We start from the raw sequence: 55,664 nt of genomic DNA on the forward strand, positions 1-55,664 counted from the left end.
GACCTGGCTGTGCACGGCGACGTCGCGAGCACCTTGAGCGCACTGATTCCGCAGCTCGATCGAAAGACCGACCGCGGGTTCCTGGAGGACACGCTCGCCAAGCACAACACTCTGATGACCAAAGTGGTTGGTGCATACACGGATCCGGTCAAGCAGCGCACGCCGATTCACCCCGAGTATGCGGCCTCGATCTTGGACGATCTGGCAGCCGACGACGCAATCTTCACCGCCGACACCGGGATGTGCAACGTGTGGACGGCGCGCTATCTCAATCCGAACGGATCGAGACGCTTCATCTCCTCGGCGCTGCACGGATCGATGTCCAATGCGCTCCCACACGCGATGGGTGCTGCATGGTCGAGTCCGGGGCGTCAGGTCATCTCGGTGTCGGGCGACGGTGGATTGTCGATGCTGCTCGGTGAGTTGGTCACCGTCGCGATGTACAAGTTGCCGGTCAAGATCGTGGTGTTCAACAACTCGACGCTCGGAATGGTCAAGCTCGAGATGCTGGTCGACGGCCTTCCGGATTTCGGGGTCGACGTGCCCGCGGTCGACTACGCGGCGGTTGCTGCTGCGCTCGGTATCTTTTCGCGCCGAATCGAGAATCCCGCGGACATCGAAGCGGGCCTACGCGCCGCGCTCGATCACGACGGTCCGGCCTTGATTGATCTGGTGACCGATCCGTTGGCATTGTCGTTGCCGCCCACCATCACCGGTGGTCAGATGAAGGGCTTCGCTTTGGCGATGTCGAAGATGGTGATGAACGGCGGCGTCGGCGAGGCAGTACAGATGGCCAAGTCGAATCTGCGGAACGTGCCACGTCCCTCACAGTTGGATCCGCGCGGCTGACCTACCGCCACCCTGCCTCGCAGACCATGCGGGGCGGGGTGGTGGGAAGGTTGATCTCCGACGTGCGAAAATGGCGGGGTGTCTAACTCGCCCGATGTCGTAGTAACGAAGTCCACCGTCCCCGCGCTCGACGCGCAGGAGATCGACGCGGCCATCGAGCGAATTCAGCACGTCATTGCGGCGACACCCCTGCAGTACAGCGATCGTCTTTCGGCGTTGACCGGGGCACACGTGTATCTCAAGCGTGAGGACCTCCAGGGCGTTCGTTCGTACAAGATTCGTGGCGCGTACAACCTGATCGCTCAGCTCAACGAGGCCGAACGCGGTGCCGGCGTAGTGACTGCCAGTGCCGGTAACCATGCGCAGGGTGTTGCTTTCGCGTGCCGAACGATGCAGATCAAGGGTCGGATCTACGTTCCGGCCAATACCCCCAAGCAGAAGCGTGATCGCATCCGCGCGCACGGTGGAGCGTTTGTCGAACTGTTCATGATCGGTGAGACCTATGACGCCGCCGCTGCTGCGGCCGCCGAGGACGTAGCCGAAACCGGCGCAACCATGGTTCCCCCGTTCGACGACGTGCGCACCGCTGCGGGGCAAGGAACCATCGCAGCGGAGATTCTCACGCAATTGGACGCCCCTCTCGACACGATCGTCGTGCCGGTCGGCGGCGGCGGTTGCATTGCGGGCATCGCCACCTACCTGCACGAACGGTCGCCGAAGACGTCGATCGTCGGGATCGAGCCGTCCGGTGCGGCGTCAATGACGGCCGCTCTTGTTGCCGGGGGCCCGGTGACTCTTCCCGACGTCGATCCATTTGTCGACGGAGCAGCGGTCAAGAGGATCGGCGATGTTCCCTACGAGGTCGTCTCACGTCTGGGTGCCGCCGTGGTGTCGCACGCGTCGTTGCCGCTCGTGGCTCGTCAACTTCAGACACGGTCCGGTTCGGGATCCTTTGTCGTCAATCAGATCGACGAGGGCGCTATCTGCACGGCGATGCTCGAGCTGTATCAGAGCGAGGGCATCATCGCCGAACCTGCGGGTGCGCTTTCCGTTGCGGCACTTCAGAATTTGACGTTCGAGCCGGGTTCGACCGTCGTGTGCCTGATCTCCGGTGGCAACAACGACGTCTCCCGTTACGGCGAAATTCTCGAGCGTTCGCTCGTTCACCTCGGGCTCAAGCACTACTTCCTGGTGGACTTTCCGCAGGAACCGGGAGCGTTGCGTCGCTTCCTTTCGGACGTGCTGGGGCCGGACGACGACATCGCGCTGTTCGAGTACGTCAAGCGAAACAATCGCGAGACGGGTGCCGCGTTGGTGGGTATCGAACTCGGTTCCGCCGACGGGTTGGCGGCGTTACTCGAGCGGATGGAGCGCGCGCCGATGCAGTCCGAGAGGCTCGAGCCGGGAAGCCCGGCGTACCGCTATCTGACGTAAGGGACGCCCCCCGGTCAGGGCCGCAGTCGCTCGACTACCTGTCGATGCAGTTCGGGATCCGGCTGGGGGAGTCCGAGCATGGCCGCCAGATACAGGCCGTCGCCGACGAGTCGGATGATCTCGGCCTGCACAGGGTCGGCGATCTCGGTCTGAAGGCCCTTGTCCCAGCTCCGCATCACATGTGTGACGGCTTTCTGGATTTCGTCGTGTTGTCCATCGACTGTTCTCAGTGCCGCGATGATCGACCGGAAGAGTGAGAGTTCTTCGCTTTCGTTCGCATCGGGGATCTGCAGATAGAACTCGGTGACCGTCGTACCGCCGGCTACGGCGTCGTCGAGTTGCTGATCCGAGCGTTCCCCGAGTCTGCGGACCATCGCCGCGAGGAGGGCTTCCTTGCTGGGGAAGTGATAGAGAAGTCCGCCCTTGGAAACCCCGGCTTCGGCGGCAACGCCTTCGAGCGTGACTTGGGCAACGCCGCTGACCAGCAGCAGCTTCTCCAGTGCGTCGAGAATTCGATCGCGAGTGTCGGCAGCCATGTGATGTGACCCTACCCGGAAATAACTTTACCGCTTGGACGGTTCACTGTTACCGTAGACCTACTGTACCGGCTGGACGGTTCAGTGAAATCTTTTCGAAAGAACTCAGAGAAAGTCGCAGGGGAGCAATGTCAGTGTCGGCAGATCAGACGTCTGCAATCAATCCCGACGAGGTTCGGGCGACAAAGCGTGACTGGGCGGGCTTGATAGTCCTTGCCTTTGCTGTGTTGCTCATCGCAGTCGACGGCACGGTGCTCGATCTTGCGCTTCCGTTCATCAGCGCCGACCTCGAGCCGAGCAGCACGCAGTTGCTGTGGATCATCGACGTCTATTCGTTCGTGCTCGCCGGTCTGCTCATCACCATGGGTACGCTCGGTGACCGGATCGGTAGGCGAAAACTGCTCCTGATCGGCGCAGTCGGCTTCGGTCTCGCCTCGATCATCGCCGCTCTCGCTGTCAGTCCCGAGATGCTCATTGCCGCCCGCGTGCTGCAGGGTATTTCCGGCGCAACGCTGATGCCTGCCACCCTCGGTCTGATCCGCACGATCTTCGTCAACCCGCGTCAGCGCACCGAGGCAATCGGTGTCTGGGGCGCGATGGCCGGTGGCGGTACAGCGGCAGGCCCTTTGGTCGGTGGTTGGTTGCTCGAGCACTTCTGGTGGGGTTCGGTCTTCTTGATCAACATTCCGGTCATGATCGCGCTGGTTGTACTCGGCCCGATCCTGATCCCGGAGTCGAAAGACCCCAATCCGGGTCGATTCGACCTCATCAGCGCTGGTCTGTCGATGGCGACCATGTTGCCGCTGGTGTACGCGGTCAAGGAATCCGTGGTGCACGGCGTCAGCATCACGTTGCTGGTGATCGGCCTTGTTGGTCTCGCGGCGGGTTACGTGTTCGTGCGTCGTCAGCGGATGCTGAAGGATCCGATGTTGGATCTGAAGCTGTTTGCCAACGCGTCGTTCTCCACCGCCGTCATCACCAACCTGCTCTCGATCTTCGCGCTGGCAGGTGTCCTGTTCTTCGGCTCGCAGTACCTGCAGTTGGTGCTCGGTAACTCGGCGCTCGACGCCGGCCTGCTGATGCTCCCGGGTATGTTGCTCAGCGCATTCACCGCGGTTGCGGCGGCCTGGTTGATTCGCCGGTGGTCGGTGTCTCACGTGCTCAGCGCGGGCCTCGCGGTTGCCGGTATCGGTGCTGCGATGCTGCTCGCGCTCGGCGTCGACAGCGGCCCGTTGATGTTCGTGATCGGCTTCGGTCTGGCCGGTGCTGGTGTCGGTGTCGCGTTGACGTTGACATCGGATCTCGTGGTCAGCTCGGTGGAACCCGAACGCGCCGGCGCTGCGTCCGCTGTGTCGGAGACCGCGTACGAACTCGGCATCGCGCTCGGCGTGGCGATCCTGGGCAGCGTGGTGATGGCGATCTTCCGCAAGGGAATCGACACCTCGATGCTCGAAGCAGATCAGGCGCACGCTGCACAGGGCACACTCGGCGGTGCCCTGCAGGAAGCAACGTACCTACCTGGTGAACTCGGTTCGGTGCTTGCCGATTCCGCGAAGTCGGCGTTTGTCGACGGTATGCACGTTGCTGCCGGTGCAACAGCTTTGGTTCTGTTCGTCAGTGCCGCATTGGTGTTGAGGATGCTGCGGAGTACACCAGAGAACGCGAAGCGTTAATACCGGAATCTCGAGAGTTAGTCAGCTTTCGAGTACGACGAACGAGTGCCCCGGCACCACTGTTGCGGACGCGGTCTCGTCCTGTGTCGGCGGATCCCACCAGAGGATGGGGGTTCCGCCGGCCGGGACCGAGGCCGCGTCCGTTCCCAGATTGCACACGATCTGTAATGCGCCGCGGCGCAGGGTGATCCACTGGTCGTCCTCGTCGTAGTCGACGTGCAGGTGCCCCAGCCAAGGGTCGGTGATCTCGATTCGCTTCCTGCGCAGGGCAAGTAGATCGCGATAGCAGGCCAGGACGCGAGCGCGTGTCTCGTCGTCTCGCTCGTCCCAGTCCAGTTTCGATCGCAGAAATGTCTGTGGGTCTTGCGGATCCGGAATGTCGTCACTGTTCCAGCCGTGCGCCGCGAACTCCGCTTTGCGGCCTTTGGCAGTGGCCTCGCCGAGTTCCGGTTCCGGATGCGAGGTGAAGAACTGGAACGGCGTGGTCGCTCCCCATTCCTCGCCCATGAACAGCATCGGCGTGTACGGCGATAGCAGGACCAGCGCCGCCTTGATCGCCAATTGTCCTGGCGTCAGATAGGCGCTCGGGCGGTCCCCGATCGCGCGGTTGCCGATCTGATCGTGGGTGCACGTGTATGCGAGCAGGGCGCTGGCGGGCTGATGCGTGATGTCGATCGGCCGGCCGTGAACCCGTCCACGGAACGAGGAATACGTTCCGGCGTGGAAGAAACCGCGCCGCAATGTATTTGCAAGGGATTCCAAGGATCCGAAGTCGGCGTAATAACCCTGGCGTTCGCCGGACACGGCCGTGTGAATGGTGTGGTGGATGTCGTCGTCCCACTGCGCGTCCAAGCCGAACCCGCCGGCCGCTCGTGGCGTGATCAGAGTGGCGTCGTTGAGATCGCTTTCGGCGATCAACGTGAGCGGTCGACCGAGATGAGCCGACAGTGTTTCCGTTCGGACGGCGAGTTCCTCGAGGATGTGCGTTCCGGTGTGATCGACCAACGCGTGGACGGCGTCGAGGCGTAGACCGTCGATGTGGAAATCGCGCATCCATCGCAGGGCATTCCCGATGATGTACTCGCGAACCTCGCCCGACTGCGGACCGCCGATGTTGATCGTTCGGCCCCAGGTGTTCGCTCCATCGGCAATGTAGGGGCCGAACTTTTCGAGGTAGTTGCCCGACGGGCCCAGGTGGTTGTAGACCACGTCAAGAATCACGCCGAGTCCGCGTTCGTGGGCCGCATTCACCAAGCGTTGCAATCCGTCCGGGCCACCGTAGATCTCGTGGACCGTGTACCAGAGCACACCGTCGTAGCCCCAGTTGTGAGTTCCGTTGAAGCCGTTGACCGGCATGATTTCCACGAAGCCGACGCCGAGGTCTACCAGGTGATCGAGACGTTCGATCGCGGCGTCGAATGTTCCTTCGGGGGTGAACGTTCCGATGTGCAGTTCGTAGACCGATGATCCTGGGAGTTGTCGTCCGGTCCACTGAGAGTCGGTCCAGGACGCCTCGTCGAGTTGGTGCAGTTGAGAGCGGAGATGCACGCCTTCGGGCTGGCGTGGTGAACGCGGATCCGGGAGTGTTTCACCGTCGACGACAAAGCCGTAGCGAGCGCGGTTGTCGCAGTCGACCTCGGCGCGCCACCACCCGTCGTCGGTCCGGTCCATCTCGTGCGTGATGCCGTCGACTTCGACCCGGACCGATTCCGGTGTTGGCGCCCAGACCTCGAATGTATGCACACGATCAGCATGCCTTGTTCGGCCGGATGTGGCAGCCCGGCGGGCTGGTTCCGTCGTCAAGGACTGTTTCTATCCGCAGGTGTTGCCGGACGGTGCAGACAGCGTGATCAGTTTCGGAGCGGGGGTGCTGCAGCATCCGCCCTCGGCTTTCCCTGTGTCGGTTTCTGCTGTGTCAGGTTCGTCGAAAATGCCTGCGCCGCCGCAGACTCCGGTCTCCGGAAGGATCAACTCGACACGGGCCGCTGCTTCGTGATCGCCGGCGAGCTCGGCTGCGATGCTGCGAACCTGCTCGTAGCCGGTCATCGCCAGGAAGGTGGGTGCTCGGCCGTAGCTTTTCATTCCTGCCAAGTACACCCCCGGCTCCGGATGGCGAAGCTCCTTCGCGCCATGCGGGTAAACGGTGCCGCACGAGTGGACGTTCGGGTCGATCAGCGGAGCAAGCTCGACCGGTGCTTGTAAGACCGGGTCGAGGCCGAGTCGAATTTCCGAGAGCCAGGACAGATCGGGGCGGAAGCCGGTCAGCGTTATGACGTTGTCCACGTTCTCGATGCGATCACCCGCATCGGAGGCGAGTATGAGTTGTCCCGAAGGGGTAGTTGTCACCTCTGCGGTGCGGAAGCCGGTGACGACTCTCAACAGGCCATCCTCGACGGACTTCTTTGCACGCAAGCCCAGGGCGCCGCGCGCGGGCAGTTCGTCAGCGTCGCCGCCTCCGAATGCAGAGCCGATGTTTCCTCGGCGGACCGCCCAGGTGATGCGGGTGCTCGGAGCCTGCTCTGCCAACCCTGACAGCGCAACGATCGCCGTCAGCGCGGAGTGGCCACTACCTGCGATGACGGTGTGCGTTCCGGCGAACTGTGCCCGCACTGCCGGATCGTCGAGATCAGGAACCCGGTACCGGATCGCAGTACCCACAGCGCCTTCGCCGAGTGCAGGAAGACCTTCACCACCGAGCGGGTTCGGGGTGCCCCAGGTGCCGGACGCATCCACAATGGCCTGGGCGAACATCCGATCCTCGGTTCCGTCCCGGCGCCGTAGGTGAATCGAGAGGGGTTCGCTGTCGCGTCCGGCGTCGACGACCAGGTCACGTCCGCGTCGAGCTACGCCGATCACCTCGGTGTCGAACTGGACCAGGTCGGCGAGGGCCGAGGCGAGTGGTTCGAGGTAGAGCTCGCGCCATTGCCGGCCGGTCGGATAGGTCTGCCCGTCGGGTGAGCTCCATCCATTCTGGTCGAGGAGTCGCCGCGCGGCGGGGGAGACGAGTTCGGACCACCGGGAGAACAGTCGAACGTGATTCCACTCGGAGATCGCAGCACCGGCTGTGGTTCCGCGCTCGAATACAAGGGGTGTGAGTCCGCGCTCGCGCAGTTCTGCTGCGGCTGCCAGGCCGACCGGGCCGGCCCCGATCACGACAACGGGTAGGGGGTTCATTTTCGTGCCTTTCATCGACGATTATCGATCTACGGGGAACTGTATCGACGATCATCAATGTAGGCAACCATCGACAGCTGTCGATATAATGGAGAGATGACTTCGCTGCAGACTCCGACGGTGCGAGTCGGCGATTCGGACCCGGATCAGATCCGTTCTTCCGTCCTCGCGCAGGGCGATGCTGATACCTACGCGCAGTGGTTCGCCTGCCTTGCCGAGCCGATGCGCGTCCGATTGCTTCACCGGGTAGCGAGCGCGGTCGGTGGTATTACCGTCGGAGCGCTCGCCGAGGCGTTGGGGATCGGGCAACCGACGGTGTCGCACCACCTGCGCAAGCTCGCCGATATGGGTTTTGTGACCATGCGTAAGGAAGGGACGAGCACGGTCGTCGCGATGAGTCCGACGTGTTGCGTTGCCTTGCCGCAGGCGGCGGATGTGGTGATGGGAGTCCTTGCTCCGCGTCCGTGCTGCCCGAGTGATCTGCCCGACGATGTCTCTGTCCGGGCCATGATCGACGACGACTGGGATGCGGTTCGCCGTATTTACGGCGAGGGTATCGACACCCGAAATGTCACCTTTGCCGCTGAGGTCCCCTCGCGTGAGCATCTCCACGAACGGTGGCTGCCGCAGCATCGATGGGTGGCGACTGTCGGGGGTGTTGTTGTCGGATGGGCTGCGTTGAGTCCGGTTTCCGAGCGTGACTGCTACCGCGGGGTTGCCGAGAACTCCGTGTACGTTGCGGACGGCATGCGTGGTCGTGGCGTCGGAAAGGCGTTGTTGCGCAAGCAAGTCATGGCCGCCGACGCCGACGGACTCTGGACTCTGCAGACGTCGATGTTCCCGGAGAACCGTGCCTCCATCTCGCTCCATCATTCGGCCGGGTTTCGAACGGTCGGCCTTCGCGAGAAGATCGCCGAACTCGACGGCGTGTGGCGCGACACTGTTCTGCTCGAGCGTCGAACGGCGATCGCCGAGGGATGAGTCCGGGATCCGGCTGACCGGATGCCCGATTGCGCGTTGATTCGATATCTGTCAATATCGAAGAATGTCGAATCAAGAGCTGCCGGACTCCGAGGCTTGCTGCACCCCGCTCGTTCGTGAACCGTTGACCGAGGATTGGGCCGGCGACTTGTCTCGGATGTTCAAGGCCCTCGGCGATCCGGTTCGTCTCCGCTTGCTCAGCTTGGTGGCAAGTCACGAGGGTGGTGAAGCCTGCGTCTGCGACATCTCCGACTCGTTCGATCTGTCTCAGCCGACTATCTCGCATCACCTCAAGGTGTTGCGCCAGGCCGGGTTACTCGATTGTGAACGACGCGGGACCTGGGTGTACTACTGGGTTATTCCGGCTGCGCTGCAACAGCTTTCCGCCGTTCTACTGGTTGAAGGTACGAGCGTGAGTGGCGCGGACGCGTGCGTAGAGGTCACCGCATGAGCAACACCGCTGCCACCACCGAACACCCCGAAGTCGTCGGAAAACTCTCCACCCTCGACCGCTATCTGGCGGTCTGGATCGGCGTGGCCATGGTCGTCGGCCTGCTGGTTGGACGCTGGATCCCCGGTGTGAACACTGCCCTGGACAAGGTGCAGATCGACGGCATCTCGCTACCGATCGCCCTCGGTCTGCTGATCATGATGTACCCGGTCCTGGCGAAGGTCCGCTACGACCGCCTCGACACAGTCACCGGGGACAAGAAACTCCTCGCCGGCTCCCTGTTCCTGAACTGGGTTCTCGGCCCGGCGCTGATGTTCGCCCTCGCCTGGCTGTTTCTGCCTGACCTGCCGGAATACCGAACCGGTTTGATCATCGTCGGTCTCGCTCGCTGCATCGCGATGGTGATCATCTGGAACGACCTGGCCTGCGGAGACCGCGAAGCCGCCGCGGTGCTGGTCGCCATCAATTCGGTGTTCCAGGTGATCATGTTCGCCGTGCTCGGTTGGTTCTACCTCTCGGTCCTGCCCGGGTGGCTCGGCCTCGAACAGACCACCATCGACACCTCGCCCTGGCAGATCGCCAAATCCGTTCTGATCTTCCTCGGTGTCCCGCTGCTGGCAGGTTTTCTGTCCCGCTTCTTCGGCGAACGCGCCAAAGGCCGCGACTGGTACGACAACAAGTTCATCCCCAAGATCAGCCCCTGGGCGCTCTACGGTCTGCTGTTCACCATCGTCGTGCTCTTCTCGATGCAGGGCGAACAGATCACCTCCCAGCCTTGGGATGTCGTCCGGATCGCGCTGCCCCTGCTCGCGTACTTCGCGCTCATGTGGGGCGGAGGCTACATCCTCGGCGCCGCAATCGGATTGGGCTATGAACGCACCACGACCCTGGCGTTCACCGCCGCGGGCAACAACTTCGAACTCGCGATCGCGGTAGCCATCGCCACCTACGGCGCCACCTCGGGGCAAGCTCTTGCCGGTGTCGTCGGCCCGCTGATCGAGGTACCGGTGCTCGTCGGGCTGGTCTATGTCTCCCTTGCACTACGCAAACGCTTTGCAGTCGAAGAGGTTTCATCCAGTCGAGAAAGAGCGAGGTCATGAGCAAACCATCGGTGTTGTTCGTCTGCGTCCACAATGCCGGTCGATCTCAGATGGCCGCGGGATTCCTGAGCCATCTCGCAGGCGACGCCATCGAGGTCCGTTCCGCCGGATCCGCACCCGCCGAGACCGTCAATTCGGCAGCGGTCGAGGCGATGGCAGAGCGCGGTATCGACATCTCAGCGCAGTCTCCGAAGATCCTCACTGTCGACGCCGTCCAGGATTCGGATGTCGTCATCACCATGGGCTGCGGCGACACGTGCCCGATCTTCCCCGGCAAGAGTTACCGAGACTGGGTTCTCGACGACCCGGCCGGACAGGGCCTTGAAGCAGTTCGCCCGATCCGTGACGAAATCGAGCGGCGCGTTCAAGCTCTGATCGACGAACTCACCACTGCCGCGAAGTCTTCCTGACCGATCGGGGACTCGACAGGATCATTCGCCCGCGGGCTCGATGTGTTCGGCACCGAGGACGGAGAGTCGGTATTCCTGTGCGTCCTGCTCGGTTTCGAAATCTTTCTCTTCGAGGAGATTCCGGTCGGCGTCGAGGTATCGGTAAGTAGTCATTCCTCCACCGTGTCACTGATGAACGATTCGTGCTCGGATACCGGTTCGATTTCGTCGACGGCTATTTGAATCAGCCTTCCGTAGCGCCGGATCAGATCCTCCGACGACAGTGAATCCTCACCGAGGAGTTCGAGCGTCCGCATGCCGGTGGCCAGTCCGAGCAGCAGTGAGACGACGATCTGGCTGCGTACCAAACCGGGCTCCGTGTCGCCGATGCGGCGCGCGATCCCGTGAACGTATCGTTGCTTGATCTCGGCCCGAGCGGCGGCCGGATCTGGCGCCTCGTGAACGTGTACTGCGAGCATTGCCCACGGATCGGTTTCGTCGGATTCTCTACGAGCGACAAGTTTCTCGACCAGTTGACAGCCGATGTCTCCGGTGGCGTCGGCATTCGGATCCTCGTCCATCGGAGGTGCGGACGGGATCGCAGCCGAGTACAGCCGAGCTTTGCTGCCGTAGATCTTCATGACCAGGGCAGGGGAGTAGCCGGCTGCGACCGCGATGTCCTTGATGGTCGTCGATGCGTAACCTCGTTCCGCGAACAAGGCTTTCGCTGCTGTGAGGATGCTGGCTTCGCCGCTGCTCATGTCGCTCGCCTCCGCCTCGATACCCGATCGCCATGCGTTCGGTTGCTCGTACTGGCGTTCATACTGTCGTCAACGGCTCGGCATCGACGGGTACGTCGAAATCGACGACGGTGGACTGCGCGATGACCGCTATCTGACGAGCCAATGTGCCGTGTCCGCTCTCGGTCAGCGCGGTCAGGATGTACCGGCCGGATGTGGGAAGTGCGATTCCGTAGTGCCCGGTTCCGTCGGTGACCGTGGATGCGACGAATTCGCCGGTCGGTTTCGTGAGTGTGACGACGGTTCCCGAGGTTGTTCGGCCGCCGACTCCGACCTTGCCGGAGATGGTGAGGCGGTCACCGAGTTCGACGGTGTGCGTCGATTGCGCGCTGTCGAAGCTGATTACCTGTGATCTCGGGGACCAACCGTCGGCGCTCGTGACCACCAGGTACCGGCCGGGCCGGGGTAGGGCGAGGGAGAAGTTGCCTTCGTTGTCGGCGCGACTCCAGTCAATCGGTCGACCCTCCATGTCCATCACGGTGACAACGGCCTGCCGGATCGGTCGGCTGTCGGCCCGGATCACACGACCGGCAACCACAATTTCCGTTTCGGACACGGCGGCGTCGGGAAGCTCGAACCCTTCCGGGGTCACCGGGCGAAGTGCCGCTTCCGGTTTTGCGCCGCGGCGAGGAATGAACGCAGCGGCAGCGGCAGCAGCCACGGCGGCGAGGGCGGCCAGCCAGAAGATGTTCTTGAAGGCGTCGATCGACGGAAGGCCCTCGCCCGGCCCGGACGGGATGATCATCGACGTGAGCATGGCGGCAACCACCGCGCTGGACGTGGAAGTACCGACTGAGCGGAGCAGCGAATTGAGGCCGTTTGCCGACGCGGTTTCGGTAATCGGAACCGATCGCATGATCAGCATCGGCATCGCGGAGTAGGCGATTGCGGTTCCGATGCTGACCACCGCCGCGCTGATGATGATCAGTGCTATCGAACCGGTCAGGAACACTCGCGCGATGTAGGCGAGCGCGAGCACCGTGCCGCCGACGATCAGGGTGATCTTGGCTCCGAATCGCTTCGTGATGTTCGCGGAGACGGGCGCGAAGAAGACCATCGCGAGGCCTGCCGGAATCATGCACAGTCCGGCCGCCATCACGCCCAGTTCGAAGCCGTAGCCGGAGATCTTCGGCATCTGAAGTTGTTGGGTGGTGGAGAGGTTGTTCGCGTACATCGAGAAGCCGACGAGGATCGAGGCGACGTTGGTCAGCAGAACAGGCCGCTTGGCCGACGTTCGTAGATCGACCATCGGCTGGGTGACGCGGAGTTCGTAAGGGAACCACAATGCGAGAGTCACGATTCCGATGACGAACATCAGCAATGTCAGTTCGCTCGTCCATCCCCAACGGGCGCCCTTGGAGATGGCGAGGAGGATCGCCGTGAGTGCTGTCGAGAGCATGACCGCGCCCAGGAAGTCGAATTTGCCGCGGGTACGAACACTTGATTCCGGGACGACGACGGCTACCGCGATGATCAGCAGGACGCCCACGATAGCCGAGAGCCAGAAGATGGCGGGCCAGCCCAGATGCTCGAAGATCAACCCGGACAGCGGGAGCCCGAGTGCGCTGCCGATTCCGAGAGTGGCACTCATCAACGCTGTTGCCGACGCCACCTTCTCCTTGGGCAGTTCGTCGCGCATGATGCTGATTCCGACGGGGATCATCGAGATCGCGAAGCCCTGGAGACCACGTCCGATCAGCAGGGCGACAAAGTTGCCGCCGATCGCCGCGACCAGTGATCCGACCACGATCATCGTCATCGAGATCAGCATCATGCGTCGTTTTCCGAACATGTCTGCCAGGCGGGAGACGATCGGAGTGGCGACGGCACTCGTGAGGAGCGTGACGGTGACGAGCCAGGAGGCGTCGTCAGCGCTGACGCCGAGGATCTTCGGGAAATCGGGCAACAACGGAATGACCATCGTTTGTTGCAGCGCGACCACGGTGCCGGAAAGACAGAGAATTGCGGTAATGAGCCGACTTGAACGGCGAGTGGTCGGAGACGAGTGCAATGCCAAGAGACGGTCCTTCACGCGGCGATGGTGAACGGGAATTCACCCATGAGTGAACCACTGTTCACCCGTCACTGTCACCTTCGGTGAATATGCGATTTCTCACGACGGCAACTCGCCCCAGGGTTTCCGAGTCGGCATGGCGGGAACAACGTCAGTGGTTGGTCTGCGCCTGCGCGAGCGGGCAGCGAGGAGGAGTGATGCATGCCGAAGTGGGTGACCGTCTCCACGTCCAGGGGCGCGTTGTGGGGCAGGCGGAGGTAACTGCCGAGGTTCTCGAGGTGCACGGCGAGGACGGCGGTCCTCCCTATCTGGTCAGGTACGACAACGGCCACGAGGCGTTGGTGTTTCCCGGTAGCGACGGCTGGATAGATCACCCCGGAAAAGGCTCCTGAGCTGCACGATTCTTTCCATGCATGGTCGTTGCATCGAATGCGGCTAAAGTGTGCGCAATGGAGGGCAGACGCCAGTACCACTCCCGCGTGCGTGAAGCTTCCGCGCAGCGAACGCGTGAACTCATTCGTGATGCGGCGACGGCCTTGTTTATTCGAGACGGGTATGTCAGTGCCACCGTCAAGCAGATTGCCGCCTCGGCCGGCGTCGCCGATCGGACGGTGTTCACAGCCTTCCCTGGCGGGAAACTCGAGATCTTCGAAGCGGCCCTCGCTGCGGCGCTCGATGCCGAAGAGGTTCCACTCGGCGCGCCGAACCTGGCCTCGGACCCCGATGACGTTCGCCGGATCGTCTCCCAGATCGTGGCTCAGGGCATCGGACTGCTCGAACGTGCCGGCGCTCTGATGATGGTCGCGGTCGAATCCTCGGGTGCGGATGCCGACATGCGTCGACTATCCGAGGAGTCGTCGGATCAGTCGGCCGTCAATGCGATGTCGATAGCCGAGGGTCTCTCCGAGCATGGCTTGTTGAGGCCTGAGATTTCGCTCGAGAAAGCCGCGGGCATACTTGCCGCTTTCGTCTCGCCGCAGCTTCATCAGCAATTGCGTCGGGTCAGTGGATGGGACGTCGATGCGTACCGAGGATGGCTCGAGTTCAACATTCGCCAGAATCTAATGTACTAATTGGTCTGTTTTCGTTAGCATGGCGAGGGTTTTTTATTCTCGGGAGGAATCGCCAGCGTGCCCTATGCCTTGTTCGGCCTCATCACGATGTTGCTGTGGATTTTCTGCATCGTCGACGCCATCACGAGAGATGACGCCTACATCCAGTACCTACCCAAGGTCGTCTGGATTCTGATCATCATCTTCCTTCCTACTTTGGGATCGGTTCTGTGGCTGGTGGTCGGGCGCGGACAGAACGCGCCCCGCGGATACGTCGGCCCAACCGGGTACGGCGAATACGAGCGCCCGGGACGTGCCGTTGCGCAGGATCCGGCGGCGGACGAAGCCTTCTTGCGTCAGTGCCGCGAGCGGGCGGAAGAGCAGCGTCGAATTGCCAAGCAGCAGCGCCGCGACGGCGACGCTGATCGGATGTGAGTTATCGGTAGGCCGTGAGTCGGTCCAACACGAGCCGAAGCGGCGGCCACGACGATCGGCCGCGACGCGTCACCGCATAGGCAGTGAGGATGACGGGCGGATCGACGAGTGGTTCGACGCGCACGCCTTCGCGAGTCTTGCGTTCGAGCGGCATCAGCCCCACGCCGTAACCACTGAGGATCAAGAGTTCGACCAAGTCGAGACTGTCGATCTGGTGAGTGATCCGAGGGGTGAACCCGGCCAGCGACGCGAGGGTTCGCACAGCGCGCTCGTCTGCCGTGTTGCGTGAGTTCACTATCCATGACGTGTCGGCGAAGGCGCGGAGATCGATTCCGGATTCTGTGGACTTGTCGGGAGCTTTGGCGTCGTCGGGAACACACAGTCCCCAGGGCGTCGACCAGAGCGGAATTGCTTCGAGTAGTGGGCTCGGCGACGCGGGGGCAAGGTTGTAGTCGTACGTCAGTGCGAGGTCTAGATCGTCGCGTTCGAGGAGTGCAAAAGCCTCGACGGGTTCGTATTCGTAGATCATCACGTCCACCTGCGGGTGACTGCGTTGCAGGCTCCGAGCGACGGGGAGCATCGCGGTTCTGATCGCAGTTGCGAATCCGCCGACTCGCAGGGTCCCCACCGGTTCCGCGTCCGGATCGAGGTCCAGGCGAGCTGCATCGACGGCTGCCAGGATGGTGACGGCATGATCGGCCAGTCGTTGACCGGCCGGCGTCAGCCGCACCCGGCGACCGTCGGGCTCGATCAGTGCGGTACCGGTCTCCGCGGTCAAGGCCGCGAGTTGTTGGGACACTGTCGACGTCGTGAGGTTGTGCGCTTCGGCGACCGCACGCATCGAACCCAAGCGGGAGAGTTCGAGGAGGAGATGGAGTCGACGGGTTTCCATCCTTCGATCATTCACTAATCGTGAACATAATGTAGGTCAAAATCGCGTGGACACGAACGGTTGGCCTCCCGTTCAATTCAGCTATGGATACGAAAGCGCGGGCCGGAGTGGGCCTGGCTGTTCTGGCGATGTTGTGCGTGCAGCTCGGGCTCGCCGTGTCGGTGGGCCTGATCGATCAGCTCGGCGCAGACGGAGCGGCGTGGATACGACTCGCCTGGGCAGGCATCATTCTTCTGATCATCGTCAGGCCCCGCCCTTCGGCGTTCACTCGCAAGGCGTTTCTGGCTTGCGTGGTTCTGGGTGTGGTCACCGCAGGCATGACGCTCCTGTTCATGGCAGCGGTGGAGCGCCTTCCGCTGGGAACAGCAAGCGCATTGGAATTCTTGGGTCCGCTGACGGTTGCATTGCTCCGGGGGCGTGGCCGCGTTCTGTGGCCGGTTCTGGCAGGCGTGGGCGTCGTGCTTCTCACCGAACCATGGGCAGGGACAGTCGATCTGGTCGGTGTGGCGTACGCACTCGGTGCGGCGCTCTGCTGGGCGATGTACATACTGCTCACCCAGCGCGTCGGCGACGAGGTTGCCGGTATCAACGGGCTGGCGGTGTCGATGGCGGTAGCCGGGTTGGCCGCGACAATTGCCGTAGGCCACTCGGCTATCGGGCGGCTGACTCCGCATCTGATTCTCGTGGGCCTCGGACTCGCGATCTTGCTGCCCGTCGTGCCGTTCGTTCTGGAGATGGTCTCGTTGCGAAGGCTGTCCACGGCGGCGTTCGGCACGCTGATGAGTCTCGAGCCTGCTTTCGCGCAGCTTATCGGTCTGGTTGTGCTGCAACAGGTTCCGAGTGTTCTGGCCGTGGCAGGTATCGCGTGCGTCGTCGTCGCAGGGATCGGCGCGGCCCGCGGTGGTGCTCGAGGTGGCGCCCGGAAGCCGACTGAGCCACCCTCCGATTCCGAGCGAACGTACCTTTCGGCGCCTTCATGAGACCGAGAGTGCCGTTCGCTCAGGTCGCGTTCGCTCAGTGAGAGTGCGCCGCGGCGATTGCTCCGTCGAACACGTCGGCGACCTCGCCGAGGGAATCGAGAATCGGCTGACCGGATCGTTCGACGCGAGCCCGCACCAGCGAGCCCTCGAGCGCGGACACTGCCAGGACGGCAAGCCGTTCCGCTCGCGCACGTCCGACCCCGGACGCGATCAGTGTGTCGCGCAGTAGCGAAGTCCACTGTCGATACACCGCCTGTCCGGCGGCTGTCACGCTCTCCGAATCGGGGGCAAGTTCCAACAACACCGTCGTGATCGGCGAGCCTTCGTGGAAATCCGAATCGCTCACCCATCCGGCGAGCAACCGCGCGTACTCGCGCAGCAGCGACCCGGCGTCCGATTGGCTGTCGGCGAGTTCGGTCAGGGTGTCGGTGACCAACTGCCCGCCGACGCGGACGACCTCTTCGCCGATCTGCTCTTTGCCGCCGGGAAAGTAGTGGTACAGCGAACCTTTCGGCGCCCCGCTCGACTTGAGGATCTCGTTGAGGCCCGTTGCCGCATACCCCTGGCGGCGAAACAGATCGGCCGCAGCTCGTACGAGTGCTTCGCGGTGTTTCGGGGGAGTCGCCACGAGTTGGAGCTTAAACACCCCAGCGATCCACCACAATCTATGTAGACTGGTCTACATGGGAAATTCTGAAATGCTCGAACAGTTGCGCGCGGTCAACGCCTCGGCGGCCTTCAACCGGTGGGCCGGATTCGAAGTCACGGAGGCCGAACCGGGTCGCGTTTGTCTGCGGCTCGAATGGCGTGAGGATCTGGGCCAGTACTCGGGACACCTGCACGCTGCGCTCGTGGCGGGACTCGTCGACACCGCGTGCGGATTTGCTGCCTTCACCCAGGTAGGTGTCGTGGCGGCGTCCAACTGCGCGGTCAATTTCGTGAGTCCGGGCGTCGGAACCGCATTTGTCGCTACGGCGCGCTCGGTCAAGGCCGGGCGCAAGCAGGTGTTCGTCACTGCCGAGGTACATGCCGAACGCGAAGGCGAATCGGTGCTCGTCGCGTTCGGCACCACCCTGTTGGTTCCACTCGCCCCTAAGGCCTAGGCAAGACAGAGCTGAAGGTCACGGAACGAGGATGAACTTTCCCGCGGGGTGCGAACTCTGCAACTCGGTGTGAGCGAGCGCGACGTCCGTTAGTGGGAAAGTCTTGGCGATCTTCACGGTGAGATGTCCGGAACCGGCTTGTTCGACCAGTTCGGATCGAGCCTTCAAACGCGCTTCCGCACTTGCCGGATTGCCTCCGCCGACGGACGCGAAGCCGTCGGTCTGGGCGCGTCCGAACGCGACGATGGTGACGATGCGACTCTTGTCGGAGACCAAAGCCAGCGAAGTATCGACGGCTTCATCTGTTCCGGCGGTGTCGAAGGCGGCGTCGACGCCGTTCGGCGCGAGTTCACGAACACGCGCTTCGAGGCCGTGGCCGTAGAGCACAGGCGTGGCGCCGAGCGAGCGCACGTAATCCTGATTCGAGGCTCCCGCGGTGCCGATCACCGTAGCTCCGCGACCAACTGCCAGCTGAACAGCGATCGCGCCGACGCCGCCGGACGCGCCGTGGATGAGAACGGTGTCGCCGGAGCCGACCCGAATGGTGTCGAGGGCGTCGACTGCAGTTCCGCCGACCAGAAGGAGGCCGGCTGCCTGTTCCCAGCTGATGCCTGCGGGCTTCGCGGTGACAGAGGAGACCGGCACGACTACTTGTTCGGAGTAGAGGCCGTTGCCGGGGCTGACGATCACTTCGTCGCCGACGTTCACATTTGTGACGCCGTCGCCGACGGCCGAGACGACGCCCGCTGCCTCGCCGCCGAGGCGGATGGGAAGTTTCTCGGGGTCGGTGCCGAAAGCGCCGCTGTAGAGCTTGAAGTCGAAGGGATTGACGCCGATCGCCTTCACGTCGACCAGGACTTCACCTGATTTCGGTGCCGGTAAATCGACGTCCACCAGCTTCAGGACCTCGGGCGTGCCGTACGTCTGCGCTACAACAGTTTTGGTCATGTCTCGCGCAACCGTCCTCGGGGAAGCGATATTCCCCGAGGACGGGAAAAACTCGAGAAGATTCGATCAGCGGATCAGGGTGCCCAGATCGAGCGGCATCGCGATGCCGGTGATGTGATGGGCCTCGTCGGAACCGAGGAACGCGACGGCGGCGGCGATGTCCTCCGGCTGGCTGACCGGGTCGGGCAAGGTCTGCATGAAGATCGGACCGAGTGTGTGGGCGTTGGCGTCGATGAGCGGCCGCATGTCCGTCATCTGCATTCCGGTTTCCACGCCGTGTGGGTGGATGGTGTTGACCCGAATGTTGTACTGCCCCAACTCCGAGGCCATCGTCTTGGCCAGACCGGTGATGCCGTGTTTGCTCGCGACGTAATGGCCGAGGAAGGGGAGGCCGCGCAGGCCGGCGACGGAGCTGGTGAAGATGATCGAGCCACCGGTGCCTTGCTTGATCAGGTGCGGGATCGCTGCCTTGGCGGTGTGGAAGACGCCGGTCAGGTTGACGTCGAGCGTTTCCTGCCACTGCTCGGGCGTGATTTCCCAGGACATGTTGGCAGAACAGATTCCGGCGTTCGCGACGACGACGTCAAGTCGCCCCAATTCGTCGATGCCGGCCGCTAGCGCCGCGGACAGCGCAGAGAAGTCGCGAACGTCGGTCTTGGTAGCGACAATTCGACGGTCCAGGGCCTTGACCAGTTCGACTGTCTCGGCCAGGTCGTCGTCGGTGGCGCCGGCATACGAGGTGGATTCGAATTGAACACACGCGTCGACGGCGATGATGTCTGCGCCCTCTTCTGCCAGCCGGACAGCTTCGGCGCGCCCCTGACCACGGGCGGCTCCGGTGATGAAGGCAACTTTTCCGGTGAATCGACTGGCGGCCATGCTCAAACCTCCGACTAGTGGTGATGATCTGCTCTTCGGAAGTTAGCGCGACGAAGTTCTTTTCGGGGGTGAATGCCCAGTCAGCGGAAACCGCTCAGCGCACCCTGGTCAACAGGGCACATGGCCCGGCAGCGAAGATGTCCCGCGCATCCGAAGACAAGACGGGTTGTCCGCTCAGTGCGTCGACCCATTCGCCATCTGGCAGGTCCACTCGCGTATCTCTCCAACCGTGCGACGAGAGTCTGAGCGAATGTCGCGTCGCCAGAGCGACGACCATGGGCGGATCACCTGCCGGGCCGCGCGAGAAGCCGACCAGATGACCGGATCCGGAACCTGAAGCGAAGACCGGCCGGTACTCACCGTGATCGAACCACGAGGGGTTCTCCCGCCGCAGTGTCAGTGCCGTGCGAACGAGGTGCAACTTTGCGGTTCCTGTTGCGTCGATCGGCGCGGCGCCGGAATCGAGCAGTGATCGCCTCGTTCCGTAGTCGACAAGCCGCCGGTTGTCCGGATCGACCAACGAGTCCTCCCACAGCTCAGTGCCCTGGTAGACGTCGGGAACGCCGGGCCCGAGAAGTTGGAGCAGCTTTTGGCCCAGAGAGTCCGACCAGCCGTGACGCGCGATCCTGCCGACGAATTCGCTGACCGAATCACCGACTGGGCCGTCGATCACCTCGTCGATCCAGCGGTGCACTGCCGACTCGAAGTCGACGTCCGGATCGTTCCAGGAAGTTCTGGCGCCGGACTCGCGGACGGCTTTCTCCGCATAGGCGTGCAAACGCTCGCGCAGCTCTGGAACCGAGGCTGCCGAGCGGCCGTCCGCCGGCCACACACCGATGATGTTCTGCCACAAGAACAATCCGGTAAGCGGATCAGGGCTGGGGCACACGTCTTCCCACTCGCGAATCAGCCGGGCCCACAGCGTCGGCACCTGAGACACAACACCGATCCGTGCCCGCACGTCCTCGCCGCGTTTGGTGTCGTGAGTGGACAGACTCGTCATCGCGCGCGGCCACCGCTTCGCTCGGTCCGCGTTGTGGAGATGGAATTCGGCGACGGAGACGGCAAGCGATGCCGGGTTGCCGCCGACTTCCTGACGTGAGACCAGGCGCGCCGTCCGATAGAAGAGTCGATCTTCGACGGACTTGGCCATGACAGCGCCACACACCTGCTGGAAGCGAACTGAGGCTTCACCGCTGTTCACCAGGGATTGCGCCAACACGTTGAACGATGGTTCATGTCCGGGAGCCAATTCGTGCATGTCGCCGACGATCCGAGCGGCCAAACCGGCGAGGGGACTGTAGTCGGATCGGTACACCGGCATCCGAGCGATCGCGACGACAACTGCGTCGTTCAGTTCGGTCTCACTGCAACGACTTCCGGTTTCGCGTCGGATTGCACGTACGAGCCTGCGAACCTCCGGTGCCAGGTCACCGCGCCCGGTGTCGCGTTTGAACTGACGTTCGGTGTGATGCAACCACGTACTGTCCCCGTCGTCGCCGGTCAGATCTGCCGAGAGTTCGGTCAATTCGAGTTCGGCGGCGGGATCGACGAAAATGCCGCCCAGCTGATTGAGGGCGTCGTATCCGGTGGTGCCGTCGATCGGGAGCATCGGATCGAGTGGTTCCGTATGGCCGAGGATCTTTTCGATCACGAGCCACTGATCTGGTCCGATCAGTTCTCGCAGGCGCCCGAGATATTCCGCCGGATTCGCGAGTCCGTCCGGATGATCGATGCGAACGCCGTCGATCAGTCCTTCGTCGACCCACGACTTCACTTGCCGATGGCAGAGTTCGAAGACTTGGGGGTCCTCCTGGCGCAGCGCAGCGAGTTCGTTGACGGCAAAGAACCGTCGGTAGTTGACGATCCCGGCGTTCCACGGTACGAGTCGGTACGACTGCCTGGAGTGCACCTCCTGTGGAGATCCGAATTCAGTACCGGCAGCGATGGGGAAGCGGTGCTCGTAGAACGCGAGAAGTGTTTCCTCGCCATCTTTCTCGACAGTCAGTGCGTCGAGATCGTCCGGGCTACCCAGTACCGGGAGTGAGAGTTTGCCGTCGGCGCCGTTGGCTCCGTTGTCCTCGGCCCAATCGACGTCGAAGAAATGCGCGTACTCCGACGACTGCCCGTGCGTGAGAACGTCCCACCACCAAGCATTTTCGCGAGGTTTGGCGACACCGACGTGGTTGGGGACCAGATCGACGATCAGGCCCATCCCACGTGATCGAACGGCGCGCGAGAGCTCCACCAGGGCCTCGCGGCCACCAAGTCCTTCGGACACGGTTGTCGGATCGGTGACGTCGTAGCCGTGCGTCGATCCGGACGTCGCAGTGAGGATGGGGGAGAGATAGAGATGTGAGACCCCCAATGCCTCGAAGTAGTCCACCTGTGCGGCCGCATCACGAAGAGTGAATGCATCCGGTCGCAACTGCAGTCTGTAGGTGCTGGTTATCGGGGCCATGTGCACGTCTCCCTCAAGCGGTTCTGCGAAGTACCGTCAATGCTCGCGCTTTTACATCCAATGTTGTTCCGGCTTTGATCACGGTATCGCTCTCACCGGTGGGGACCGAGGTGTCGAGTACGACGGTCCACTCCGAGGCGTAGTCCGCGTTGGGGGTGGAGAATTCGAGATCTTCGTAGTGGGCGTTGAAGCAGAGAAGGAACGAATCTCCGGTGACGCGCTCGCCACGGTAGTTCGGTTCCGGGATCGCGTCACCGTTGAGAAAGACAGCCAACGACTTGCCGAAACCGCTGTCCCAGTCGGCCGGAGTCATCTCTTCGCCAGACGGCGTGAGCCAGGCGATGTCGCGACTCTGATCGCCGCTTCGAATAGGTCGCCCCTCGAAGAATCGACGACGCCGGAAGACCGGGTTCTTGGCGCGCAAGGCAATTGCGCGCTTGGTGAACTCGACGAGGTCGGCGTTGGTTTCCGCGAGAGTCCAATCCATCCATGACAGTTCCGAATCCTGGCAGTAAACGTTGTTGTTACCCTGCTGAGTTCGGCCCATCTCGTCGCCGTGAGCAAGCATCGGGGTGCCCTGGCTGAGCATCAGCGTAGCCAGTATGTTCCGGCTCTGACGGCCACGCAGTTCGAGGATTTCCGGGTCGTCGGTGGGGCCTTCGACTCCGCAGTTCCACGATCGGTTGTGCGATTCGCCGTCGTTGTTGTTCTCACCGTTGGCTTCGTTGTGCTTCTCGTTGTACGAGACGAGGTCGTGCAGGGTAAAACCGTCGTGAGCGATGACGAAGTTGATGCTCGCGCCAGGGCGACGTCCGGTGGCCTCGTAGAGATCAGAGGATCCGGTGAGACGGGAGGCGAACTCCCCCAGCGTTGCCGGCTCACCACGCCAGTAGTCGCGGACGGTGTCGCGGTATTTGCCGTTCCATTCGGTCCACAGGCCGGGGAAGTTGCCGACCTGGTAACCGCCTTCGCCGACGTCCCACGGTTCGGCGATCAGCTTCACCTGACTGACGATCGGATCCTGTTGCACGAGATCGAAGAAGGCCGAAAGGCGGTCCACGTCGTGCAGTTCACGGGCGAGTGTCGAGGCGAGGTCGAAGCGGAAACCGTCGACGTGCATCTCCGTGACCCAGTACCGCAGAGAGTCCATGATCAATTGCAGCGTATGCGGATGACGGGCGTTGAGGCTGTTGCCCGTTCCGGTGTAGTCCATGTAGTGCTCTTCGTCGCCGTCGACCAGGCGGTAGTAGGCGGCATTGTCGATTCCGCGGAAGCTGATGGTCGGCCCCATGTGATTGCCCTCGGCGGTGTGGTTGTAGACCACGTCGAGGATCACTTCGATACCCGCCTGGTGGAAGCTGCGCACCATGGCTTTGAATTCCGCTACGGCCGCATCGGGTTTCGTGGCCGAGGAGTAGTCGGTGTGTGGAGCGAGAAAGCCGAAGGTGTTGTAACCCCAGTAGTTTCGCAGACCTTGGTCGAGAAGCACCTGATCGTGCATGAACTGGTGGACCGGCATCAGTTCGATCGCCGTGACACCCAGATCGGTGAGGTGCTCGATGATCACCGGATGAGCGAGCCCCGCGTACGTGCCGCGCAATTCCTCCGGAACTCCGGGATGCGTCGCGGTCATACCCTTGACGTGCGCTTCGTAGATGACCGTCTCGTGATACGGACGCTTCGGCGAGTGGTCGGACGCCCAATCGAAGAACGGGTTGATGACGACGGTCGACATCGTATGGCCGAGCGAATCATGTTGGGGGAAAGGGATGGTGGCGGGTTCGTCGACGAGTGGTTCCGGCTCGAAGGGTTCGGGCTCGAGGATCTCGTCCGATTCCTGATCGCCCGTGGGCGAGTCGTCTTCGAGGCCCACCTCGTCCGATTCGGCTTCCGAACTCGTTTCGTCGATAGCCTCTTGCGGCTCCACGGCGGGAGCCTCTTGCGGCTCCACGGCGGGAGATTCGTCGTCTTCTGAAGGTTCGGGGTCCGCCGCCGATTCGACGTCGTACGAGAACAGCGAACGGTCTCCGTCGAAGTCTCCGTCGAACGCTTTTCCGTACGGGTCCAGCAGGAGCTTGCTCGGATCGCATCGCAGACCTGCAGCCGGATCGTACGGCCCGTGTACGCGGTAGCCGTATCGCTGGCCGGGGGATACCGACGGAAGGTACGCATGCCAGACGTAACCGTCGACCTCGTCCATCCGAATGCGGGTTTCGGTTCCGTCCTTGGCGATCAGGCACAGCTCGACGGCCTCGGCGACCTCGGAGAAGAGCGAGAAATTGGTCCCCGCGCCGTCGTAGGTGGCACCGAGTGGGTACGCACTGCCAGGCCATACCGGGATGGGAGTGGCTGAGGTCTCGCTCGGCGGTTGATCCATGAATCAGACCCTATCGGGTGCAGCCGATCGAATCTCGTCGACTGTCTACGGTGCCGATCACCGTTTCGCCTGGCTGCGGGCGGTTGCAAGCATTCCGGCTGTGATCTGTTCCACCTCTGCCTCCGAACACAGGTACGGAGGCATCGCGTATACGAGGTTGCGGAACGGCCGGAGCCAGACGCCGGCGTCGACGGCTGCATCGGTCGCGCTCTGCATGTCGACCGGCTGTTCGAGTTCGATCACTCCGATTCCGCCTTTGACGCGGACGTCGACGACCCCGGGAATTGTGACGGCTTCGGCGAGGCCTCGAGCGAGGCCACGTTCGAGGGTTGCGACGTCACGCCGCCAGTCCATCGCAAGCAGAAGTTCGGTCGACGCCACCGCGACGGCGCACGCGAGTGGATTGCCCATGAAGGTGGGGCCGTGCATCAGCCCGCCGCCCTCACCGGCAGTGATGGTCTCCGCGATCTCCGTGGTGCACAGCGTTGCCGCCAGACTCATGTACCCGCCGGTCAGTGCCTTGCCGACGCACATGACGTCGGGACTGACGCCGGCGTGATCGGCGGCGAACAGTTCTCCAGTGCGTCCGAATCCGGTCGCGATCTCGTCGAAGACCAGGAGGACTTGGTACTTGTCGCAGAGGTTACGCAGGTCGATCAGGTACGCGGGATCGTGGAAACGCATTCCGCCGGCGCCTTGGACCACCGGTTCCACGATCACCGCTGCGAGGTCCTCGTGATGCTCGGCCAAGAGCGATTCCAACTCCTGCACGTATTCGGGGAGATAGCCCGCCGGGGGAGCCTGCGCGAAGACCTGAGGGCGCAGGACGTCGGTCCAGAGAGTATGCATGCCGCCGTCGGGATCGCAGACGCTCATGGGGGTGAAGGTGTCACCGTGGTATCCGCCGCGCCAGGTCATCAAACGATTCTTCGACGGCTTTCCGAGGCTCCGCCAGTACTGCAGGCACATCTTCACTGCGACTTCGACGGCCACCGAACCGGAGTCGGAGAGGAACACCTTGTCGAGGTGAGGTGGTGTGATGTCGACGAGCAGTCGCCCGAGGCGAGCGGCGGGTTCGTGCGTCAGTCCGCCGAACATGACATGGCTCATCTTGCCGAGCTGCCGTGCGGCGGCGGTGTCGAGCACGGGATTGCGGTAGCCGTGAATGGCGGCCCACCACGAGCTCATCCCGTCGACCAATCGGCGGCCGTCGGAGAGCGTCAGGGTAGCCCCCTGCGCAGAGTCGACGATCAGCGGACGAGTCGACGCGGGAAACGATCCGTACGGATGCCAGAGGACATCGGCATCGATGGCGGAGACGTCATGGGGATCAAGTCCGGTTGTGAGCACGGATGCACCCTAACCATTGAGTTGAACGGTGTTCAAGTATGGTCGGAAAAGTGAACACCTCGCTGAATTGGCTGACGGCCGTCGAAGCGGACCGCAGGGCCGCCGGACTGCGTCGCGAACTCCGTCCTCGCACGGTCGACTCCCCGTTGATCGACCTGGCGTCGAACGATTACCTCGGACTCGTGCGGCACCCCGATGTGATCGAGGGTGCCGCGGCGGCTCTGCGCCGTTGGGGCGCGGGCGCCACGGGCTCGCGTCTGGTCACCGGCACCACCACCGAACACGAACTGCTCGAAGTCGAACTGGCCGAGTTCGTCGGGGCGGACTCCGGACTTGTCTTCTCCTCCGGTTACACAGCCAATCTCGGCGCGGTGACGGCGCTCTCGGGTCCAGGGTCGTTGATCGTCTCCGATGCGGGATCGCATGCCTCGCTGGTGGATGCCTGCCGCCTGTCACGTGCTCGGGTTGCCGTTGCTCCGCATTCGGACGTGGGCTTTCTCGCCGACACGTTGCGCAGCAGAGTGGAAGAGCGAGCGCTGGTCGTCACCGATTCGGTCTTCAGTGCCGACGGAGACCTCGCGCCACTGCGGCAGATGCATCAGGTGTGCCGCGAGTACGGGGCGATCCTGTTGGTCGACGAGGCGCATGGCATCGGTGTGCGCGGTGCCGGTGGACGTGGACTCGTCCACGAGTCGGGCCTGGCCGGTGAACCCGACGTCGTCGTGACGGCAACACTGTCCAAGTCGCTCGCCAGCCAGGGCGGAGTTGTGCTCGGTGACAACAAGATCCGCGCGCATCTCATCGACGCGGCAAGAACGTTCATCTTCGACACCGGGCTCGCACCGGCCGCCGTAGGCGCGGCCAGGGCTGCACTCGCCGTACTCCAGCGTGAGCCGACGCGAGCGCTCGACGTCCTGGCCCGGGCATCCGAGTTGGCGGACGTCACCGGTGCTCCGTCGCCTGAATCTGCTGTCGTCTCAGTCGTTCTCGGTGATCCGCAGCGGGCGTTCGATGCCGCGTCGGCGTGCCGGGATCAGGGGTTGCATGTCGGTTGCTTCCGCCCGCCGTCGGTTCCGGAAGGAACGTCACGGCTGCGTCTGACCGCACGAGCGACGCTGTCCGCATCCGAGATGGAGCAGATCGTTCTCGTACTGCGCGAAGTATTGGCCGGAGCCCGAGCATGAGCATTTTCCTGGTGACCGGAACGTCGACCGACGTCGGAAAAACAGTGGTGACAGCTGCATTGGCGTCGGTGGCCTTGCAGTCGGGCAAGTCGGTTGCAGTGCTCAAACCGGCCCAGACCGGCGTCGACGTGGACGGTGCGGGTGATCTGGCCGAGATCGAGCGTCTGACCGGCGGCGGCGTGACGCTGGTCGAGTTGGCGCGGTATCCCGAACCTTTGGCGCCGGATACTGCTGCCCGTCGAAGTGGTCTGCCGTTGTTGGCGCTCGACGAAGTAGTCCGAGTTGCTCGCGACCTGGACACCACCCACGACTTGACCCTGATCGAAGGCGCCGGCGGCTTGCTGGTCCGCTTGGGCGTCGACGGGTTCACCGCTCGCGATCTTGCCGCGGCTCTGGCGGTGCCAGTGGTGCTGGTGGTTGCGTCCGGCCTGGGCACGCTCAATCACACCGCACTGACCGTGGAAGCCCTACGTGCATCCGGCGTGGACTGCGCCGGGTTGGTGATCGGTTCGTGGCCGCAGGAACCGGACCTCGCCGAGAGATGCAATCGCGAGGATCTGGTTTCGGTCAGCGGTGTTCCCCTTCTCGGGGTAATGCCTGCCGGAAGTGGAGGCGCGAGTGTCCGAGAGTTTGCTCGCACCGCTTCGATCACGCTTGGTGAACTTCATTTGACCAACTGACGACGTAACATCCGATTTGTCCGCATCGATAGCCAAGGCACAGTGGGGCGCCTCGGGTTTCGACGTCCCTCGCGTACGATTCCGGTCGGTATATTTCGACGGGTGTCTTGCGGCGACCCTGCATCCGGGGCGCCTTGGTCACCGACAGTGGTTGTCGAATTGTGAGTAGGTCAGTCGAATGTAGGTGGTGAGCACGGTCGAAAAGTCGTTGTCGTCATCGGCCGTACGTCGCGCACTGCTTATCGGCGTAGTCGTCTTCGTCTCGTGCCTGGTCGGAATTCTGAGCCGTCTGCCGGGCACGCTTGCAGTCTTCTGGCCGGCCAACGCGCTGCTACTCGGGATCCTCTTTCGGTCGCCGCGTTCCGCCACACTGCTCACCTGGATCTGCGTCGTAGTCGGTTATGTCGGAGCCGACCTGATCACCGGTGGGGCATGGGAGTCCACGGTGTGGCTCAACGCGGCCAACATCGTCGGGGTTGCGAGCGGCTTCTACGCCTTTCGCTGGGTCGACAGTGAGGACCGTCGACTGACCAGTATTCAGTCCGTCGGCTATCTCGTGTCGATGACTGTCGCCGCCGCGTCGATGGCGGCGCTCGTGGGCGGTATCGCGAACCGCGTGCTGTTCGGCGGGCAGTGGTGGGACGGCTGGTTGCTCTGGTTCTCGAGTGAGTTCGTCAACTACATGACCATCGTCCCCTTGGTGCTGACATTCCCTTCGCTTCGACGAATGGATCGAGAACCGAAAGCTGTTGCCACGCTTGTGCGTCGATCATTCGTTCCGACGGCGCTGCTGGCCGTCTGCATCATCTTGGAGTGGGTGATAGGCGGTGCCGGAGCGATCGCGTTTGCCATGCCGGCGCTGGTGACTGCAGCCTTGCTCACCAATGTATTTGTCACGTCGGTGCTCACAGCTGTGTCAACTGCCTGGACGTTGGTACTGACGGCCGACGGCCATCTCGGATTGTCCAGCGAGGGCGTCTCGCCGGTCAGCGCGTCGGTCCAGATCGGATTGTCGCTGCTGGCGGTAGCGCCGATCGCGGTGGCCTGCGTGATCCTCGAGCGTCGCCGCGCGCTCGAGGCACTCACCCAGGCCGTCACCCACGACGATCTCACCGGTGCGTTGCGCCGGGACGAATTCTTGCGGCGAGGCGGCAGCGTGACGGGTGCGACCGATCCGCGTCGCCACTCTGGACGTCCGGTCAGCGTCCTGATGATGGATCTGGATCACTTCAAGATGGTGAACGACAACCTCGGTCATCGTGCCGGCGATACGGCGTTGGTGAGTTTTGCCGATCAGGTGCGGCGGCACCTCGATGACAAGCATCTCTTCGCCCGATTGGGCGGCGAGGAGTTCGTCGTACTGATGGCCGGTGTCGATCTCGAGGGTGCGACCGAAACAGCCGAGATGATTCGACGCGCGCAAGCGGAGAATTCGTCGGCAGTATTGGGTGAATTCGGGCCGACGGTCAGCATCGGTGTCGCGTGTTCACCCCACGGCGACGCAGACCTGACGCAATTGGTCGATTGCGCTGACGAGGCGTTGTATCGAGCGAAGAAGTTGGACCGCAATCGAACCGTGGCGCTCACGGTCGGTAGCTGAAGAAATACGTGCGGACCCGCAGTTTGTTGCGGGTCCGCACGTGGTGGTGGAGTCGACCGATTCAGAACAGATTGATCAGGGCAGGAACACTGAACAGCGCTACGTAGTAACCCATGAACAGAACTCCGCCGTGAATCTTGAACAGGCGCCCGAGAAGGCCACCGACCAGGCCGACCGTCACGGTGATCAGAAGCCCGAGGACGCCGCCCTCCCAGATGCTGATGACGACGACGAGTCCCGTGAACACCGCGATCACAGCTTCGTGACTGATGTGCTTGACCACCGCTGACGCAGCGCGGTACGCGTAGTTCATGGCAAACGGGTATGCGATGACCGTTGCCGTGACCACTGCGAGCAGTCCGTAGAGCAGGAACTCCCACTGCGTCAGGTACGTGGAGAGATTGTTGATCACTCCGGTTTCCTGATTGGTCTCGAACACCGGTGGAGCGTTGAACAGAGGGGCTGCGGGGCCTGCCGCGAGCGGGCTGAGCGGAAGGCCGAAAGCGACGAGTGGGATGAGGGTTTCCGCGATGTAGGTGGATTCCGTCGTACCGTTCTTCGCCGAGACCATTGTGGTCAGTCGGTGATAGCCGTTCTTGATCCGCGCACCTACCAGCTCACCCATCAGAACAGTCATGGCGACCGGGCTGAAGACGAATGTTGCGCTCGACACCGTGGAAGCGGCGGCGGTGTAACCGATCTGCTTGCGATCGAGGACCTTCAGAGGATTGGGGAAGTATCCCTTCCATCCTTTGATGTCCGGGGCCAATGCAACGGTTTTGGGTTCACTGCGTTCCATGTCCTTACGGCTCGACGGGCCCAAGGTCAATGCGAGGTCCGCGATCAGCGGCCCGACTGCGATCGCAAGGAAGTAGCTGATGTTCAGCGACACATCGTAATTCGACGTCAACGCGCGGGCGCCGAGGATCAAGATGACGAAGGGAACGAGGGCGACAACCCCGGCCCAGCGGCCTGGTGAGGCGTAGGCGATGCCGATGGCGGCGACCAGGAACAGCCACGGTGCTATCGACTGAACGGTGTCCGCGAACGGCGCGAGGATGGTCGCGAACAAAACGGCAACCGGCACAGCGACGAACGCCGAGATCACTGCTCCCGAGATCGCCTTGCGGAGTGCGATGTGCGGGATGCCGAGTGAGCGCATCATCTGCGCTTCCGGCAAGAGTGGAATCGCCATCGTGTCGCCGGGAATGCCCAGCAGCATCGTCGGCACCGCGTGCGTCATGTGTTTGGCGATCGCACCGGAGAGGAAGAACGTGAAGACCGCCGCCGGGGGAGCGCCGAGCAGAATCACGAGCAGAGTCAGCGGTGCGATCGTGGCGGTCTCGTCCGTGCCGGAGATCAATCCGATGAACGTGAACGCGACCGCACCGATGATGCCGAAGAGAACGGCAATCAGAATTTCGTTGGTCAGAACCGAACTCATGCGCGCCCACCGTCCTTCGGTGTGTTCGAGACCCGTGCGTGCTCGGCCTCGGCAGCGGCGAAGTGGTCGTACAGACCCAGCTCGCGAAGTTCCTGTCGGCTCTGCTCCGGAATGTCGGCGAGAGTGCCCAGACCCTGGCGCTGTTCACTCATCGTCGTGATGACACCGTCGATCGACTCCGCGTCGGCGGCGGCCAAGGCGACTATCCGCTTCGGCTTGATGAAGATTCCGCAGACCACGCCGGCGAGCAGGCAGGCCGCGATGCCGACCAGAAGGCTGTACGCCTGGGCCAACGACGGTTCGCTGACGACCCGTTCGAACAGTACCTGGGCCGCGAGAAGGGCCGAGGCGCCGACGACACTGCCGACTGCAACGGAGATCGCGAGGTGTCGACCGTTGACGGTGTCGCCCCAGACCTCGAGGTATGTCTGCTGCTCGGTCGGCTCGGTTGTGGTGGTCGGCGTCGTTGCCGGCTGCGGTGGTGACATCAGTCTTCTCCAGTGTCATGCATGGCGGGGTCGTACAGGGAGGGGCTTGCGAGATGAGGGGCTTGCGTTGCGGGTGTCAGGTGCGTGCTGCGCGGAGGGCGGTGACAACTCGGGACGGGCTCGAGTGGCCGATCTGTTCGGCCATCCAGCTGCTTGTATCGGTGAGCGAATCCAGGTCGATGCCGGTGTCGATCCCGAGGCCGTGGAGCATCCACACCAGATCCTCGGTGGCGAGATTTCCGGTCGCGCCCTTGGCATACGGGCACCGTCCGAGACCACCTGCGGAACTGTCGAATTCGGATACCCCAGCGGTCAACGACGCATAGACGTTCGACAGCGCCTGGCCGTAGGTGTCGTGAAAGTGCATGGCGATCTGCGATGTGGGGATGCCACGTTCTCGGAGGGCGCCGAGCAAAGCGAGCACATGGCCAGGTGTGCCGACGCCGATGGTGTCGCCGAGTGAGAGTGACGTGACACCGCTGTCGATCAGGGTCTTTGCGATGTCGGCGACACGCTCGACGGGCACGGAGCCTTCCCAGGGGTCGCCGAAGCACATGGAGATGTAGCCGCGGACGGGAAGTCCCAGGGCTCGGGCGGCCGTAGTGACCTCGGCAGCCGCGGCGATCGCGCCGTCCACCGTGGAATTGAGGTTGCGTTTCGCGAATTCCTTTGTGGCGCTGACGAATACTGCAACCTCGCTTGCTCCGGCGGCGACGGCCCGCTCGAGACCCTTGCGGTTCGGGACAAGAACGACCGTACGTACCGAGTCCGGCAGGTGCAGCCGACCCATCAATTCTTCCGCGTCCGCAAGTTGCGGGATCCATCGAGGTGAGACGAAACTCGTCAATTCGACAGTGCGGGAGCCGGCCGCGACCAGGCGTTCGATGAACTGGGCTTTCGTCTCGGTCGGGATCACCGCTGTTTCCGCTTGAAGTCCGTCGCGTGGCCCGACTTCGTAGATCCGGACCGAGGTCGGCAGCCCCGGCGCCGGCACTCGATGAGGCGCCGGCTTCCACACCGGTGATCCTGCAACTGTTTCGGTCATTGTCGTCAGTTTCCGCCGCGGATCTCGGCGAGAACCTTCTCGGCATGCTCGACGCGAATGCTCTTGTCCGCGATCAGGCGTGCCACCACGGCGTCGATCTCGTTCTTCTGCGCTCCGGCGGTGGCAGCGATGTTGCGGGCGTGCAGCCCCATGTGTCCGCGCTGGACACCCTCACTGGCCAGAACGCGGACCGCAGCCAGGTTCTGCGCCAGGCCGACTGCCAGGATGATGCCGGCGAGTTCCTCGGCGCTCTCGACGCCGAGCATCTTGATTGCGGCCTGCGCTACGGGGTGCACTTTGGTGGCCCCGCCGACGAGGCCGACCGGCATGGGCAGTTCGAGGGTGCCGACGATGTTTCCGTCGGCATTCTTCTCGAAATGCGAGAGCGACGAGTAGATTCCGTCGGCGTTGACTGCATGGGAGTGGCACCCGGCTTCGACTGCGCGCGTGTCATTTCCGGTCGCCAGCACCACGGCGCTGATGCCGTTCATGATGCCCTTGTTGTGCGTCGCGGCGCGGTAGGGATCCAGCTCCGCCAAGCGTGCGGCATGGATCAGGTTGTCCACAACCTCTGCGCCGCCGATCAATTCGGCATCGAACACGGCGCGAACGCGTGTCAGCCGCAGATCGGCCTTGTTGGTGAGGATGCGCAGGACGACGTGTCCGCCGCCGATCTCGGCCACTCGATCCGCGATTGCCTCGGCCATCGTGTTGACGGCGTTGGCGCCCATGGCATCTCGTACGTCGACGTGAAGGTGAAGGACGACGTAGGTGGCCTTGTCCGAAGAAACGATGCGTACCGAAATGTCCTTCACGCCACCGCCGACACTGACCAGCTTCGGGTCCTGTTCGTTGGCGAGTGCAATGATTTCTTCACGTGCCTCGAGGAGTCGGATACGGGCGGCTGCCGGATCCACGACGTCGACGAGTTGTATCTGGGCCTGCATGATCGGCGGGGTACTCGAGACGTGAAAGCCGCCGAGTCCGCGTGCGATGCGAGCAGCGTTGCTTGCGGCTGCGACCACCGACGGCTCCTCGGTGGCGAGCGGGATCAGGTAGTCCGTGCCGTTGATCGTGAAGTTGGTGGCCACGCCGACCGGGATGCCGATGACGCCGAGGACGTTCTCGACCATGCGATCGGCCTGGTCGATGGTGAGGCCGTCGGCGGCGTCGTAGACCGCGATGTCTGCCTCGGTCAGGTCGGTCTGGCGGACGATCTCGGCGCGTCGTGCGGCGACGTCGTAGGACCGGAAATCGGCGATGCGGCTGTTGATGGACCGGTTGTTCATAGACACGTGGGGTCGTCCTCCTGAAGTGGTTCTGTGCTCCGCTTCACAGTAGGGAGGTCGATGCTTGCCAGGCCACGTGCTCACGACACATCGATCGGTCGAAATTGTAGTGTCATGCACCATCGGCGCTGTCGTTGATGCCGCTTCCGGCCTCTTCGGTTCCCACGTCCCGAAGTTCGTCGAGCCTCGTCGCCATGGACACCCGGAAAAAGTTCTCGTCTTCCCGCCACGATTGACCGAGGAGCGTACGGATGCGGTCGAGACGCTGAACGACGGTGTTGGGTTGATAGTTGAGTGCGCGGGCAGCCTTGGTCGGGCTCCCGTCGTTGCGTACCAGGGCACGAAGGGTCGCGGTGAGATCGGTGTCCTTGTCGCGGTCGTACGCGAGTACCGGGCCGATTACTTCGTCGATGAACTGATGAAGTGATTCCGGATTTTCGCCGAACAGAACGGTGTACGGCAGATATGACGCCGTCGTGACCGCGCCGTCGGTCTTGCCCAATGCCGTGAGTAGGCGGGCCGTGCGCAGCGCCGAGGTGAAGCGCGCCGGGAGCTCTTCGGGGCGTTCCGCCGTCGCCGGCGCAATGACTACTGCGTGCGGTCCTACCGAACCGGTGATCTGACGGTGAATGACCGTCGCCGCGGCTGCCGGGTTTCCCGAGCGCGAGACCACCGCGATCAATCCGGCATGCTGCGCCGCCAACCCCGCTACCGGCAGAGACTGCCCGATTGCGCGGAGCGCGGCGGTGCGGAGTTCCGGAGCGACCGACACCACGAGGACGGTGTCCAGTTCGCCGAGGGAGATGCCGAGGTTTCGGGTCCTACGTTCGAGATCGCGCCTGCGCTCGGGCGCAGTGCTCAGCAAGTCGGCGACCAGTTCGTCACGTGCACGCCGGTCCGCTGCTGCTGCCGCCGAGTGTTGCAACACGAGGATGGCAGTGACCTGAGCTGCCCGTTCCACGGTCCGGAGTTCGACGGGGCCGATCGGCGCGTCCGAACGATTCAGCAAGATGGCCCCGAGGAACGATTCTCCGGCGGTGACGGCGCTGACGAGTTGGATCGCGGTCTCACTGTCATCGGCGACAAACGTGCATCGGCCGCTTCGGCGACTCTGGTCGATGGCCTCGGACACGGCGGGAGGAAGAGACAACGGCACCGTCGTGATCTGCTCGCCAGAGGATTTCACGAGAGGGCGTAGCTCACTGTCGACGACGACGGTGCTGCGCTCGAGCGAGCTGCTGAGAGTTCGTGCAACCTGGGCGTAGCCACCGCCGCGGAGAACGGCGTGGATCAGATCCTGGTGGACGATGTTCGATTTGTCCCGCGCGGACACGTGCTCGCGCAGCTCGTCGAGTGCTCGCCCGGTCTCGGCGGCGGATTCCTCGGCGCGGTCCAGCGCCCGTGCGGTTTGCAGGACTACCGAGGCGTGATCAGCCAGCGCAGAGAGCAGGGCGATCTGATCTGCGGTAAATCGCCGTTCCCGGCGGTCGGCGGCAAACAGGACTCCGAGGATCTGGCCGTCGGAGAGCATCGGCACGCCGAGAATCGCCACCAGACCCTCGGCGACGATCGCGGCATCGACCACTTCGTCATGGCGCGACTGCGTGTAGTCGCTGTAGTTCTGAACCCATTGGGCTGCTCGAGATTCGGCAATCGCGCTGACCAGTCCCGCGCCGGCAGGAACTTGCAGATGCTGGAGTTCCGGCGAGACCGCGCCGGCCGTCTTTCGAACATTCAGGTCACGAGTGATCACGTCGAACTCGGACAGGTACGTGACGTCGGTGCCCATGATGTCGTGTGCGCGGTTGACCAGCCTCTGCAGCAGTGTGTCCACGTCGCGAACCTGCGCGAGCTCACGTGCACTCGAATAGAGAACCGCCAATTCGTTCTCGCGACGGCGAAGTCGCCGAAATTCCGACCGACTGGCCCGGATGAGGGCCGCGGTCTCCGCGACCTCCGTTGCGCCAAAGCCGAATTCGGCAAGTACCTGTTCGACATGTTCGTCGCCGACTGAATCGGACGTCACGTCGAACAGCGCGGCAATCACGTTGGGCGCTGAGTCGGAGTCTGAATCAGGGGCGGTCACACCGAACAAACTACAGACCGGTGGATCCACCGAATTCGTCGAGCGGTGTGGATATGTGATTGTTGTTTGTTTCCAATGCATTCCGAGTCGTGCTCGTGTCTCCCGTTTCTCGTCTCAGTCTGTTCACGTCCTTCTCGAGCGCGCTGACTTCTGTCTCGAGGGCACTGATTTTGCGGTTCAACGCTTGGATGCTCGCCATGCAGACGCCGTTCGCGTCGACGGCGGAGATCCGGCGGGCGTTGGATCCCAAGCCGAAAATCGCCGCAAAGTCTTGCGCCATCGGACCCAGGTGACGGACCGACTTGTGGTCGAATCCGTAACTCCACGTACTTATTCGGAGTGCCGTCAACCGGTCGAGCACGTCCTGCGCACTCGTCGGAACATCTACGCCGGTATGCACGCCACGTCGATGCGCGGCCCGTGCGAACACCCACTGCGCGGGGTGTCGCATCGCGGCGTTCACCCGAATACCGACCCGAGTGCCCAAAAATTCAGTGCGCTCGCCCTCGTCAGGCGGTGAGTTCACGTCGTGCGGTTTTGACGGTCTTGTCGCTCAGCAGAATTCCCGCTCCTGCGCCGAGCAGTCCGAGGCCGATTCCGACAGCGGCGCTGCCGAGGCCCAAAGCAATTCCCAACATGATTCCTCCAAAAATTGTGCGGTGAATTGAGGGGCCAGGTGTCCGACGAAAGTGCTGCCGACCTGCTCCGCGCTCATCTTTCACATTGCTCCGCCGTGCGGGCGATGACAACCCGTCTGGACCGAATTTCTCGTGGAAAACACAGGCGTGCAACACTGGGTGAAGAACTGCTGAGTCATCGGCGTCTTGTCGGCGCCGTACGGGCGGCAGTAATTGAGTAGCCATCGACCGATCTCTAACGCAGGTTTATCTGCGCGCGGCAACGATGACCAGGCAAAAGGGTGGCATGTGAACGAATCGAGCAGTGGCTTGTTTTCCGACCTCAGCGCGTCGGAGCCCGTTGTCGACGCGAAAAGCGCCGAGCAACTGGCTGCCGAGCGTGAAACTGCGGCAGCAGAACGCTCCAACACCGACACCGCTGAACAGCGGCAGTCGCAGCTGTTCAGCGGTTAAGCGCGTCAGGACTCCTTGATCACCGACAGAACATTGCCGGCGGGATCGGTGAACCACGCGATGTCGGGGCCGTTGCCACGCATGATGCCTCGCTCATCCTGGGGGAATCCGTCGTATTTGAGAAACTCCACGCCACGTGCGGTCAGTTGGTCGACGGTTGTGTCGATGTCGTCGACGACGAAGTTGAGAATCGTGTAGGTCGCCGCTTCGTGATTCGGCTTCGGATAAACGAGGATCTCGGTTCCGCCGGCAAGATGTAGGCGAATCAGTCCCATGTCTCCGTCGGTTACCTTCAACCCGAGTGTTTCGCCGTAGAACTTCTTTGCAGAGTCGATGTCTGTCACCGAAAATCCGCTGAATGCTTTCGTGTCTGTAAGCATGACTATCTCCGTTCCCAGCGGTTGCCGGACTAGGTGGTTTGGGAATCCGTCATTCCGGATTCCATCTCGGCCCTGGCTTCCTCGCTGAACTCGATGATCTGAACGTAGTTTCCGTCGGGGTCGATCGCAGTGGCGAACAAACTGCCCCCGCGGTCTTCGAGTGGAGCGTGCCAGTTTCCGCCGAGCGTATCGATGCGCTGTGCGATCGACCGGGCGTCGTCGGTTTCGACGTTGAGGAACATGCGACCCGGCTGGGGGTTGGTCTCGCCGACGTCGTCGCGTCTGTCGAGCATCACGTAGAAACCGTTGAAGTCGAGCACGTCGTAGCCGGGTTCGCCGGGAGTCCGGTCGACCTTCGGGGCGAACGCCTCGGCGTACCAGTCGCGCAAGCGTTCGGGGTCGGTGCTCGAGAGCAAAATGCTGCTGATGCTGGATCCGGACATGGGTCCTCCTGCTGTCGGTCGTTACTGTCGTCGGCAATCGAGGCTCTGGCCACGTCACCTCCCAGATACAGACTTCCCGCAGCGGCGAAACTCATCGCGGCTCAGGTGTGTTCCGACACCAAGATCGCTGTCGTCCCTGGTTCGAGCGCCCGAAAGATGTGCTCCTCGTCGCCGGGATAAGCAAGATAATCGCCCGGTCCGAGTTCGATCGGATTTGCAGTGGGCCCGACCTCCGCCCGTCCGGTGCCGATCACGACGTGTTCGGTGGTGCCGCGTGCATGCGGAGTGGAAATACGCGGCTCGCCCGGTTCGGCGACTATCCGATACAGATCGCGTCGTGCGTTCGGTGGGCTCGGCGCCAAGAGCGTCGCGATGTACGACGCGTTTGCCGACGCAATCGCGGGACCTTCTCCGGCTCGAATCAACTGAACGGTCTGTGCCTGAGAGTCGACGAGTCGTGAGAACGGCACACCCAATGCGTTTCCGAGTGCCCACAGAGTTTCGAGGCTCGGATTTCCGAGTCCGGATTCGAGTTGGGAGAGTGTGGACTTGGCTATATCGGCGCGCCGGGCGACCTCCGAAAGGCTCAAGCCTGCTCGGGCACGTTCGCGTTTGAGTGCGACGGCGACCAGTTTCTGAGGAGTCTCCGCTGTATCCGTTTCATTACTGGGCATTGTTCGATTCTCCGATCGATCGTTCTACTTGACGAACGGTGTCACTTCGTTCAACATAGAATACATGCGTTCTTTATGGCGAACAGTTGATCGAGACACGGTTCGGGTGAGCGTGCTGATCTGTCTCTCCGTGGCCATCGTCGGTGTGTCCTACGGTGTGACGGCAGGATCGGCTGGATTCTCGTTGTGGCAGCTTTTGGCGTTGGCTGTACTCGTTCTGGGAGCGTCTTCGGAGTTCTTGTTCATCGGAATCATCGCGGCCGGAGGCGGCACCGTCGCTGCAGTTGTAGCCGGCTTGCTGATCAACTCCCGAAACTTCGCCTACGGATTGGCAGCGGGATCTTTTCTCGGCGAGGCTCGCCACACGGATTCAGGCTGGTGCAGGGGCTCGGGCTGGCGCAAGTTGGTCGGCGCGCACCTGGTCAACGACGAAAGCGTCGCGGTTGCCATGGCGCAGGGCTCGGTGAAGCAGAAGCGTGCGGCCTTCTGGTTCTGTGGGATCGGGATCGCGGTGTCGTGGCCGATCGGAGCTCTCCTGGGCGGGCTGCTCGGCAGTCTCGTCCAAGATCCGGCCGCGTTGGGATTGGATGCCGCTTTCCCGGTTGTCATTCTGGCCCTTGTTCTGCCCGCGTTGAGGGAAAAGGTGACATTGCTTGCCGCTGTGATCGGTGCAGCGGTTGCAGTGGCCACGTCACCGTTCCTGCCGTCGGGTACCGCTCCGCTCGTAGCGCTGCTGAGTATCGCGGTGACGATACCGTTCCGGGAGAAGGTTCGATGAATGCTGCATCGGTCTGGATCGGCATTGTCGTGTTCGCTTGCGGCTCTTACGCTTTGCGGGCAAGTGGTGTTCTGCTCCGAGCTCGGGTGACGCTCTCCGGCTTCGCCGAGAAGACCCTCGATCGTGCTGTCGTGGTGCTGCTGCTCGCAGTGGTTGTGACATCGACGGTCTTCACCGGACATGACGTTGCGGGTCCGGCGCGGATGCTCGGCGTGGTGGCCGGAGGTATCTGCGCCTGGTTCAAGGCCCCGTTGGTGGTCGTGGTGATTGTCGCGGCCGGCACTACTGCATTGCTGCGACTGTCAGGAGTGTCGTAGAGCCGATTCGATGGGCGTTGAATCGGGGATCGAATTCAGGCGAGTGCGAATGCCGTCGATGAAGAGGTCCAGGCCGAACTGGAATCGCACTGTCGGATCGCCGTCGAGGAGGTCCTCGTCGGAACCGCCGCCGATGACCTCGGGGGAGTCGGGGGAGATGGGAGCCCGGGTGAGTGCCCCCATCTCTTCCATCTGCGCTCGGGACTGCTCGTCGACGGTGTGGCCGAGTACGTAATACAGCAGGGCATACGCCGCGAGTTGGGCGTGCTCGCGTGAGAGACCGGATTCTTGCCCGGCTTGTACGAAATGCTCGCGCACCTTGCTGTTCGTCATCCGCGAGGCGAAGGTGGCGCTGACCAACTCGGCGCCGTCGCGGTGCGCCAGTAGGGCGGACCGAAGTCTGTGTGCCAGTTCGGAATACGCTTCTTGCCACGTGTCTGCGTCGACGGGGGCGTCGAGGTCTTCGAGGATCTTGTCGACGACCGCGCCCAGCAAGGTCTGTTTGTTCGGGAAGTGCCAGTAGAGGGCGCCGGGTTGGACACCTAGTGAGGTTGCGAGCCTGCGCATCGTGAGGTCGGCAAGTCCGAACTCGTCGAGTATCGCCATGGCGCCGTCCAGCACGTCGCCCCGTCGCAACTGCACTTGTTGTTCCCCTCGTTTCGTCCCGCTGTGGACCGCTCGCAATCGGATGTCGATCGGATGTCGATCGGACCCGCCTTTGACAGTATTCCACCACGTCTCTAACGTGAACACCGTTCAACTTGTACGGTGTTCAATTTTGTTGGTTTCGAAGGAGACGTCTGTGACCCCGCCCCCGATTAGCACGGCCCCTGCGACGGTCGACATCCTCGACCAGGCGCGCGAGCAAGTTCTCGAAAGAGGAGTTGGCCTGACCGAAAGCCAGGTGCTCGACGTACTCCGACTCGACGACGACAGGCTCGAAGACCTGCTGGCTCTCGCCCACGATGTGCGTATGAAGTGGTGTGGACCGGAGGTCGAGGTCGAGGGCATCATCAGCCTGAAGACGGGCGGCTGCCCTGAGGACTGCCATTTCTGCTCGCAGTCCGGACTCTTCCAGTCGCCGGTTCGCGCGGCGTGGTTGGACATCCCGAGCTTGGTGGAAGCTGCCAAGCAGACTGCGAAGTCGGGCGCTACCGAGTTCTGCATCGTGGCCGCCGTCCGCGGACCCGACGCCCGGTTGCTCGCTCAGGTTGCCGCAGGCATCGAGGCGATCCGCAACGAGGTCGACATCCAGATCGCCTGCTCGCTCGGCATGCTCACCCAGGAGCAGGTCGACCAACTGGCCGCCATGGGTGTGCACCGGTACAACCACAACTTGGAAACTTCGAAGTCGCATTTCCCGAACGTCGTGACCACGCACTCGTGGGAAGAGCGGTGGAACACGCTTCGGATGGTTCGTGAAGCAGGCATGGAAGTGTGCTGCGGCGGAATCCTCGGCATGGGTGAATCGCTGGAGCAGCGCGCAGAATTCGCGGCCAACCTGGCTGAACTGGAGCCGGACGAGGTCCCGCTCAACTTCCTCAACCCGCGTCCGGGTACGCCGTTCGGTGATCTGGACGTGCTGCCCGCCAGCGAGGCGCTCAAGTCCGTGGCCGCTTTCCGTCTCGCGCTGCCTCGCACGATCTTGCGCTTCGCAGGTGGACGCGAGATCACTCTCGGCGACCTGGGTGCCAAGCAGGGCATCCTCGGCGGAATCAACGCCGTGATCGTCGGCAACTATCTGACGACCCTCGGACGTCCCGCCGAGAAGGATCTGGATTTGTTGGTGGATCTGCAGATGCCGATCAAAGCACTGAACGACACTCTGTGAGCACTCCGGTGACCGAGGAGCGGTACAACCCGTTCACCGGGCGTCGGATCGTCGACGGCGTCGACGATCCGACGCCGACTGCGGCGTCGATGGGGCTCGAGCCTCCTCGCTTCTGCGAGCCGTGCGGGCGCCGCATGATCGTTCAGGTCAGCCCTGACGGATGGTGGGCGAAATGCTCCCGACACGGTGTCGTCGACTCGATCGACGTCGCCCGCAGGTAGCGTCACTCTGTGTGATCTCTCTTCGGCAGATTCGTCTGCGCACCGCGATCGTGATCGCCGCAACCATTGCGGGCGTGAGCGTGCTCGTCGGTGTGCTGTGGGCGTTCTTGGCTCCGGCCGAGCACCTGTTGGTGGTGTCCGAGGGGCGCGGCGTCGCGTTGACGGGTGAGAGCCTTCATCAGTTCGACGCGAGCGCCGTGTTCATCTGGCTGGCACTGATCGTCGGTGTGCTGTCGGCGGTGGCGGCCTGGTTGGCACGCCTGAGTCGAGGTCCTTATGCCCTGGGCGGGTTGATAGTCGGTTCAGTGGCAGGTACCGGACTGATGGCACTCGTGGGTTCGGGCGTGACAAAACTGCGTTTCCCCACGGCCGACAATCCGGCGGTCGGGGAGATCATTGCGCGGGCCCCGAACGTCGGAACTTTGCTCGTGCTTCTGTTTCAGCCGCTCGCGGCGTGCGTCGTGACATTGGTTCTTGCAGTGCTCAATCCGTACGACGACCTCGGGGTGGGGGACCACCCGGAATCCGGGGATCCGGAATCTGGGGATCCGGCCACCGACACCGAACAGACCGAAGTCGAGAGCCAGCCGAAACTTCCGTAACTGTTGCGTCGCTAGGCCGGCGAGGTCGACGAGCGCTTGGTTTCGGCTTTCATTCGCACGTCACCCAACAGTCGCCCGGAAATCAGCGCGCCCAACCGGCGGGTTGCGAAGCGAGTGCTGATCGAGGACACCCAGTTCGGCAGTCCCGATACGACGGTCGGCGGCGCGTAGCGTCGATCCAGTGCTCGGAAAGCGGTGTCCACCACCTGAGTTGCCGTCTGCATTCGCCCGACCGCCGCGTCTTCGGAGCCGACTACGTCGAAGAACTCGGTGCGCGTCGGACCGGGGCACACCGCCAATACAGTCAATCCGCTGCCGCGAGCTTCGGCCCAGAGTGCTTCGGTGAAGTTGAGTACGAACGCCTTGGACGCGCCGTAGACGGCCATGCCCGGTGTCGGCTGGAACGACGCTGTGCTGGCGATGTTGACCAGTGCTCCGCGGCCGGTGAGAAGGTCGGGCAGGAATGTGTGTGTCAGCTCGACCAGCGTGGCGATGTTGAGCTGAATCTCGGACGTGACGCGCTCGAGATCTTCGTCCACGAATGCCCCGTGTGTTCCGAATCCGGCGTTGTTGATCAGCGAGTCGACGGTGATGCCACGGTTTGTCAGCTCCTGGTGCAGCGATGCACCGACGCCGGGTGCGGCCAGGTCGGCGGGCAGGACTGTCACGATGATGCCGTGGGCGCCACGGAGTTCGGTGGCGAGTGCCTCGAGGCGGTCGGCCCGCCTGGCGACCAGAACCAGGTTTGCGCCGCGAGCGGCAAAGCGATGAGCGAATTCCACTCCGAGCCCAGCGCTGGCTCCGGTGATGAGGATGGTGGTTCCGGCTACGTCGATGGCCATGGTGGCTCCTTCGGTTCGGGTGATCCCAAATGTAGGCACTGACACCATAGTTGTCAATGACAACATTTTGATATGGTGCCACCATGCCCGCCCACGAACAGCCGTATCATCACGGCAGCCTGCGACAGGAACTCCTGGCGTCGGCCGAAGCAACACTCGAACGAGATGGCGTCGACAAGTTGTCGCTGAGGCAACTCGCGCGTGAGGCGGGCGTGAGCCACGCGGCTCCGGGCAAGCACTTTCGTGATCGCCAGGCTTTGCTCGATGCCTTGGCCCAAAGTGGATTCCATCGGATGACCGGTGAGCTCGAGCGGGCAGTCGCGGATGCTCCACCGACCGCGAGGGCCCGGTTCTCCTCGCTCGCCAATGTCTACGTGGATTTTGCGCTGGAGCATCCGGGCCTGCTCTCTCTGATGTACAGCAACAAGCATGCGCCGGGCGCCGCCGAAACTGTCGTCAACGCGTGGCACGCGACGATGGACCTGACCGTCCGGCTCGTTTCGGAAGCTCAGGCCGCAGGTGACATTGCCGCCGGTGATCCGGAAAGTATTGCGCTGGTTGCCTTTGCGACGTTCCACGGCGTCGCGACGCTTGCTGCGGGCGGAATGTTGGGCGACGTGCCGGTGGGCGAGGTGGTGAACGCGGCCTCGACGGTCTTCTGGGCGGGCCTTTCCAGGGCTGTCTGAGGTGGGGCGCGCAATTCCCCAGAGTTCTCACAGAACCAGCACAAGGGAAGCACAAGATTGCGGACTTACATAGGAGTCAAGAAGTTTGATTCCGAGTGGAGGTTCGGCAATGAGTGATTCAGAGATCGCCCCCAACAGGGGAGTTGTACTTGTCACGGACATCGGATTCGAGCACGGTGCGCGCACGGCCGCCGAGTTTCTCGACGCTGGTTGGAGCGTGGCAGTCACGGCGCGGACGGTCACCGAATTGGTTCGCGTCATGGCGGGAAAACCTGCCCATCGCTTCTTTGCGATTGTCGCCGATCCGACGGATCGTTGGCAGGCCGATCGGATTCTCGATCGGGTGACTACTCGGTTCGGTGTAATCAACCGGGTCATCGATCCGGCCGGCGCCGTGACCTCGGTGTGGTTGCAGCGCGGAAGTCTCGAAGCTGTTGCCTGACAGTGCGATCGGTGTCAGCTTGGCGGCCGTAGTGCGGGGAATTCGTCGGTGACCCGCAAGGTGGAGTCGGTGAAACGGTACAGGGCGGGTGGACGTCCACCCGACTTGCCGGACGGTGCGGTGTTGCCGGTGGGAGTCAGAACGCCTCGACGCCCCAGCACGCGTTGCAAGTTGGTGGCATCGACCTGGTAACCGAGGGCAGCGCAGTAGATTTCGCGCAGCGTCGACATCGCGAACTCTTCCGGGGCCAGCCCGAATGCGATGTTGGTGTACGAGAGTTTCGCGGCGAGTCGATTGCGTGCGTGCCGTACGACGGTTCCGTGGTCGAACGACATCTCCGGCAACTTCGAAACGGGGTGCCAGGCCGTGTCCGGTGGCAGTTGTGGGTCGGCGCTGAGGGGAACGAGTCCGAGGAAGGTCGACGCGATGCGGCGCGGACCCGGCACGCGCTGTGGATCACTGAAGACGGAGAGCTGTTCGAGGTGGGCGACCTTTCGTAGGTCGACCTTCTCGGCGAGGAGTCGTCGAGCGGAGGTCGTCAGGTCCTCGTCGTCGCGCAAAGTGCCCCCGGGCAGGGACCACGTGCCCTTCTGTGGGTTGAGTGCACGCTGCCACAGCAGCACGGCCAACTCTTCACGCCCTTGCGGGCAGTGATCGCCGTCACCTGCGGCGATGCTTGCGGGGAAGGTGCGAACTTGGAACACCGCTGCAAGCACTTCGTGGGTGGTGTTACTATTGGGCACGTTTTCGATCCTAAGTCGAAAACCTCGAATACGGAAATCCGGGCCAGCCCGTCCGGATTTGAACTGGGTGACGAGCCCGGGTTCACGGTGAAGGAGAACGCCATGACGACCACGACGTTGTGGGAGGGATCGGCCTCGCAGATTCACGACGGCCCCGGCGGATACAACGGAGTCGAAGCGACCCCCGAGTGGGCCGCTGAGATCAAACGTCTGGCTCGCGAACGCGGCGCGACGATTCTTGCGCACAACTACCAGCTGCCTGCGATTCAGGACGTCGCCGATCATGTCGGTGACTCCCTGGCGCTGTCACGAATCGCTGCCGAGGCGCCCGAGGACACGATTGTCTTCTGCGGTGTGCACTTCATGGCCGAGACCGCGAAGATCCTGTCGCCGTCCAAGACCGTGCTGATCCCGGACGAGCGAGCCGGCTGCTCTCTGGCCGACTCGATCAATGCCGAGCAGCTTCGTGAGTGGAAGGCCGACAACCCGAACGCGCTGGTGGTGTCGTACGTGAACACAACCGCAGAGGTGAAGGGTCTCACCGACATCTGCTGCACCTCGTCCAATGCCGTCGACGTGGTCAACTCGATCGATCCCGACCGCGAGGTTCTGTTCCTGCCGGACCAGTTCCTGGGAGCTCACGTCAAGCGCGTGACGGGCCGTACCAACATGCAGATCTGGGCTGGTGAGTGCCACGTGCACGCCGGCATCAACGGTGACGAGCTGACGGCCAAGTCCAAGTCGCACCCGGACGCCGAGCTGTTCGTGCACCCTGAATGTGGTTGCGCTACTTCGGCTCTGTACCTAGCCGGTGAAGGCGCGGTCCCCGCGGACAAGGTCAAGATTCTCTCCACCGGCGGAATGCTCGACGCGGCCCGCGTCACCAAGAGCAAGCAGGTTCTGGTCGCGACCGAGATCGGGATGCTGCACCAGTTGCGCAAGGCAGCGCCCGACGTCGATTTCCAGGCCGTCAACGACCGCGCGTCGTGCCCGTACATGAAGATGATCACGCCTGCCGCGTTGCTTCGCTGCCTTCTCGAGGGCAAGGACGAGGTCCACGTCGATCTCGAGATGGCCAAGCGTGCACAGAAGTCGGTGCAGCGCATGATCGAGATCGGTAATCCGGGCGGCGGCGAGTGACCAGCCCTGCCGGGCGTTTCGCCTGGGAGGCTCATGCCGACCTGGTCGTCGTGGGAGGCGGTGTCGCGGGCCTCACCGCTGCGCGCACCGCTTCCCTGCGGGGACTGAAAGTACTCACGGTCAGCAAGGGCGGTCCGACGGACACCGCGACTCAGTACGCGCAGGGCGGCATCGCGGTCGTCGACGATCTGAATACGGATTCCGTCGAGTCGCACGTTTCGGATACGTGTGAGGCCGGCGTCGGTTTGTGCGACGAGGAAGCCGTCTATTCCATCGTCGAAGCTGGTCACGACGCTGTTGCTGCGCTGGCCGCGTTGGGAGCGGTCTTCGATCGCGGGCGAGACGGCGAGGTGTCGCGCACCCGCGAGGGTGGGCACAGCACGCGTCGGATCATCCATGCCGGCGGCGACGCCACTGGCGCGGAAGTGCAGCGGGCTCTCAATGCTGCCGGGCTCCCCGTTCTGTTCGGTGCAGCGGCAGTCCAGGTGGTGACCAACCGGCGTGGGGTGTGCGGACTCATCGTCTCCTCGCCGGAAGGCCTCGGAGTGATCCATGCGCCCGCGGTGCTGCTCGCTACCGGCGGACTCGGTCAGCTGTATGCCTGCAGCACAAATCCGCCCGGAGCGACTGCCGACGGAATCGCGTTGGCACTCGAAGCCGGTGCGGCGATTGCGGACCTGGAGTTCGTTCAGTTCCATCCGACGGTGCTCTTCACTCCGGGCGGGGTAGGCCGCCGACCCCTGATCAGTGAGGCGGTCCGCGGCGAGGGCGCGATTCTTGTCGACACCAACGGTGATTCGGTCACCGCAGGTGTTCATCCGCTGGGTGATCTCGCCCCGCGTGACGTGGTCTCGAGGGCAATCGCAGCACGCCTACGCGATCTCGGCACTGATCACGTCTATCTCGACGCTCGCAAGCTCGACGGTTTCGATTCGAGATTCCCGACCATCACGGCGTCCTGCCTCGAAGCGGGCATCGATCCACGCACCCAATTAATTCCGGTCGCCCCGGCCGCGCACTATTCGTGCGGCGGAGTCGCCACCGACGTCCATGGACGAACGGGAGTGCCTGGTCTCTACGCAGCAGGCGAAGTGGCTCGCACGGGATTGCACGGCGCGAATCGTCTTGCGTCCAACAGCCTTCTCGAGGGTTTGGTAGTCGGGGAGCGTGCAGGAATCGCAGCTGCCGAGCGTCGCGAGGTTCATGCCGAAGTGGTCAACGTGGTGCGCAAGCCGATGCCGATCCTGCCGCGAGAGACCGTGCAGTCCGTCATGACGGCACACGCGTCGGTGGTTCGCGACGGAGGCGGTCTCCAGATTGCGCGAGCCGCGCTTGCCGACGCCGAACAGACAGTGGCGGTGGCTGCTCCGGACCTCGAAGACGCGGCGCTCACGTTGACCGCGACTGCATTGGTCGACGTGGCCGTGGCGCGAACCGAGAGCCGTGGCTGCCATACCCGCACCGACTATCCTGAAACAGATCCGAATCAGCGTCGCAGCACTCGGATCAAGATGGGTGCCGATGGAGCGCTCGAAATACCCGACATGTTGTTGACAGGAGTTCATTGATGACCGAGCAGAAGATCCTGCCCGCGCCGCTCGACCGTGACGAGCTGCTCACATTGGTCAGGCTCGCTCTGGACGAGGATCTGCGCTATGGACCCGACATCACTTCTACCGCAACGGTTCCCGCCGATGCGGTCGCGAAGGCGTCGGTCGTCTCACGCTCCTCGGGTACTGTCGCCGGCATCGACGTCGGACTGCTTGTTCTCGACGAGGTGATCGGCGCGGGTAACTACGAGGTCGTTGATCGGGTGGCCGACGGAACTCGGGTTGCGTCAGGTCAATCGGTGCTCACCGTTGTCGCGCCCACCCGCGGACTTCTCACGGCAGAGCGCACGATGCTCAACCTCGTCTGCCATCTCTCGGGAATCGCCACGGCGACATCACAGTGGGTCGACGCCATTGCCGGCACTCATGCCAAAGTGCGGGACAGCCGAAAGACGCTGCCCGGACTGCGTTCTCTGCAGAAATATGCAGTCCACGTGGGCGGAGGCGTCAACCACCGTATGGGATTGGGCGACGCGGCGTTGATCAAGGACAACCATGTTGCTGCTGCCGGTTCGGTGGTCGCAGCACTTCGTGCGGTCCGTGAGCTCGCCCCGGACATCGAGTGCGAAGTTGAGGTCGACAACCTCACTCAGCTCGATCAGGTGCTGGCGGAGAACGTGGAACTTGTTCTGCTGGACAACTTCCCGCTGTGGCAGACGCAGATCGCGGTCCAGCGCCGAGACGCTGTTGCTCCAGAAACCAAACTCGAGTCATCCGGTGGTCTCACCATCGACGTTGCCGCAGAGTACGCCCGAACCGGCGTCGACTACCTCGCTGTCGGTGCCTTGACGCACTCGGTGACGGTCCTCGACCTCGGGCTCGACATGTAGATGCCGCTATTGCTCGGCGTCCAGCAGTTGTGGGACGGCCGAGCGAAGCGCGTTTGTCACGGTTGCGACCGCCGGGTGAGCGTCGGAGCCCGCTCGGTGTGCAATCTTCGTCCTTCGTCGAATGGGCATCGGCGTCAGGCGCACACCTAGCGGCGGATGGATTGCTCCGAGTTCAGGAACCAGCGAAACACCCTGTCCCGCAGCGACGAGGGCGAGAACGGTGGCGAACTCGTCGATGTGGTGTCGCACTTTCGGGGTGAATCCAGCTGCCCGGCATGCGCGAATAGTCATTGCATGACAAGCAGTTCCGGGAATTGCGGTAATCCAGGGACGTTCTACGCAGTCGGTCAGCGATGCGACAGCGTCGTGGGGATCTGACTCGATGTCACTCGATGCGAGGTACACGGCTTCGCTGCAGAGCGGCAATGTCGTCAGGCCCGGTTCGGTGGGGCGAGGGACGAAGTCGTAGTCGTGAATCAACGCCAAGTCCAGAGTCCCAGCTCGTAGGTCGTCGGCGACGTCCGCCGGGTCGATCTCCGAAACCATCGGTTCCAACCCGGGATGCTCGCGAGACAGGGCGATCAATGCCGCCGGGAGGATCGCCCGTGCCGCGGTCGGGAACGTTCCGATGCGCAGCGGCCCCGCCAGTCCACGACGTGCGTCGACCAATTCACCTGACGCCTGCTCCAGGCGTTGCAGGATGGCTTCGGCATGACGTGCGAGGTTCTCACCGGCGGGTGTGAGTCGGACGCGACGGCCTGTTCGTTCCAGCAGCGGCACGCCGGCTTCACGTTCGAGGACGGCCAACTGCTGCGACACCGCGGAGGGACTGAACGACAGCGCCTCGGCAACGGCAACGATGGTTCCGCGCAGCGCTAGTTCGCGCAAGAGCTTCAGTCGGCGAACATCGAGCATCAGCTCAGCTTACGCTCGACGATGGAAATGTGAACTAGACCTACAAGGTTTGTTCGGTGAGGCTGAGTTCTATGACTACGACTCGAGTTGACCTGGCCGGAATCCATGTTCCACTGATCACGCCCTTCGAGAGCGACGGTCGTATTGCAACCGATGCACTCGAACAGCTTGCGCACCAGGTCCTCTCCGAGGGTGCGGTCGGACTCGTTGCGCTGGGGACTACAGCGGAAGCCGCAACACTCACCGAACAGGAGAGAGTGACCGTTCTGGATATCTGTGCGAATGTGTGCCGTGCGAGAGGTGCGACGTTGATCGTCGGCGCGGGCAGTAACGACACGGCGGGCAGTGCGCAGGCGCTCGGGAGGCTGGCTCGGTGGCCTGAGGTCTCGGCGGCGTTGGTGCCGGTTCCCTCCTTCACGAGGCCGTCGAAAGCCGGTGTGGTGGCGCATTTCGCGCATCTGCAGTCGTCGAGCCCAGTGCCGCTGATCGTCTATCACGTGCCGTACCGGACTGCGTGCGATCTGGACAGCGGCACTTTGCAGGAGGTGGGTACTTTGCCCGGGGTTGTTGGTGTGAAGTATGCCGCGGGCGGTATCGACGCAGCTGCCGTCGAACTCTTCGCGGATCTTCCAGGCGACTTCGCCGTACTGGCGGGGGATGATCTATTTCTCGCGCCTCTTCTGGCCTTGGGTGCGGCCGGTGGCATCTTGGCGTCCGCTCATGTGTGGACCGCTGAGTTCGTCCGCTTGGTAAAAGCTTGGGACAGTAGCGATGTGGACGGCGCCCGTGACCTCGGGCGGAGTTTGTCGAAGCTGTCCGGAGCTCTGTTTTCCGAACCGAACCCGACTGTGATCAAGGGCGTATTGCATGCGTTGGGACAGATTCCGACTCCCCATGTGCGACTGCCGTTGCTACCTGCGGGTGACGAATCGGTAGCGCGGGCGCTCGAGGTCTACCACTCTTGACTCGAACGCATGTTCGAGTATTGTGTGGGGAGGGGATCGGGGGATTCAATGAGCGTCTTGTTGTCGGACGTGGTGTCTGGTTCTGCGGTGGGGTTACGCGGACGTCTGTGGCAGTTGACTGCTGCCGAGTTGCGCGCTGCTGCTGTCGAAGCGAGTGCGGAGATTCTGCGCCTGGAAGCCGTTCGAGTGGCGGTGGTGGACGAGTTGTCGACGCGCCCGGATGATCAGGTGATTGCCAGCCGCGGGGTGGGTGCGTGGTTGGCGGCGAATACGATGCTGCAGGTTCGGGACGGGAAGAAGATCGCCGCGTTGGGTGCGGCTTTGCGGCCGTTTCCGGCGGTGGCGGCTCGGTTCGATTGCGGGGACTGTTCGTTCGAGCATGCGGTGTTGATCGTGGCGTTCTGCGAGTCACCACCGAAGGGGATGCCGGAGGAGGCATTACCGAAGTGCATCGATTTGTTGTTGGCTGCTGCGTCGGGTGTGGAGGCGACGACGACGAAGGTGCGGAACGTGATCGCGACGTTGGAGCGGTTGTTCGAATCGGATGAGATTCCACCCGCCGAGGATGTCGACCGGAACGAGTTGCGGATCGCGTCGACGCTCAATGGTCGAGTGGTGGTGCGCGGTGATTTCGACGCCCTGACCGGGGAAATGCTGTTGTCGGCGTTGTCGAGTCTGACGATGCCGACCCCGGCACCGGACGGGACTCCCGATTCTCGGTCGGCGGCGAAACGCACGGCGGACGGGTTCACCGAACTGATCCGCCGGTATCTGGACTGCGCGAAGACCGGTACGGATGGTGGTCAGCGTCCGCATGTGAACGTGCACATCAATGCTCGGGATCTGGCGGAGCATCGGGATTGTGCCGCACAGTCTTCGGATTCGGGTGATGACGACTATCTGGACCTGGCCGATCTTGATGTCGGGCACATGCCCTGGCTCGGACCACTGTCCGTGTCGCAGACCAGACTCCTCGGCTGTGATTGTTTCCTCTCCACCGTCCTGCTCGACGATCACGGCGCGCCGTTGGATGCGCAACCAGGAAAACGATTGGTCACCGCCGAACAGCGAGTGGCGTTGATCGCCCGGGACAAAGGCTGCGCGTTCCCGGGCTGCACATGTGTACCGGCCTGGACGGATGCGCACCATATCCGGCACTGGGCCAACGGCGGCCCGACGGTGATGAACAACCTGGTCCTGCTGTGCCGTTCGCACCACCGACTGATGCACCGCAAATCCGGGTTCGTCGGGAAATGGAAAATCCGCATCGGCGCCGACAACAAACCCTGGTTCATCCCACCACCCTCGATCGACCCCGGCCAGCAACCGCGGCCGGCGAACACCACCTTCAAAACCTGACTGAGTGGTGACACCCGTTCAGGCGCACAACTTCACGCCGATAGGCTTCAACTCGGAGATACACCCGGGTTGGGGCCTGGAGGCCGTGTTGTTGTGAACGGCTGCAGATATGGGGGAGGTCATATGGTTGTCGACGTTGTGCAAGCGGTCGAGACCGATGGGCCGGAGATTCTGGCGCTGCGGCACGCGGCAGAAGACTGGTTGGCAGAACGCGGAATCATCCAGTGGCGCCCGCGTGAAGTGTCTGTCGAGCAGGTCGGGGAGCAGATTTCGAGAGGGGAGTTCTTTGTTGCGCGAGACCGGGAACAGTCGAGGAGTGTCGGTGCCCTGCGGTTGATCTGGTCAGACCCCGTGGTCTGGCCCAATTCGAACGATCCTGCCGGCTACGTGCACGGATTGGTTATCGATCGAGAATTCTCGGGCACCTCGTTGGGCGAACGCTTACTCGTCTGGGCCCATCGACGGTCCGCGGACGAGAACGCGCAGTACCTGCGGCTCGATTGTGTAGAAACCAACGTGCGGTTGCGCCGCTATTACCGAGACGCGGGTTTCGCCGAGGTAGGGCGTCGTGACTTCGGAGACGATGCCGACAACGGTTGGTTCAGCGTCGTGCTGTTCGAGCGCTCCCTGACCTGATCCATTCACAGCAACTTTCCAGGCGGCTCCCAGTGCCGCCAGGGTTGGAGACGCGATCGTTGGCAGGACAGTAACTCGTGAAGGGACTTCCTGATGACCGCCGTTCTGCATCCGGCCCCGCGTCAGCGGCCGGCACCAACTGCCCATCGCGCGGAGCCCTCGCCGTCGTGGTTCCGCACGCGCAGTACAGGATTGGCGCTGACGATCCTGTTGGCAGCAACGGCAGTCCTGTATTTGTGGAATCTGACCGCGAGTGGCTACGCCAACACCTTCTACGCTGCAGCGGCGCAGGCCGGCTCCCAGAATTGGAAAGCGTGGTTCTTCGGTTCCCTCGATACCTCGAATTTCATCACTGTCGACAAGCCGCCCGCTTCATTGTGGGTCATGGGTGTGTCCGGACGAATCTTCGGATTCTCGAGTGCCAGTCTTCTAGTTCCGCAGGCATTGATGGGCGTCGGATCAGTAGCGCTCGTATACGCGGCCGTCAAACGAGTGGCGTCGCCCGCTGCGGGTTTGGTGGCGGGAGCTGTTTTGGCAGCTACGCCCGCTGCCGCCCTGATGTTCAAGTTCGACAATCCTGATGCACTGTTGGTTCTGCTCATGACTCTTGCGGGCTACTTCGTGATTCGGGCTATGGGCACGGCGATCGGTCGTCGAGCCGCGATGTGGGTGGCGCTCGCAGGAGTAGCGCTGGGGTTTGCCTTTCTCACCAAGATGCTGCAAGGGCTGATGGTGTTGCCTGCATTCGGTGCCGCGTATTTGATCGCCGGACAGGTGCGCTTGCGGACTCGCCTGGTCCACCTGGTGATCGGTGCTGCGTCCGTTGTCATATCGGCTGGGTGGTGGGTGTTGGCAGTGTGGCTGTGGCCCGCTGATTCTCGCCCGTACATCGGCGGATCGACCAACAACAGCGTCATGGACTTGGTACTGGGATACAACGGATTGGGTCGACTTTTCGGGAGCACCGGTGGCGGTGGCGGAATGGCCGGTGGCAGTGCAGGTTCGAGCTTCGGGGGAAGTGCCGGACTCGAACGGCTGTTCGGCAGCGAGATGGGTATCCAGATTTCCTGGCTTATTCCTGCGGCTTTGATTGCGTTGGTGTTCGGCTTACTCGCCTGTGGGCGCGAACCGCGCACAGATCTTGTCCGTGCGTCGTTGATCCTTTGGGGTGGCTGGTTTCTCGTTACCGGCCTGATCTTCAGCTACATGTCCGGCACGATCCACCCCTATTACACAGTTGCGCTGGCGCCCGCCGTCGCGGGGATGATCGGGACCGGTGGATACGCTCTGTGGTTGGTCCGTGCCCGTTGGATCGGACGTTGCGGCTTGGCTGCGACGATGCTGGCCGCAGGAATCTGGAGTTGGGTGTTGTTGCACCGCAATGCCGACTGGCTGCCGATGCTGAAGTGGATTCTGTTGGCGGGCACTGTCGTCGGCGCGATCCTGGTTCTCGTGGGAGCCAAGGATCGATTCCGAAGGCTTGCTGTTGCTGGATTGATCATCGGCTCGTTGGCAGGGATAGCAGGTTCGGCGTCTTACGCGATTGCCACTGCCGCAGCCGCGCACGGCGGATCCATTCCGACAGCCGGACCAACCGGCGCCGTGTCCGATTCCGGAATGGGCGGGGGAGGAGGTATGGGTGGGGGCCCAGAGCTGCAAAACGGTGACGCTCCGCCGAATTCTTCTGACGCGACTGTAAATCCGGCGTCGAACGGGCAAGAACTGAGTAGCGGCAGCGAAAGTGCTTCCGAGTTGACGGCAATGCTGGTCAATGCGGGCACCACGTGGTCGGCCGCGACCAACGGCTCGCAAAGCGCAGCGACCTACGAGTTGGCCAGCAATACCGCGGTGATGGCGATCGGCGGTTGGAGTTCCGATCCCGCACCGACATTGGATCAATTCATCCAGTACGTGGCAGACGGAAAAATTCACTACTACATTGCGGGTAGCCAGGGCGGAAGCCAGAGAGAGGGCCAAAGCGGGGACAGCACGTCGAGTGCCATCCAGGAATGGGTCGAAGCCAATTTCGCATCGACGACCGTGGGAAATTCCACGGTTTACGACCTCACTGGGTATGTCGGATAGTGACGTAGTTGTTGCCGTAGGCAATGATCGAGAAATGTCTGGGCGCACCGCACACGAGTCGAACCGTCGCCGCGAGCAATGGACCTGGCGCGACGGGTTGGTGATCGTCTCGATCGTCGCCTTGGGAACTGTTGTCGCGGCGGTGACGAACGAGGACACGGGCGCGTCGATTCCCGGATGCGATTCGGTGGCATCGCCGGGTCCGCCGGTGCGATTCAACTACGGTTTTGCCGGTGAGCCCGGTTATGGCGACCCGGACTATCCGTGGTTCTCGGGTCCGAAGGCCACCGCCATGAGCGATGCACTACTCGAATCGCTGCCTTCCGATGTGGAGGTTGTATTTGCGAGTCCGTCGCAATCGCTCGAGTTTGCGCCGATCCAGAATTACCGGGGGGCTTCGTTTCCTGACGGGGTCGACCCGATCGAGTTCAGCGGTTCTACGTCGGCGAAGGGAACCTTGACTCGCGTCGGGCGGACTGCGGATATCTCGGTTCAGGTGCGTGCATGGGATCAGCCGGTGCCGCCGTGCTTGGAGGGTCTGGTGGATCGGCGGGAGCATCTCGAAAACGGAACAGTGCTCGACATCGCCGATTTCGAGGACAGAGCCGATTTCGAAGACAAAGACGGTTCGGAAGTCGGGGGCGAGCGCGGAGTCGTCGCGTATCTCGGTGATGGATCCCGGGTTGTTGCCAGCGTCGACACGTCGACCGGAACTTCGTCGGATGCTTCCCCGCTCTTGACGATGGACGAACTGATCGCGTTAGCGACCGCGCCGGGGCTTGCGGTGACTGCGCCGGTTCCAGACTCGACGCCGCCGCCGAAGGCATCCTGCTACACCGATTCTGTGAATGCCGGTCCACCTGCGTCGCGCATGGATATCGACCGACTGAATCAGTTGCTCGATGCACGTTGGAAGGATCTCGGCGCGGCAGGCGTCACTTTGGAGCGCCCGCTCGGTTCGTTGGTTCCGGATGATTACGGACAGGGAGGAGTGTGCGAGCGGATCGTCGCCTCAACAGCGGACGGCAGCAGCGATGTCGAAATATCAGTTGGTACCGCTGTGCCGGAACCGGGTGAGACACTGACGTTGCCAGGCTCCACCACCGTGACTCGCCTGGTCGATCCCGATGGCTCGGGCGATGACACGGTCCGGGTTGTTCACCCCTCCGGCGAAACAGTAGTGGTGACCCAGTTCGTGACATCGGCGGGCTCCACATCGGCGTCGCCTTTGACAATCGAACAGCTCGAGTTCATCGCAACCACTCCAGGGCTGGTGATTTCGGCTCGGTGACGGTGGTGCTGGCACAATAGTGGCGAATTGTTCGTACCCAGAGACGTCGGAGGCTCAACGAATGGGCGATGCCAGCCCTGCTCGCGGTG

General features: G+C 62.8%; 59 protein-coding genes (2 of these 59 cut by a window edge). 32 read left to right on the plus strand and 27 right to left on the minus strand.

Annotated features, from left to right (window positions below):
- Both QRN54_RS18565 and ilvA read left to right on the plus strand, forming a co-directional pair.
- On the plus strand, positions 1-849 hold the final stretch of the coding sequence (locus tag QRN54_RS18565) for a pyruvate dehydrogenase (protein ID WP_285182768.1). The gene continues 927 nt to the left of window position 1, outside the view; only the last 849 of its 1,776 coding nucleotides appear in the window; its start codon lies beyond the left edge, outside the window; it ends in the stop codon at positions 847-849.
- 78 nt (positions 850-927) lie between these two features.
- Positions 928-2,283 carry a threonine ammonia-lyase IlvA gene (gene ilvA, locus QRN54_RS18570; protein ID WP_007733150.1) on the plus strand — a complete coding sequence of 452 codons (1,356 nt, stop codon included), beginning with the start codon at positions 928-930 and terminating at the stop codon, positions 2,281-2,283.
- Positions 2,284-2,297: 14 nt separating this feature from the next.
- Here the strand turns inward: ilvA and QRN54_RS18575 are convergent, their stop codons facing one another.
- Positions 2,298-2,819, minus strand: a complete 522-nt coding sequence (locus tag QRN54_RS18575; RefSeq protein WP_003941685.1) for a TetR/AcrR family transcriptional regulator — start codon at positions 2,817-2,819, stop codon at positions 2,298-2,300.
- A 128-nt stretch (positions 2,820-2,947) separates the two neighbouring features.
- Between QRN54_RS18575 and QRN54_RS18580 the strand changes: the two genes are divergently transcribed.
- Entirely contained in the window at positions 2,948-4,492 is a 1,545-nt protein-coding gene (locus QRN54_RS18580) for an MFS transporter (protein WP_054781564.1), read from the plus strand.
- Positions 4,493-4,513: 21 nt separating this feature from the next.
- Here the strand turns inward: QRN54_RS18580 and treZ are convergent, their stop codons facing one another.
- Positions 4,514-6,235, minus strand: coding sequence for a malto-oligosyltrehalose trehalohydrolase (gene treZ, locus QRN54_RS18585; RefSeq protein ID WP_003941746.1), 1,722 nt, complete (start codon positions 6,233-6,235; stop codon positions 4,514-4,516).
- A gap of 69 nt (positions 6,236-6,304) precedes the next feature.
- Positions 6,305-7,666, minus strand: a complete 1,362-nt coding sequence (locus QRN54_RS18590) for an NAD(P)-binding domain-containing protein (protein ID WP_285182769.1) — start codon at positions 7,664-7,666, stop codon at positions 6,305-6,307.
- Positions 7,667-7,762: 96 nt separating this feature from the next.
- On the opposite strand from QRN54_RS18590, the gene QRN54_RS18595 reads away from it, so the two are divergent.
- The 4 genes from QRN54_RS18595 (at position 7,763) to QRN54_RS18610 (ending at position 10,608) form a co-directional block, all read left to right on the plus strand.
- Complete coding sequence (locus QRN54_RS18595; RefSeq protein ID WP_234551564.1) at positions 7,763-8,647, plus strand: helix-turn-helix domain-containing GNAT family N-acetyltransferase; 885 nt, start codon at positions 7,763-7,765, stop codon at positions 8,645-8,647.
- 64 nt (positions 8,648-8,711) lie between these two features.
- Positions 8,712-9,098, plus strand: a complete 387-nt coding sequence (locus tag QRN54_RS18600; protein WP_234551565.1) for an ArsR/SmtB family transcription factor — start codon at positions 8,712-8,714, stop codon at positions 9,096-9,098.
- A complete protein-coding gene (gene arsB, locus QRN54_RS18605) occupies positions 9,095-10,198 on the plus strand; it encodes an ACR3 family arsenite efflux transporter (RefSeq protein WP_285182770.1) in 1,104 nt (367 codons plus the stop codon). Before QRN54_RS18600 ends, arsB begins: the two co-directional genes overlap by 4 nt.
- Positions 10,195-10,608 carry an arsenate reductase ArsC gene (locus QRN54_RS18610; protein ID WP_054781566.1) on the plus strand — a complete coding sequence of 138 codons (414 nt, stop codon included), beginning with the start codon at positions 10,195-10,197 and terminating at the stop codon, positions 10,606-10,608. Before arsB ends, QRN54_RS18610 begins: the two co-directional genes overlap by 4 nt.
- Positions 10,609-10,629: 21 nt before the next feature.
- On the opposite strand, the gene QRN54_RS18615 is transcribed toward QRN54_RS18610, so the two are convergent.
- From QRN54_RS18615 to QRN54_RS18625, 3 genes are read right to left on the minus strand one after another with little or no spacing between them, the layout of a single operon-like run.
- The gene (locus QRN54_RS18615) at positions 10,630-10,761 is read right to left on the minus strand and encodes a hypothetical protein (RefSeq protein WP_007733137.1); all 132 of its coding nucleotides are present in this window, start codon (positions 10,759-10,761) and stop codon (positions 10,630-10,632) included.
- Positions 10,758-11,348 carry a TetR/AcrR family transcriptional regulator gene (locus QRN54_RS18620; protein ID WP_003941800.1) on the minus strand — a complete coding sequence of 197 codons (591 nt, stop codon included), beginning with the start codon at positions 11,346-11,348 and terminating at the stop codon, positions 10,758-10,760. Before QRN54_RS18620 ends, QRN54_RS18615 begins: the two co-directional genes overlap by 4 nt.
- Before the next feature lie 58 nt (positions 11,349-11,406).
- Positions 11,407-13,419, minus strand: coding sequence for an MFS transporter (locus tag QRN54_RS18625; protein WP_285182771.1), 2,013 nt, complete (start codon positions 13,417-13,419; stop codon positions 11,407-11,409).
- A 179-nt stretch (positions 13,420-13,598) separates the two neighbouring features.
- On the opposite strand from QRN54_RS18625, the gene QRN54_RS18630 reads away from it, so the two are divergent.
- The 3 genes from QRN54_RS18630 to QRN54_RS18640 are packed head-to-tail and all read left to right on the plus strand — an operon-like array spanning position 13,599 to position 14,888.
- Positions 13,599-13,793, plus strand: coding sequence for a DUF1918 domain-containing protein (locus QRN54_RS18630; RefSeq protein WP_003941743.1), 195 nt, complete (start codon positions 13,599-13,601; stop codon positions 13,791-13,793).
- A gap of 57 nt (positions 13,794-13,850) precedes the next feature.
- Entirely contained in the window at positions 13,851-14,474 is a 624-nt protein-coding gene (locus tag QRN54_RS18635) for a TetR/AcrR family transcriptional regulator (RefSeq protein WP_047270117.1), read from the plus strand.
- A gap of 57 nt (positions 14,475-14,531) precedes the next feature.
- Entirely contained in the window at positions 14,532-14,888 is a 357-nt protein-coding gene (locus QRN54_RS18640; RefSeq protein WP_003941757.1) for a PLD nuclease N-terminal domain-containing protein, read from the plus strand.
- A 1-nt stretch (position 14,889) separates the two neighbouring features.
- Here the strand turns inward: QRN54_RS18640 and QRN54_RS18645 are convergent, their stop codons facing one another.
- A complete protein-coding gene (locus QRN54_RS18645) occupies positions 14,890-15,780 on the minus strand; it encodes a LysR family transcriptional regulator (RefSeq protein WP_042921818.1) in 891 nt (296 codons plus the stop codon).
- Between the two features lie 83 nt (positions 15,781-15,863).
- Between QRN54_RS18645 and QRN54_RS18650 the strand changes: the two genes are divergently transcribed.
- Positions 15,864-16,760, plus strand: coding sequence for an EamA family transporter (locus tag QRN54_RS18650; protein ID WP_285182772.1), 897 nt, complete (start codon positions 15,864-15,866; stop codon positions 16,758-16,760).
- A gap of 34 nt (positions 16,761-16,794) precedes the next feature.
- Here QRN54_RS18650 and QRN54_RS18655 read toward each other — a convergent pair whose 3' ends face one another.
- A complete protein-coding gene (locus QRN54_RS18655) occupies positions 16,795-17,388 on the minus strand; it encodes a TetR/AcrR family transcriptional regulator (protein ID WP_003941729.1) in 594 nt (197 codons plus the stop codon).
- A gap of 55 nt (positions 17,389-17,443) precedes the next feature.
- Here QRN54_RS18655 and QRN54_RS18660 point away from each other — a divergent pair, with 55 nt between their 5' ends.
- Positions 17,444-17,863 (plus strand): PaaI family thioesterase, encoded by a 420-nt coding sequence (locus QRN54_RS18660; RefSeq protein WP_230587613.1) that lies wholly within the window; start codon positions 17,444-17,446, stop codon positions 17,861-17,863.
- Between the two features lie 18 nt (positions 17,864-17,881).
- Here the strand turns inward: QRN54_RS18660 and QRN54_RS18665 are convergent, their stop codons facing one another.
- From QRN54_RS18665 to QRN54_RS18685, 5 genes are all read right to left on the minus strand, one after another.
- On the minus strand, positions 17,882-18,811 hold the full coding sequence (locus QRN54_RS18665; RefSeq protein WP_285182773.1) for an NADP-dependent oxidoreductase: 930 nt from the start codon (positions 18,809-18,811) through the stop codon (positions 17,882-17,884).
- 66 nt (positions 18,812-18,877) lie between these two features.
- A complete protein-coding gene (locus QRN54_RS18670; RefSeq protein ID WP_007733124.1) occupies positions 18,878-19,690 on the minus strand; it encodes a mycofactocin-coupled SDR family oxidoreductase in 813 nt (270 codons plus the stop codon).
- Positions 19,691-19,784: 94 nt separating this feature from the next.
- Positions 19,785-22,151, minus strand: coding sequence for a malto-oligosyltrehalose synthase (treY, locus tag QRN54_RS18675; RefSeq protein ID WP_050655324.1), 2,367 nt, complete (start codon positions 22,149-22,151; stop codon positions 19,785-19,787).
- 13 nt (positions 22,152-22,164) lie between these two features.
- Positions 22,165-24,528 carry a glycogen debranching protein GlgX gene (glgX, locus tag QRN54_RS18680; RefSeq protein ID WP_285182774.1) on the minus strand — a complete coding sequence of 788 codons (2,364 nt, stop codon included), beginning with the start codon at positions 24,526-24,528 and terminating at the stop codon, positions 22,165-22,167.
- Positions 24,529-24,585: 57 nt separating this feature from the next.
- On the minus strand, positions 24,586-25,878 hold the full coding sequence (locus tag QRN54_RS18685) for an adenosylmethionine--8-amino-7-oxononanoate transaminase (RefSeq protein WP_285182775.1): 1,293 nt from the start codon (positions 25,876-25,878) through the stop codon (positions 24,586-24,588).
- Positions 25,879-25,916: 38 nt separating this feature from the next.
- Between QRN54_RS18685 and QRN54_RS18690 the strand changes: the two genes are divergently transcribed.
- The 3 genes from QRN54_RS18690 (at position 25,917) to QRN54_RS18700 (ending at position 29,342) form a co-directional block, all read left to right on the plus strand.
- On the plus strand, positions 25,917-27,062 hold the full coding sequence (locus tag QRN54_RS18690) for an 8-amino-7-oxononanoate synthase (protein WP_285182776.1): 1,146 nt from the start codon (positions 25,917-25,919) through the stop codon (positions 27,060-27,062).
- A complete protein-coding gene (bioD, locus tag QRN54_RS18695) occupies positions 27,059-27,742 on the plus strand; it encodes a dethiobiotin synthase (RefSeq protein WP_007733117.1) in 684 nt (227 codons plus the stop codon). Before QRN54_RS18690 ends, bioD begins: the two co-directional genes overlap by 4 nt.
- 187 nt (positions 27,743-27,929) lie before the next feature.
- The gene (locus QRN54_RS18700) at positions 27,930-29,342 is read left to right on the plus strand and encodes a GGDEF domain-containing protein (protein WP_285182777.1); all 1,413 of its coding nucleotides are present in this window, start codon (positions 27,930-27,932) and stop codon (positions 29,340-29,342) included.
- 61 nt (positions 29,343-29,403) lie between these two features.
- Here QRN54_RS18700 and QRN54_RS18705 read toward each other — a convergent pair whose 3' ends face one another.
- From QRN54_RS18705 to QRN54_RS18735, 7 genes are all read right to left on the minus strand, one after another.
- Positions 29,404-30,786, minus strand: a complete 1,383-nt coding sequence (locus QRN54_RS18705; RefSeq protein ID WP_047270124.1) for a tripartite tricarboxylate transporter permease — start codon at positions 30,784-30,786, stop codon at positions 29,404-29,406.
- Positions 30,783-31,274 (minus strand): hypothetical protein, encoded by a 492-nt coding sequence (locus tag QRN54_RS18710; protein WP_042925110.1) that lies wholly within the window; start codon positions 31,272-31,274, stop codon positions 30,783-30,785. Before QRN54_RS18710 ends, QRN54_RS18705 begins: the two co-directional genes overlap by 4 nt.
- A gap of 76 nt (positions 31,275-31,350) precedes the next feature.
- Entirely contained in the window at positions 31,351-32,319 is a 969-nt protein-coding gene (locus QRN54_RS18715; RefSeq protein WP_080712772.1) for a hydroxymethylglutaryl-CoA lyase, read from the minus strand.
- Positions 32,320-32,324: 5 nt separating this feature from the next.
- The gene (locus QRN54_RS18720) at positions 32,325-33,608 is read right to left on the minus strand and encodes a hydroxymethylglutaryl-CoA reductase, degradative (RefSeq protein WP_042925108.1); all 1,284 of its coding nucleotides are present in this window, start codon (positions 33,606-33,608) and stop codon (positions 32,325-32,327) included.
- 112 nt (positions 33,609-33,720) lie between these two features.
- Positions 33,721-35,694 (minus strand): helix-turn-helix domain-containing protein, encoded by a 1,974-nt coding sequence (locus QRN54_RS18725; RefSeq protein WP_285182778.1) that lies wholly within the window; start codon positions 35,692-35,694, stop codon positions 33,721-33,723.
- A gap of 10 nt (positions 35,695-35,704) precedes the next feature.
- Positions 35,705-36,220, minus strand: coding sequence for a tail fiber domain-containing protein (locus QRN54_RS18730; RefSeq protein WP_030537101.1), 516 nt, complete (start codon positions 36,218-36,220; stop codon positions 35,705-35,707).
- Positions 36,204-36,332 (minus strand): hypothetical protein, encoded by a 129-nt coding sequence (locus tag QRN54_RS18735; RefSeq protein ID WP_003941742.1) that lies wholly within the window; start codon positions 36,330-36,332, stop codon positions 36,204-36,206. Before QRN54_RS18735 ends, QRN54_RS18730 begins: the two co-directional genes overlap by 17 nt.
- A gap of 288 nt (positions 36,333-36,620) precedes the next feature.
- Between QRN54_RS18735 and QRN54_RS18740 the strand changes: the two genes are divergently transcribed.
- Positions 36,621-36,785, plus strand: a complete 165-nt coding sequence (locus QRN54_RS18740) for a hypothetical protein (RefSeq protein WP_003941708.1) — start codon at positions 36,621-36,623, stop codon at positions 36,783-36,785.
- Positions 36,786-36,790: 5 nt separating this feature from the next.
- Here QRN54_RS18740 and QRN54_RS18745 read toward each other — a convergent pair whose 3' ends face one another.
- The 3 genes from QRN54_RS18745 to QRN54_RS18755 form a co-directional block, all read right to left on the minus strand.
- The gene (locus QRN54_RS18745) at positions 36,791-37,165 is read right to left on the minus strand and encodes a VOC family protein (protein ID WP_007733101.1); all 375 of its coding nucleotides are present in this window, start codon (positions 37,163-37,165) and stop codon (positions 36,791-36,793) included.
- Positions 37,166-37,194: 29 nt separating this feature from the next.
- Positions 37,195-37,608, minus strand: a complete 414-nt coding sequence (locus tag QRN54_RS18750; protein ID WP_007733099.1) for a VOC family protein — start codon at positions 37,606-37,608, stop codon at positions 37,195-37,197.
- 101 nt (positions 37,609-37,709) lie between these two features.
- Entirely contained in the window at positions 37,710-38,282 is a 573-nt protein-coding gene (locus QRN54_RS18755; RefSeq protein ID WP_285182779.1) for a helix-turn-helix domain-containing protein, read from the minus strand.
- Between the two features lie 64 nt (positions 38,283-38,346).
- On the opposite strand from QRN54_RS18755, the gene QRN54_RS18760 reads away from it, so the two are divergent.
- The gene (locus QRN54_RS18760) at positions 38,347-39,060 is read left to right on the plus strand and encodes an AzlC family ABC transporter permease (protein ID WP_285182780.1); all 714 of its coding nucleotides are present in this window, start codon (positions 38,347-38,349) and stop codon (positions 39,058-39,060) included.
- Complete coding sequence (locus QRN54_RS18765; RefSeq protein ID WP_285182781.1) at positions 39,057-39,377, plus strand: AzlD domain-containing protein; 321 nt, start codon at positions 39,057-39,059, stop codon at positions 39,375-39,377. Before QRN54_RS18760 ends, QRN54_RS18765 begins: the two co-directional genes overlap by 4 nt.
- Here the strand turns inward: QRN54_RS18765 and QRN54_RS18770 are convergent.
- Complete coding sequence (locus tag QRN54_RS18770) at positions 39,363-40,019, minus strand: TetR/AcrR family transcriptional regulator C-terminal domain-containing protein (RefSeq protein WP_007733086.1); 657 nt, start codon at positions 40,017-40,019, stop codon at positions 39,363-39,365. The two genes, QRN54_RS18765 and QRN54_RS18770, sit on opposite strands and share 15 nt — an antisense overlap.
- Before the next feature lie 175 nt (positions 40,020-40,194).
- On the opposite strand from QRN54_RS18770, the gene bioB reads away from it, so the two are divergent.
- The 3 genes from bioB to QRN54_RS18785 are packed head-to-tail and all read left to right on the plus strand — an operon-like array spanning position 40,195 to position 42,031.
- Positions 40,195-41,208 (plus strand): biotin synthase BioB, encoded by a 1,014-nt coding sequence (bioB, locus tag QRN54_RS18775; protein WP_024487821.1) that lies wholly within the window; start codon positions 40,195-40,197, stop codon positions 41,206-41,208.
- On the plus strand, positions 41,205-41,429 hold the full coding sequence (gene bsaP, locus QRN54_RS18780) for a biotin synthase auxiliary protein BsaP (RefSeq protein ID WP_285182782.1): 225 nt from the start codon (positions 41,205-41,207) through the stop codon (positions 41,427-41,429). Before bioB ends, bsaP begins: the two co-directional genes overlap by 4 nt.
- Before the next feature lie 11 nt (positions 41,430-41,440).
- On the plus strand, positions 41,441-42,031 hold the full coding sequence (locus QRN54_RS18785) for a DUF2567 domain-containing protein (RefSeq protein WP_285182783.1): 591 nt from the start codon (positions 41,441-41,443) through the stop codon (positions 42,029-42,031).
- An 11-nt stretch (positions 42,032-42,042) separates the two neighbouring features.
- Here QRN54_RS18785 and QRN54_RS18790 read toward each other — a convergent pair whose 3' ends face one another.
- Entirely contained in the window at positions 42,043-42,873 is an 831-nt protein-coding gene (locus QRN54_RS18790) for an SDR family NAD(P)-dependent oxidoreductase (protein ID WP_285182784.1), read from the minus strand.
- 83 nt (positions 42,874-42,956) lie between these two features.
- Between QRN54_RS18790 and QRN54_RS18795 the strand changes: the two genes are divergently transcribed.
- Together QRN54_RS18795 and QRN54_RS18800 are read left to right on the plus strand one after the other, a co-directional pair.
- On the plus strand, positions 42,957-43,559 hold the full coding sequence (locus QRN54_RS18795) for a TetR/AcrR family transcriptional regulator (RefSeq protein ID WP_285182785.1): 603 nt from the start codon (positions 42,957-42,959) through the stop codon (positions 43,557-43,559).
- Positions 43,560-43,668: 109 nt separating this feature from the next.
- Positions 43,669-44,001, plus strand: a complete 333-nt coding sequence (locus QRN54_RS18800; RefSeq protein ID WP_064689179.1) for a Rossmann-fold NAD(P)-binding domain-containing protein — start codon at positions 43,669-43,671, stop codon at positions 43,999-44,001.
- 14 nt (positions 44,002-44,015) lie between these two features.
- On the opposite strand, the gene QRN54_RS18805 is transcribed toward QRN54_RS18800, so the two are convergent.
- Positions 44,016-44,744 (minus strand): NUDIX hydrolase, encoded by a 729-nt coding sequence (locus QRN54_RS18805; RefSeq protein WP_285182786.1) that lies wholly within the window; start codon positions 44,742-44,744, stop codon positions 44,016-44,018.
- 102 nt (positions 44,745-44,846) lie between these two features.
- Between QRN54_RS18805 and nadA the strand changes: the two genes are divergently transcribed.
- From nadA to nadC, 3 genes are read left to right on the plus strand one after another with little or no spacing between them, the layout of a single operon-like run.
- On the plus strand, positions 44,847-45,884 hold the full coding sequence (gene nadA, locus QRN54_RS18810; RefSeq protein WP_003941702.1) for a quinolinate synthase NadA: 1,038 nt from the start codon (positions 44,847-44,849) through the stop codon (positions 45,882-45,884).
- Positions 45,881-47,452, plus strand: a complete 1,572-nt coding sequence (locus QRN54_RS18815) for an L-aspartate oxidase (RefSeq protein WP_003941771.1) — start codon at positions 45,881-45,883, stop codon at positions 47,450-47,452. Before nadA ends, QRN54_RS18815 begins: the two co-directional genes overlap by 4 nt.
- Positions 47,452-48,324, plus strand: a complete 873-nt coding sequence (gene nadC, locus QRN54_RS18820) for a carboxylating nicotinate-nucleotide diphosphorylase (RefSeq protein WP_285182787.1) — start codon at positions 47,452-47,454, stop codon at positions 48,322-48,324. The genes QRN54_RS18815 and nadC overlap by 1 nt, the downstream gene beginning before the upstream one ends.
- A 6-nt stretch (positions 48,325-48,330) precedes the next feature.
- Here the strand turns inward: nadC and QRN54_RS18825 are convergent, their stop codons facing one another.
- Positions 48,331-49,239 (minus strand): LysR substrate-binding domain-containing protein, encoded by a 909-nt coding sequence (locus QRN54_RS18825; RefSeq protein WP_058226964.1) that lies wholly within the window; start codon positions 49,237-49,239, stop codon positions 48,331-48,333.
- Between the two features lie 71 nt (positions 49,240-49,310).
- Here QRN54_RS18825 and QRN54_RS18830 point away from each other — a divergent pair, with 71 nt between their 5' ends.
- From QRN54_RS18830 to QRN54_RS18855, 6 genes are all read left to right on the plus strand, one after another.
- The gene (locus tag QRN54_RS18830) at positions 49,311-50,204 is read left to right on the plus strand and encodes a dihydrodipicolinate synthase family protein (protein WP_285182788.1); all 894 of its coding nucleotides are present in this window, start codon (positions 49,311-49,313) and stop codon (positions 50,202-50,204) included.
- Between the two features lie 48 nt (positions 50,205-50,252).
- Positions 50,253-51,563 carry an HNH endonuclease signature motif containing protein gene (locus QRN54_RS18835; protein WP_285182789.1) on the plus strand — a complete coding sequence of 437 codons (1,311 nt, stop codon included), beginning with the start codon at positions 50,253-50,255 and terminating at the stop codon, positions 51,561-51,563.
- Between the two features lie 123 nt (positions 51,564-51,686).
- Positions 51,687-52,199 carry a GNAT family N-acetyltransferase gene (locus tag QRN54_RS18840; RefSeq protein ID WP_285182790.1) on the plus strand — a complete coding sequence of 171 codons (513 nt, stop codon included), beginning with the start codon at positions 51,687-51,689 and terminating at the stop codon, positions 52,197-52,199.
- Positions 52,200-52,292: 93 nt separating this feature from the next.
- The gene (locus tag QRN54_RS18845; RefSeq protein WP_285182791.1) at positions 52,293-54,284 is read left to right on the plus strand and encodes a glycosyltransferase family 39 protein; all 1,992 of its coding nucleotides are present in this window, start codon (positions 52,293-52,295) and stop codon (positions 54,282-54,284) included.
- Positions 54,285-54,318: 34 nt separating this feature from the next.
- Positions 54,319-55,575 (plus strand): hypothetical protein, encoded by a 1,257-nt coding sequence (locus QRN54_RS18850; RefSeq protein ID WP_285182792.1) that lies wholly within the window; start codon positions 54,319-54,321, stop codon positions 55,573-55,575.
- A 61-nt stretch (positions 55,576-55,636) separates the two neighbouring features.
- Positions 55,637-55,664, plus strand: the 5' portion of a protein-coding gene (locus QRN54_RS18855; protein WP_003942377.1) for a GbsR/MarR family transcriptional regulator. It continues 476 nt past the right edge of the window; only the first 28 of its 504 coding nucleotides appear in the window; it begins with the start codon at positions 55,637-55,639; its stop codon lies off the right edge, out of view.

The sequence above is a fragment of the Rhodococcus sp. MEB032 genome (assembly GCF_030208925.1).
Classification (GTDB): Bacteria; Actinomycetota; Actinomycetes; order Mycobacteriales; family Mycobacteriaceae; genus Rhodococcus_F; species Rhodococcus_F qingshengii.

Excerpts from the sequence above, each read along its gene's own strand:
- QRN54_RS18630 (WP_003941743.1), top strand. The coding sequence starts at position 13,599 with ATGCATGCCGAAGTGGGTGACCGTCTCCACGTCCAGGGGCGCGTTGTG.
- nadA (WP_003941702.1), top strand. The coding sequence starts at position 44,847 with ATGACGACCACGACGTTGTGGGAGGGATCGGCCTCGCAGATTCACGAC.
- QRN54_RS18800 (WP_064689179.1), top strand. The coding sequence starts at position 43,669 with ATGAGTGATTCAGAGATCGCCCCCAACAGGGGAGTTGTACTTGTCACG.
- QRN54_RS18580 (WP_054781564.1), top strand. The coding sequence starts at position 2,948 with ATGTCAGTGTCGGCAGATCAGACGTCTGCAATCAATCCCGACGAGGTT.
- QRN54_RS18850 (WP_285182792.1), top strand. The coding sequence starts at position 54,319 with ATGTCTGGGCGCACCGCACACGAGTCGAACCGTCGCCGCGAGCAATGG.
- QRN54_RS18600 (WP_234551565.1), top strand. The coding sequence starts at position 8,712 with ATGTCGAATCAAGAGCTGCCGGACTCCGAGGCTTGCTGCACCCCGCTC.
- bioD (WP_007733117.1), top strand. The coding sequence starts at position 27,059 with ATGAGCATTTTCCTGGTGACCGGAACGTCGACCGACGTCGGAAAAACA.
- arsB (WP_285182770.1), top strand. The coding sequence starts at position 9,095 with ATGAGCAACACCGCTGCCACCACCGAACACCCCGAAGTCGTCGGAAAA.
- QRN54_RS18755 (WP_285182779.1), bottom strand. The coding sequence starts at position 38,282 with ATGCCCAGTAATGAAACGGATACAGCGGAGACTCCTCAGAAACTGGTC.
- QRN54_RS18715 (WP_080712772.1), bottom strand. The coding sequence starts at position 32,319 with ATGACCGAAACAGTTGCAGGATCACCGGTGTGGAAGCCGGCGCCTCAT.
- QRN54_RS18750 (WP_007733099.1), bottom strand. The coding sequence starts at position 37,608 with ATGTCCGGATCCAGCATCAGCAGCATTTTGCTCTCGAGCACCGACCCC.
- QRN54_RS18790 (WP_285182784.1), bottom strand. The coding sequence starts at position 42,873 with ATGGCCATCGACGTAGCCGGAACCACCATCCTCATCACCGGAGCCAGC.
- QRN54_RS18670 (WP_007733124.1), bottom strand. The coding sequence starts at position 19,690 with ATGGCCGCCAGTCGATTCACCGGAAAAGTTGCCTTCATCACCGGAGCC.
- QRN54_RS18575 (WP_003941685.1), bottom strand. The coding sequence starts at position 2,819 with ATGGCTGCCGACACTCGCGATCGAATTCTCGACGCACTGGAGAAGCTG.
- QRN54_RS18595 (WP_234551564.1), top strand. The coding sequence starts at position 7,763 with ATGACTTCGCTGCAGACTCCGACGGTGCGAGTCGGCGATTCGGACCCG.
- QRN54_RS18795 (WP_285182785.1), top strand. The coding sequence starts at position 42,957 with ATGCCCGCCCACGAACAGCCGTATCATCACGGCAGCCTGCGACAGGAA.
- QRN54_RS18660 (WP_230587613.1), top strand. The coding sequence starts at position 17,444 with ATGGGAAATTCTGAAATGCTCGAACAGTTGCGCGCGGTCAACGCCTCG.
- QRN54_RS18825 (WP_058226964.1), bottom strand. The coding sequence starts at position 49,239 with ATGCTCGATGTTCGCCGACTGAAGCTCTTGCGCGAACTAGCGCTGCGC.
- QRN54_RS18830 (WP_285182788.1), top strand. The coding sequence starts at position 49,311 with ATGACTACGACTCGAGTTGACCTGGCCGGAATCCATGTTCCACTGATC.
- treY (WP_050655324.1), bottom strand. The coding sequence starts at position 22,151 with ATGGCCCCGATAACCAGCACCTACAGACTGCAGTTGCGACCGGATGCA.
- QRN54_RS18835 (WP_285182789.1), top strand. The coding sequence starts at position 50,253 with ATGAGCGTCTTGTTGTCGGACGTGGTGTCTGGTTCTGCGGTGGGGTTA.
- QRN54_RS18590 (WP_285182769.1), bottom strand. The coding sequence starts at position 7,666 with ATGAACCCCCTACCCGTTGTCGTGATCGGGGCCGGCCCGGTCGGCCTG.
- nadC (WP_285182787.1), top strand. The coding sequence starts at position 47,452 with ATGACCGAGCAGAAGATCCTGCCCGCGCCGCTCGACCGTGACGAGCTG.
- QRN54_RS18610 (WP_054781566.1), top strand. The coding sequence starts at position 10,195 with ATGAGCAAACCATCGGTGTTGTTCGTCTGCGTCCACAATGCCGGTCGA.
- QRN54_RS18720 (WP_042925108.1), bottom strand. The coding sequence starts at position 33,608 with ATGAACAACCGGTCCATCAACAGCCGCATCGCCGATTTCCGGTCCTAC.
- QRN54_RS18635 (WP_047270117.1), top strand. The coding sequence starts at position 13,851 with ATGGAGGGCAGACGCCAGTACCACTCCCGCGTGCGTGAAGCTTCCGCG.
- QRN54_RS18705 (WP_047270124.1), bottom strand. The coding sequence starts at position 30,786 with ATGAGTTCGGTTCTGACCAACGAAATTCTGATTGCCGTTCTCTTCGGC.
- QRN54_RS18665 (WP_285182773.1), bottom strand. The coding sequence starts at position 18,811 with ATGACCAAAACTGTTGTAGCGCAGACGTACGGCACGCCCGAGGTCCTG.
- QRN54_RS18845 (WP_285182791.1), top strand. The coding sequence starts at position 52,293 with ATGACCGCCGTTCTGCATCCGGCCCCGCGTCAGCGGCCGGCACCAACT.
- QRN54_RS18765 (WP_285182781.1), top strand. The coding sequence starts at position 39,057 with ATGAATGCTGCATCGGTCTGGATCGGCATTGTCGTGTTCGCTTGCGGC.
- QRN54_RS18690 (WP_285182776.1), top strand. The coding sequence starts at position 25,917 with ATGGTCGGAAAAGTGAACACCTCGCTGAATTGGCTGACGGCCGTCGAA.
- QRN54_RS18645 (WP_042921818.1), bottom strand. The coding sequence starts at position 15,780 with ATGGAAACCCGTCGACTCCATCTCCTCCTCGAACTCTCCCGCTTGGGT.
- QRN54_RS18710 (WP_042925110.1), bottom strand. The coding sequence starts at position 31,274 with ATGTCACCACCGCAGCCGGCAACGACGCCGACCACCACAACCGAGCCG.
- QRN54_RS18615 (WP_007733137.1), bottom strand. The coding sequence starts at position 10,761 with ATGACTACTTACCGATACCTCGACGCCGACCGGAATCTCCTCGAAGAG.
- QRN54_RS18650 (WP_285182772.1), top strand. The coding sequence starts at position 15,864 with ATGGATACGAAAGCGCGGGCCGGAGTGGGCCTGGCTGTTCTGGCGATG.
- QRN54_RS18760 (WP_285182780.1), top strand. The coding sequence starts at position 38,347 with ATGCGTTCTTTATGGCGAACAGTTGATCGAGACACGGTTCGGGTGAGC.
- glgX (WP_285182774.1), bottom strand. The coding sequence starts at position 24,528 with ATGGATCAACCGCCGAGCGAGACCTCAGCCACTCCCATCCCGGTATGG.
- QRN54_RS18840 (WP_285182790.1), top strand. The coding sequence starts at position 51,687 with ATGGTTGTCGACGTTGTGCAAGCGGTCGAGACCGATGGGCCGGAGATT.
- QRN54_RS18620 (WP_003941800.1), bottom strand. The coding sequence starts at position 11,348 with ATGAGCAGCGGCGAAGCCAGCATCCTCACAGCAGCGAAAGCCTTGTTC.
- QRN54_RS18745 (WP_007733101.1), bottom strand. The coding sequence starts at position 37,165 with ATGCTTACAGACACGAAAGCATTCAGCGGATTTTCGGTGACAGACATC.
- QRN54_RS18735 (WP_003941742.1), bottom strand. The coding sequence starts at position 36,332 with ATGTTGGGAATTGCTTTGGGCCTCGGCAGCGCCGCTGTCGGAATCGGC.